Raw genomic sequence first — 57671 nt, forward strand, 5'->3', positions numbered from 1 at the left:
ACACATTGAATACATGACCCAGATATGGTCCTGGAGTATGAACAGTCACATAGGCGAATATTACTGGTCGAGTTAGAAAGGCATGTGGATAAAATTTTCACCAAAGATAACCGTTTACGTAGCAAAGTTACCCATGCGGGACAGCAAGTCGAAGACTGGATAGGTGAAATTAGAAGTGGGAAAAAAAATGTACCTAACTGGCTAAAAAAAGAATACGTTGTTGAGGGAGCAGTCGTAATCGGCCGCTCAAAAAACCTCACTCTTAAGCAGAAAGAAACGCTTCGCGTAATCAACACCAACCGCACCATCAAAATCATGACTTACGACGACTTACTAGAACAGATGATGAGATTAATATCAATACTATGATAGCGAAGTATATTGCTGGCTACCCCATTATTGGTCTCAATCAATGCCTAGTACTATACCGAACAAACTCTGAGCTTGAAAATGCGCAAAACTGCCAGGATTTACCAGGCCCAAAAAAACAAAAAGCCCGCAATTACGCGGGCTTCAGGGCATTTATTGCGAGCTAATTGGCGCTGGTATGTACCGAACGACAATCATTCCCACTCAATCGTTGCCGGTGGTTTCCCGCTAATATCATAAACCACACGGGAAATACCGTTGACTTCGTTAATGATGCGGTTGGAAACACGGCCGAGGAAATCGTACGGCAGATGTGCCCAATGCGCGGTCATAAAGTCGATGGTTTCTACCGCACGCAGTGAAACCACCCAATCGTATTTACGGCCATCGCCCATCACGCCCACGGAACGCACTGGCAAGAACACGGTGAACGCTTGGCTGACCTTGTTATATAGATCGGCTTTATGCATCTCTTCGATAAAGATCGCATCGGCACGGCGCAGCAGATCGCAATACTCTTTCTTCACTTCGCCCAATACGCGCACGCCCAGACCTGGCCCTGGGAACGGGTGGCGGAACAGCATGTCATACGGCAGGCCAAGCTCCAGACCGATTTTGCGCACTTCGTCTTTGAACAGCTCTTTCAGCGGCTCAACCAGGCCCAGCTTCATCTCTTTCGGCAGGCCACCGACGTTGTGGTGCGATTTGATCACGTGCGCTTTACCGGTAGCGGAAGCCGCGGATTCGATCACATCCGGATAGATGGTACCCTGCGCCAGCCACTTCACGGCGCTCTGCTTGCAAGCTTCTTCGTCAAACACTTCAACAAACACGCGGCCAATGATCTTACGTTTGGCTTCTGGCTCATCAACGCCTGCCAGCGCGCTCAGGAAGCGATTCTCTGCCGCCACGTGCACAATGTTCAGACCGAAATGGTCGCCGAACATTTCCAGCACCTGATCGGCTTCGTTCAGACGCAACAGGCCGTTATCTACGAATACGCAGGTCAGGCGCTTGCCAATCGCACGATGCAGCAGCATAGCGGTAACAGAAGAATCAACGCCGCCAGAAAGGCCGAGGATCACATGATCTTCGCCAACCTGTTCACGAATACGCGCAACGGCATCTTCGATGATGGTGGCAGGCGTCCACAAGGCTTCGCAACCACAGATATCCAGGACGAAGCGTTCCAGAATGCGTTGGCCCTGGCGGGTGTGGGTCACTTCCGGGTGAAACTGCACTCCGTAGAAGCGTTTTTCTTCGTTGGCCATAATGGCAAACGGGCAGGTATCGGTGCTGGCAACGGTGACAAAATCTGCTGGGATAGCGGTCACTTTATCGCCGTGACTCATCCAAACGTCTAACACTGGCTTGCCTGCCGGGCTGATCGCGTCTTCGATATCACGGATCAGGGCGCTTGCCTGGGTGATTTCCACCTGCGCATAACCGAACTCACGCTCGTTTGACCCCTGAACGTGGCCGCCCAATTGCATCGCCATGGTCTGCATGCCGTAGCATACGCCCAGCACTGGTACACCTGCGGTGAAGACATACTCTGGCGCACGCGGGCTGTTCAGTTCGGTGGTGCTTTCCGGGCCGCCGGAGAGGATGATGCCGCTTGGATTGAACTCGCGGATCTGCTCTTCGCTAACGTCCCAGGCCCACAGCTCACAGTAAACACCAATCTCACGCACGCGACGGGCAACCAGTTGGGTGTATTGTGAACCGAAATCCAGGATCAGGATGCGATGCTTATGAATATTTTTTGTCATGTGAGGCAAATTCCAGCAACAGAGAAAAAGAGCAAAAAGGTTATGTGGGATGAGGGTTGCCCCCCATCCCTTCCCTCCCCCAAAGGGGAGAGAGTAAAGCATTAGCCCATGCGGTAGTTTGGTGATTCTTTGGTGATGGTCACGTCATGCACATGGCTTTCTTGAATACCGGCACCGCTGATGCGTACAAACTCGGCTTTGGTACGCAATTCATCGATAGTGCCACAGCCGGTCAGACCCATGCAGGAACGCAGGCCGCCCATTTGTTGATGAACGATCGCTTTCAGCATGCCTTTGTAAGCTACGCGGCCTTCGATACCCTCTGGCACCAGTTTATCAGCGGCGTTATCGGTCTGGAAGTAACGGTCAGAAGAGCCTTTGGACATCGCGCCCAGAGAACCCATACCACGGTAAGATTTGAACGAACGGCCCTGATACAGCTCGATTTCGCCCGGAGATTCTTCCGTACCAGCCAGCATCGAACCGACCATTACGCAGGACGCACCGGCAGCAATGGCCTTGGCGATATCACCAGAGAAACGGATACCACCATCAGCGATAACTGGGATACCAGTACCTTCCAGCGCTTCAACTGCATCGGCGATAGCGGTGATTTGAGGAACTCCCACGCCAGTAACGATACGAGTGGTACAGATGGAACCAGGGCCGATACCGACTTTTACCGCGCTCACGCCGGCTTCCATCAGGGCTTTGGCACCAGCCCCGGTAGCGACATTACCGCCAAGAATTTGGAGATCTGGGTATTTGGCACGGGTTTCGCGGATGCGCTGTAGCACGCCTTCGGAATGACCGTGTGAAGAGTCGATAAGCAGTACGTCAACACCGGCGGCAACCAGCGCATCAACGCGCTCTTCGTTACCGGCACCGGCGCCCACCGCAGCGCCTACGCGCAGACGGCCATGCTCATCTTTACAGGCGTTAGGTTTACGCTCTGCTTTCTGGAAGTCTTTGACGGTGATCATGCCCAGCAGATGGAAGCTATCGTCCACTACCAGCGCTTTTTCAACGCGTTTTTCGTGCATTTTTTGCAGCACGACTTCACGCGCTTCGCCTTCCTTGACGGTAACCAGGCGCTCTTTTGGCGTCATCACCGCAGTGACGGGCTGAGTCAGATCGGTCACGAAGCGAACGTCACGGCCGGTAATAATCCCCACCAGTTCGTTTTCTTCGGTCACAACCGGGTAACCAGCAAAACCATTACGCGCGGTTAACTCTTTCACTTCCGCCAGAGTGGTGGAAGGCGTGACGGCCTTTGGGTCCGTGACCACGCCGCTTTCATGTTTTTTCACCCTGCGGACTTCTTCCGCCTGGCGCTCAATGGACATGTTTTTGTGAATGAAGCCCAGACCGCCTTCCTGCGCCAGCGCTATAGCCAGGTTGGATTCGGTTACGGTATCCATAGCTGCGGACAGCATAGGGATATTCAGGCGGATAGTTTTGGTCAGTTGGGTGCCAAGATCTGCGGTATTAGGCAGAACTGTGGAGTGGGCTGGAACCAGGAGAACGTCATCAAACGTTAGAGCTTCTTTTACAATACGTAGCATGGGCAATATCTCACCAAGGTGGATGCGGAAAAGATAAAATATTGCCGTGGCATTATACAGAGCGTAATCGGTTGCCTCCAGCACTTTCTTACAAAAACTCTTGATTACCTTTCGCCGAGCTGTAATATCGACCAATTAAGTGCTTGTTTTGAAATTTGATCTGGGTCACATGTCACTACCTACTTCACCGTCCATTTTTACCGTAAGCCGCCTCAATCAGACGGTTCGACAGCTGCTGGAAATGGAAATGGGGCAGATTTGGCTCTCTGCCGAGATCTCCAACTTCTCCCAGCCCTCCTCCGGCCACTGGTATTTCACGCTGAAAGATGACCGTGCCCAGGTGCGTTGCGCGATGTTCCGCAACAGCAACCGCCGCACCACCTTCCGCCCGCAAAATGGCCAGCAGGTGTTAGTGCGCGCCAGCATCACCCTGTATGAACCACGCGGTGATTACCAACTGATTGCCGAAAGCATGCAGCCTGCCGGTGACGGCCTGCTGCAACAGCAATTCGAGCAGCTAAAACAGCGCCTGGCGGCCGAAGGTTTGTTTGATCAGCAGTTCAAGCAACCGCTGCCGAGCCCAGCCAAGCGCGTTGGGGTGATCACTTCCGCCAGCGGCGCGGCACTGCACGATATTTTGCAGGTGCTACAACGGCGTGACCCTTCGCTGCCGATCGTGATTTATCCAACCTCCGTACAGGGCGCAGAAGCTCCGTTGCAGATCGTCCGCGCTATCGAAACAGCCAACCGCCGCGATGAGTGTGATGTACTGATCGTCGGACGCGGCGGTGGCTCGTTAGAAGATTTATGGAGCTTTAACAACGAACGCGTCGCAAAGGCCATTTTTGCCAGCCATATTCCGATCGTCAGCGCCGTTGGCCATGAAACCGACGTCACCATAGCCGACTTTGTTGCCGACCTGCGGGCACCTACCCCTTCCGCCGCCGCAGAGTTGGTCAGCCGTAATCAGCTTGAGCTGTTACGCCAGTTACAGTCACAGCAACAGCGGCTGGAAATGGCGATGGATTATTATCTGGCGCAGCGCCAGCAGCAGTTCACCCGCATCAACCATCGTCTGCAACAACAGCATCCGCACCTGCGGCTGGCACGGCAGCAAACGCTGTTGTTCAAGCTTCAGCGCCGTTTGGAAGAGGGGATGCAGCAGCAGTTGCGGTTATCCTCCCGCCGCAGTGAGCGTGTACAGCAGCGCTTGACGCAGGTACAGCCGATGGGCCGTATTCACCGTTTGCAGCAGCGTATTCAGCAGCAGGAATATCGTTTGCAGCAAGGGATGGAGCGACAGCTCAATGGCTATCGCCAGCGCTTTGGCGTGGCATGCAGTCAGTTGGAGGCCGTTAGCCCGCTGGCGACGTTGGCGCGTGGTTATAGCGTGACGCAGACACCGCAGGGTGAGTTATTGAAAACCACCAAGCAGGCACAGGTCGGGGAAATGCTGAAAACCCGCCTGCAAGATGGCTGGGTAGAAAGCGAAGTCAAAACCATCACCGTGGCGAAAAAGCCGCGTAAGAAACGCGTGGTGGAATAGCCGTTAGTGGTGAAGCTGATCGACTTCTTTTGCTGAAAGGCCGGTCAGTTTCATTACCATGGTGCGTTCGAAGCCATTCGCCAGCATGGAGCGAGCTATCTTCAGGGCCTCTTCCAATCGCCCCTCTTCTCGCCCTTTTTGCTCGAGATATTCTGCAATAGTCATCAATTCCTCCTCATGCCCTGGCGCGCGACTGGCCAACTCACGGATCAGCCTTCCCGGTTCTGTTGTACTCCCCGCCTGCAGCATGTAGCTCATCAGTGATAAAAGTTGCTCTTTAGTCGTGTATCCGGCCAACAGTAATGTGACCAGTTGTTCCCGCAGTTCGAACAGATCGCGTTGCCGCACATGCTTTTGCAACAACTCCAAAATAGCCATACGGCGATGTCGCATAATATCATCGTCTGGGATGACCGTTACGTCAACCAGCGGAAAATGCCCCGCATAAAGTTGCCTGGCCAAGTCGGGTTCACTGAACTCCTCCAGCCAGCTCATTGAATAAGGGTAAGGCGTCACCTTTCCGTGATAAAACAGGGTCGGAATGACCAGAGGAAGCTGGTCGTGCCCGAAATCAAGATGGCGTTGCATCGCGGCAATGGCATAACGAATTAAACGAAATGCCATATGTTTGTCAGGGCTGCTTTGATGTTCGATCAAAACGTACACATAGCCGTCTCCCTTCACGGTTTGCAACGAGTAGAGCACATCAGAGTAACAGGCGCGCAGATCGCTCTCAATAAAGCTGCCAGGCTCCAGTTTTAACGTGCTTAAATCACAAGCTTGCAGCAATACCGACGGTAAGTGCAGTTCAAGAAAATCACGCGCAGTGTCTAGGTGGGTAAGAAACTTTTTAAACACTGCATCATGCAGCGTGGAGGTAGTTTTTTTCATGTAGGTCATCCCTGGACTTCACATAAAAAAACCTACCACAAGCGTTTACCGGCACTTTATGGCCTTCCTGGCTCTGGATCAGACTCGCAAAGTCTCTTGACCAGCAACTCTGATCAAGAGATTTAGCTAAAGCCCTCAACTAATGCGCTCAGTTACAACTCATAGCTATCGCGACCAACGCCGTTCACCCACAGTTCACGGGCCTCGCCAACAGGCAGTACAACCTTCAGCGCTTGCCATGCCGGTTTGAAATGCCCTTCGCAGGTGATGGTCAGTTCGATACGCTGATTGTCGCTCACCGCCTCCCAGCGCAGCCACAGCGCATTGTTCTGCTGCCAGCCATGACTTTCCCCGTCATCTTCAAACAACAGGCCTGAGGACCATCCACAGCCCTTGGTGGGGAACAGCCGCAACTCCCGGCGATCGTCTGCTGCGATATCCACATGCGCCAGTCGTTGTGACATCGGGATCCCGGCACCAGCACGAACCAGCAGCGGCAAGCGTTCCAATGGTGCGTCCAGCACAATAGTTTGCCCACCGCTGTACCATTGGCCGCTATAGAAGCAATACCAGCCATCAACGTTGTCCGGCAGATAGACTTCGCGCTGGCGTTGCCCCTGATCCACCACGCTGGCCACCAGCAGATCGCGGCCAATCAGGAAATCATCGGTCTCGCCGAAGGTGCGATCATCGTGTTCGTGATCGAGGAAGGTAGGCCGCAGCATCGGTTCATCGTCATGGCTTGCCAGCCACAGCAACGTGTAGAAGTACGGCATCAGTCGATAGCGCAGGTTGATCGCCTCACGGATCATTGACGTCGCCGCTGGGTACATCCAGGGTTCGTTAACCGTGGCATCATCGTTCCACGAATGGATGGTAAAGCGCGGGTGCATTACCCCGTTTTGTACCCAACGTACCAACAGTTCCGCATCGGGTTTATCGCCAGAGAAACCACCAACGTCATGGCCAACGTTAAACAGCCCAGACAGACTCATGCCAACCCCCATGCGGGTGTTATAGCGCAGGGTTTGCCAACTGGTGCGGTTATCTCCGCTCCAGGTTTGCACGTAGCGCTGCATCCCGGCACAGCCGGAACGTGAGATCAGATAAGGCCGCAGGTTCGGTGCAAAACGCTGTTGAGCTTCAAATGAGGCGCGCATCATCAGCAACGGCATTACCGGGCGAATATGCTTGATGGCGATTGGCTTGCCGAAGCCGTGGCAGCGTGCTTCACCATCCCACACTTCATACTCGTTGTTGTCATTCCAGGTGGAATCAATCCCCATCTCCAACAGTTGCTCTGTCACCCCCTGCTGCCACCAGCGCACGGCGGCCGGATTGGTGAAATCGAGATGTGAACCTTCGTCATCCCAGAAGCTGGAACGCTCCGGGCCGTCGCTTTGCGAATCGCGGATAAACAAGCCAAGCTCCGCCACCTGTTGGTACTTGGGGTGATCCTGCAACAGGCAGGGTTTGATGTTCGCCGCCAGCTTCAATCCCGCATCGTGGAAAGCCTGGCTGAGTTGCTTGGGCTGCGGCACCTTGTCGTAGTTCCAGTTGAACACATAGCGCTTGTTATTGATCGAGGTGTAGCCAGAAGAGAGCTGGAACGAGTCACACGGGATGGCGTGTTGGCGGCACAGCTGGATAAACTGCTGCAACTGCTGTTGGGCATCTGGCGCGTCGGTGTAATACATCGTCGAGCCGCTGTAACCCAGGCTCCACTTTGGCCCAAAGTGGGTTTTACCGGTCAACCGCACGAAGGCTTTGGTGACGTCGAGCACCCGAGGGCCCAGGAACAGATAGTAATCCAGATCGCCCGCCTCAGCCTGATAGCGGCGATAGGCCAGGTGATAGTTGTCGATCTCATTACCCAGATCCAACCAGCAACTGCTCAGGTTGTCATAGAACAGGCCAAAACTGACCTCTTCACGGCGCGTGATGGTAAACGGGATATGCTTGTAGAGCGGATCGGTGCTGGCGGCGTTGTAACCCATCGCGTCCAGATTGCGCATCTCAAAGCGGCGGCCGGTACGCTCCAGATCGCCCGCCTTCTCACCCAGGCCATAATAACGTTCGCCCTTGTGGCGGCGCTGATAGTGCGCCACGCCGTCACCGTGCGCATTAAGCAGATAGGCACTGGTCGGGCGATCCGCTGCCAATGGCAACCATTCCCCCGCCGCGTTGCAATATTCCCATTCCAGCCACAGCGGTTGATGGACCGTCACTCGCAGTTGCGGCGTTGCCACCGTCAAAGTATCGCCCTGCTGCTGAAGTTGATAACCCGGCAGGCCAAAACCGGCAACGCTGAGGCGATCTCGCCCTTCCCAAGGCACATCCTCTTGCGGGGCGATACTCCAGGTGCGATCCAGTGCCAGTTCGCCATGGCGTTTGATCAGCACACGGAACAGATTGTTTTCCAACACATACAGACAGAACAAATGTTGCTCGTCCACCAGCAGTTCAACACGATCGGCGAATTGTCCTGCCAGCGTCCAGTTTTTTAACGTTTTCATAGGGATCCAACTTAAACAGTAGGTGAAGGTTTTTTGCCGCGCTCGGCGATCAAGCCAATCAGGAACATGGCACCGATCAGATCGAAGAAGCCCATCGCGACGAATAGCGGGTTGAAGCCGACGGTGTCGGACACGGCACCAATCAGCAGCGTAAACAGGAAGCTGGCGATCCAGGCGCTGGAGCCGCGCATGCCGTTCACTGTCGCCATCTGGTTTTTATCGAAGGACTCCACGACCAGCGCGCTCAACATGCAGGAGATCACCTGGTGCCCAAAGCCACCAATGGAGATCAGCGCGATCGCGATGTAGGGATCTTTAGTGATGGCAACAAACGCCAGCGACACCATCATGAAGGCTCCGGTCACTGAACTGGTCACGACCGAGTTCACGCGAGAACAACCAAACCATTTGCGATACAGCGTGGTGAGATAACCACTGGCGACGCTGCCGATATCTGCCGCCAGGAACGGTAGCCAGGCAAACATGGCGATCTGTTTGAGATCCATACCGCGCTCGGTAGCCAGGTACAGCGGCACCCAGAAGCTGAATACCGCCCAGGCCGGTTCGGCCAGAAACGCCGGAATGGCAATACCGTAGAATTTTTTGTTTTTGCACAAGATCGCCAACGATTTAAAGAACGGCAACTTCGGCAGCACCGGCTCATTATCCTCGTTGATTAAGTCGAATTCCTTTTGGCTCAGGTTCGGGTGATCCTGCGGCGAGTGATAAAACACCCACCACAGCACCACCCAGATCAACGCCAGGGCACCGGAGAACAGGAACGCTCCCTGCCAGCCGAAGGACACATGAGCAATCACGATGATTGGCGGAGCCAACATCGCCCCGATCGAGAAACCAACCCCAGCCCAACCAGCAGCAATCGGCCGTTCTCTTTTCGGGAACCAATCGGAAATAGCCTTGGCGTTAGCTGGCGTGGCTGCCGCTTCGGCCCCTCCCATGAAGAAGCGCAGGATCGCCAATTGCAACCAGGTACCCGCACCGGCATGCATCATGCACACCACAGCCCAGATGCTGGCACACACCAGGAACCCCATCTTCAGGCCGATAACATCGATCAACCAACCGCAGATCGGTTGGAATACGGTATAAGCCAGTTGGAAGGACGCCACCACCCAGGAATATTGCTCAGTGGTCATGTTGAGGCTGGTTTTCAGCTCCGGTGCCAGAATACCTAGCGAGTTGCGGGTAATGTAGTTAACCGTGACGCCCAGCAGGAACAGGGCCAACATCCACCAGCGTAATGATTTGAATTTACGGCGGCTGCTGGCTGCTACCGTTTGATTGATTTCTACACTCATCAAGATCTCCGTGGCGACAATACGCCTATTTGGTAGGGCAACTCTGGCTAACGGAGGTTTTAACAGCGTTATTTGTGACGCCGGCCACAAATACAACGTCAATGCTGCGACAACCCTATGATTTAATGTTGTTTTACTTGTATTCCAGCCAATGAATTGGACTGATAAATCTATAAAATTGGTGTACCAATGCAGACTAACCAGCGGGGAGCACGAGTGAAATGGCGATTTTTGCAAGAATTTTCATAAGCTAGCTAAAATTTCGCCGTTATGGCCATATAACGCCGTAGATAAGGGCGATGGGTTCCATGAGAATATTTTCATGGCTGAATTTGAAGGAGATCACAAATTGAACGGAAAGCTGAAAATACAGGAAATTGCACGCCAAACCGGGTTGTCGATCAGCACGGTTTCCCGCGTGTTGGCAGGGAAATCCAATACCAGTGCCGAGGCGCGGCAACGGGTGCTGGCCTGCGCGCAGCAAAACGGTATTTTGCAGGGGCTTTCCAACGGCAGGTTGATGTTGAACAACGTGATGGTGTTTGCCCCACAGCGCGCCTTTGATGTCCGCACCGATATCTTTTACTACAAGGTGATCCAGGGGATCGCTAGCGCATTAGCGCAACATGACGTGAGGATCCGCTATTGCGGGTTGGAGGAACAACACAGCGACAGCATGCTGTTTTTGGAAAAGATGAGCGATCCGTTAACCGAAGCCGTACTAATCATCGGTATTGACGACGACCATATCCATACGCTGGCCGCCGATCTGAACAAACCCTGCATCCTGATCAACTGTACCGATCGCCAGATGCGACTGGACAGCGTTTCCCCCGATCACCAACTGATTGGGGAATATTCCGCCAATTATCTGTTCCAGCAGGGCCACAGCCGTATCCTCAATCTGCAATGCCTACGGCGCAACACCATGGAACTGCGGCTGGCGGGGATTAAGCAGGCCTATACGCGGCACAATGTTCTGTTCGACGATCGCCAGCATCTGGTCACCACCTCCGGTTTCGGCAGTGAAGAAGCCGAACAGGCCATCACAGCCTTTATCAACGGCGTCACTGACCGGGCACTATTGCCGACAGTAATCCTGGCAGGGGGTGACTATATGGCGGTGGGGGCCGTCAATGCGCTCAAGAAAATGCACATCGGTGTACCGGGGAATATGTCGGTAATGAGTACAGATGGTTTTAATCTGGCGGAGATCCACGACGTGCCGCTAACCTCCGTTCACGTGCCTCGTGATGAGTTGGGCACCGAAGCCATCGCGCTGTTGCAACGCCGTATGCTGCGCCCGGATGCGCCACCCAGCAATATGCTGCTGCATGGCCGCTTAGCGGTACGGTCCTCGGTCAAACGGCTCAGCCCCAACAAGGTGACCCCAGCGGTCAGTACGCACGACCACCGGCTCTATTGAGATCATTCGATGCGTTGGTAGCTGAACTTCACCCGCTTTTTGGAGATCAGGCCATGGCCGTGCTGGCAGAGGTAGTCCACGGCCCCACAGGCTTTCAGCTCCTGCAACGGTTGCCCGCAGTCGGGGCAGTCGGCAAGCTGCCGGTAATCGCTATGACAAGTGTCGCAATGGTAGTCACCCTTCACCCAGTTCATCGGCTGGGCACAAACCGGACATAAAGCGTCCATCTTTCCTCCAGGTTTAAATCACGCCCCACGAGCGTAAGAAAGAGATCCCCAACGCAGTGGTAAAGAAGGAACCCACCGTGGTGATCGCAATAATATTGGCGGCCAACGTCGCATTACCCCCCATGGCACGGGTCATCACATAGCTGCCAGAAGCAGTAGGCGTCGCCGAGAACATAAAAATAATGCCAAGCGTAGCGCCCTCGAAACCGCAAAGCCAGCCACCCAACGTCATCAGCACCGGTACCAAAAACAGTTTAGCCGACGATGACAACGCCGCGACGTTGGAAGATCGGAACATCGCCCGCAGATCGAGGCTGGCCCCGGTACACAGCAAAGCTAATGGCAATGACAGACCTGAGATATAACTACCGGTCTGCTTAAGTACTGGTGCAATACCCAGCCCGGTCTGCGCATAGGCCAAGCCACTCAGCAGCCCCAGGATCAACGGGTTGGTCACGATGCTGCGTAGCAATGACAGGTGTTTGATCTTCTGCCCATTGCCGCCTTGCAGGCTGCGAGTCAGCGTGATCACCGACAGCACGTTAAACAGGATCACCGTCACGGTCAGATACAACGAAGCAATCGCGACGCCTTCATCACCGTAGGCGGTCATGGCATAAGCCAAACCGACAATCGCAGTATTCGCCCGGAACCCGCCCTGCACGAACACGCCGCGCTCACGGGGTTCTTTCACCAGCCACTTGGCCGCGATCTCCAGCAGCAGGAAGGTCGCTATCGTGCCCACCGCACCGTAGATCACCAGTGCGAAATTATCGCGCAGTTGCGGGTGGTTGGTGGCAATACTGAAAAACAGCAGGCAAGGCAGCGCCAGATTGAAGACCAGCTTGGTAGCCCCATCAATAAAGCGATCGTCCATCAGCCGACAGTGGCGCAGCAGGATCCCCAGCAGCATCATCAATAAATTGGGCACGGTGACGCTAAAGGCAAAACTCCAGGTTTCCCAGGACATGAGGTTCCTTCGCTGAGTCGGTAAAGAGGAGATATTGGTAGATAATAGAACACGTTAAGCGGGATAAAAAAAGGGCGCGGTATCTATACCACGCCCAATTTTGTTATTTAGACTTCTTCAGGTGGCTCATCAAGCGCTTACGCTTGCGCATCTGGTTTGGCGTCAAGGTGTTGCGCTTACCGGCAAACGGGTTCTCACCCTCTTTGAACTGGATGCGGATCGGCGTGCCCATTACCTTGAGTGAACGACGGAAATAGTTCATCAGGTAACGTTTGTAGGAGTCGGCCAGATCGGACACCTGGTTACCATGGATCACCACGATAGGCGGGTTATAACCCCCGGCGTGTGCGTATTTCAGCTTCACGCGGCGGCCACGCACCAACGGTGGCTGGTGGTCTTCGGCGGCCATCTGCATGATCTTGGTCAGCATCGAGGTGTTTACGCGACGAGTGGCGCACTCATAGGCTTCGTTCACAGATTCGAACAGGTTACCCACACCGCTGCCGTGCAACGCAGAGATAAAGTGCACACGCGCGAAATCGACAAAGCCCAGGCGCAGATCGAGCATCTCTTTGACGTGATCGCGGTCTTCCTCACTCATGCCGTCCCACTTGTTGACCGCAATCACCAGTGAACGCCCGCTATTGAGGATAAAGCCCAGCAGCGACAGATCCTGATCGGAAATGCCTTCGCGGGCGTCAACCACCAGCAACACTACGTTGGCATCTTCAATCGCCTGCAGCGTTTTGATCACCGAGAATTTCTCGACGGTCTCGGTAACCTTGCCACGCTTACGCACCCCGGCGGTGTCGATCAGCACGTATTCACGTTCGTCACGCACCATCGGGATGTAAATGCTGTCGCGGGTGGTGCCAGGCATGTCAAACACCACGACACGCTCTTCGCCGAGAATACGGTTGGTGAGCGTCGACTTACCTACGTTAGGGCGGCCAACGATCGCCAGCTTGATCGGCAGATCCTGCGGGTTGAAATCGTCTTCCGGATCTTCATATTCGCCTTCTTCCAGCTCACCGTTCTGCTCAGCCCAATAGGCGGCATTGGCTTCTTCTTCGGTCAGCTCGACTTCTTCCGGTTTGGCCGGGATGAACGGCACCAGCACGTGCTCAATCAGCTGCGTGACGCCACGGCCATGGGAAGCGGCGATCGCGTAGACATCGCCCAGGCCCAGGGAATAGAAATCCGCCGTCGCCGTGTCTGGATCCATGCCATCGGTTTTGTTGGCAACCAGGAACGTCGCCTTCTGGCGATTGCGCAGGTGTTGGGCAATCCCCTGATCGGCAGGCATCAGCCCGGCACGGGCATCAACCATAAACAGGACGATATCGGCCTCTTCGATCGCCAGCAGCGATTGGCCAGCCATACGGGTTTCAACGCCGTCTTCGGTGCCATCAATACCGCCGGTATCGACGATAATAAATTCGTTACCCTCAACTTCAGCACGACCATATTTGCGGTCTCGCGTTAGCCCGGGGAAATCCGCCACCAACGCATCGCGTGTCTGTGTTAAACGGTTAAACAAGGTGGATTTACCCACATTCGGGCGCCCGACCAGCGCAACGACAGGTATCATGTTGAAGCCTCATTACTTAATAATCAATGCGTTACTATGCAGCGCAATAGACAGCGACGGCATAGCTTAAAAATACGAAACGGCCCCTGACGTCAGGAGCCGTTATCCCGTTAATCTAACAGGCTACATAGCCTGTTATTTTGTTGGGGTTAAAACTGTTAGCGAGTGAAGGCGTAAACCTTGCCACCACGCGCCTGGATCAGCAGTTTGTCACCGGCCACAACCGGGGCAGACAGGAAGCCGGAGCTATCCACTTGTTGCTGAGCCACAAAACGGCCATCGGTGGTATTAATCCAGTGCAGATAACCTTCCGCATCGCCGACAACCAGGTAGCCGTTATACAGCGTTGGCGCGGTCAAGTTGCGGTGCAGCAAGTCGCTCTGACGCCACAGGTTAACGCCACCTTCGGTATTCATCGCGACCACACGGTCATTCTGATCGACCACATAGATGCGGCCTGCATCGACGATAAAGTCGTTCACCGAGCCCATATCACGTTTCCACATGATTTGGCCGGAACGCAGATCCAGCGCCGTCATATTGCCATTGTAACCCAAGGCATAGACCACGTTGTCAACAATCACCGGCGTGGTGTCTACGTCGTTCAGGCGATCGATTTCGGTCGCACCGCTTGGCTGGGAAATACGCTGCTGCCAGATCAACTGGCCCTGCTGCATCAACACGGCGCTAACGCGACCGTTGTCACCCCCAACCACTGCTGCACCAAAGGCCGTTGCCGGAGCAGACTCGCCACGCAGTGACAGTGAAGGGATATCCAGGTTGACCGTCCACTTGATGGCACCATCAGACTCGTTCAACGCTTGCAGCTGGCCGTTGGTGGTATGGATCAGCACCAGACCCTCAGCAACCACCGGGCGGGAAATCGCTTCCCCTGCAACTTTGGTTTGCCAGGCGACTTTACCGTCTTCAGTGTTCAGCGCATAAACCACCGCTTTTTCACTGCCAACGTAGACGTTGGAACCAGACACCGTCAGGCCGCCAGACAGCAGCGCAGGCAGGTTACTGGAGAAGAAGCCGGTTTTCTCGGAGAGATCGGCCTTCCATTTTTCTTTACCGTCGGCCAAATCCATCGCTTTCACCGTACCGCGACGATCGGCAGCATACACGGTGCTATCCTGATAAGCCGGGCGCAGGTGAGAGTAGTAAGCACCAATGCCATCACCGACCGATGTGCTCCACGCTTTGTTTGGCGTGAACTGATTTTCAACCTTTGGCAGCGGTGACATGGTAACCACGTCTTCTTCGCCGCTAAACAGCGAACAACCACTCAGCAAAGTCACGGAAACCAGTCCGACCAAGAGTGTTTTACGCAATTGCATGGGAATTCCCCTTAGCTGGACAAGTTATTCAATTTCATGCGCATCACTGCCGCAAGCGCCTGAGAAGCATTGGATTCGATGCCTTTGCTGTAAGCTTCGCGCGCGCCTTTGCTATCGCCTTTAGCCAACAGCACGTCACCACGCACGTCTTGCATCATTGCCATCCAACCTTCGCCTTTCACGCCATCCAGCGTTTTCAGCGCTTCATCCAGCTTTTTCTCTTGCATCTGAACACGCGCCAGACGCAGGTTGACCATGGCCAGCAGGTTTTCATCTTTGGCATGGCTCTGAGCCACTATCAGTTGCTGCTCTGCCTTGGCGAAATCACCTTGCTCAGCAAAGTGTTTAGCCAGATCCAAAGCCGCAAATACGCCATAGGTATTGCTGTTTGCCTGGATAAACTTCTCTGCCGCAGCCACGTCTTCGGCTTTACCCGATGCCAGGGCAACGCTAGCCTGTTGATAAGACTGTGAGGCAGCCATCATGCTGGAGGTCTGGTTGCTCTGCCAGTAGCGCCAACCAACCAGGGCACCAATACCGAGCACCACACCCACAACCAAAGCTTTACCGTTTTCGGCAAAAAAGTTGCGCACGGCGTCAAGCTGTTCGTTTTCAGTGGTATAGACTTCCACGGTGTCCTTCTCCTTAACCTAACATCAAAGCCAGACGCGCAGCGATTTCGCTTTGCGCCAGCGTTTCTTGTTCACCACTGCGCAGGTCTTTCACCACCACCTGCTGTGCCGCGACTTCGTTTTCACCCAGGATCAGGGCGATACGCGCGCCCCACTTGTCCGCACGGGTGATCTGCTTTTTAAAGTTGCCGCCGCCATAGTTGGTCATCAATTTAATCTGTGGCGCAGCATCACGCACCTGCTCTGCCAGCAGCATGGCCGCACTCTGGGTCCCTTCACCGCTCGATATGACGTACACGTCGATGGTGGCAGGTGCCTTGAAGTCCGGATTAACCGCCTGAACCAGCAGCACCAAACGCTCCAGCCCCATGGCAAAACCGACGCCAGGGGTCGCACGCCCGCCCAGTTGCTCAACCAGACCGTCGTAACGGCCGCCGGCACACACGGTGCCCTGAGCGCCCAGACTGGTGGTTACCCACTCAAACACCGTGCGATTGTAATAATCCAGGCCGCGCACCAGGCGCTCGTTAACGGTATAGGGGATACCGGCCTGAGCTAAAAGTGCACACAGCCCGTCGAAGTGGGCTTTGGACTCTTCATCCAGGTATTCGGAAAGGCGCGGCGCATCGTTAAGTAAGGTTTGCACCTCTGGATTTTTAGAATCCAGCACGCGCAGCGGGTTGCTGTACATGCGGCGCTTGCAGTCTTCGTCGAGCTTTTCCTGATGCTGTTCCAGGAATGCCACCAGGGCGTCACGATAGTTGGCGCGAGCTTCCAGTGAACCGATAGAGTTCAATTCCAGATTGACGTGTTCGGCAATCCCCAGCGCTTTCCACCAACGGGCGGTCAGCAGGATCAGTTCGGCGTCGATATCCGGGCCTTGCAGGCCAAATACCTCGGCCCCTAACTGATGGAACTGGCGGTAACGGCCTTTTTGCGGACGTTCGTAGCGGAACATCGGGCCGATATACCACAGACGCTGCTCCTGATTGTACAGCAGACCATGTTCGATACCGGCGCGCACGCAGCCAGCCGTCCCTTCAGGGCGCAGTGTCAGGCTTTCGCCGTTGCGGTCCTCGAAGGTATACATCTCTTTTTCCACGACGTCGGTCACTTCACCGATGGCGCGTTTAAATAACGGGGTCTGCTCTACAATCGGCAACCGGATTTCGCTATACCCGTAGCCGCTCAGCACCTGCTTGAGGGTGCCTTCAATGCGTTGCCACAGTGCCGTTTCTTCCGGCAGGTAATCGTTCATGCCGCGAATGGCTTGAATGTTTTTTGCCACGTGAGTTCTCTGTCCGTTTTATAGAAAATGGATCCGATTATAGGGACTTTGCCACCCGCTATTCAACGCGGATACGCAATCTGGCCATCGGATAATCAATCAGCGGGTTAAAACCCGCTGTAGTTTACTCTTCCAGCAGGTTGATCGAAATACGCTTCGATTCGTCCATCATGGCGGCTTTGGCCCGGATCTTCGCTTCCAACTGGTCGATCATCTGTTCGTTATCGAAGCGGTCTTTCTGGCGTACACCGTCTTCGTAGAAACCGCTCTTCTTGTGCCCGCCGGTCACCCCAATGGTAGACACCAGCGCTTCACCCGGCCCGTTTACCACACAACCGATAATGGACACATCCATTGGGGTGATGAGGTCTTCCAGGCGTTGTTCCAGCGCATTGACGGTGCCAATGACGTCAAACTCCTGACGGGAACAGGTTGGGCAGGCAATGAAGTTGATGCCACGCGCGCGGATGCGCAGGGACTTCAGGATATCAAAGCCCACTTTCACTTCTTCGACCGGATCCGCCGCCAGCGAAATGCGCAGCGTATCGCCGATACCTTCCGACAGCAGCATGCCCAAACCAATGGCTGACTTCACTGAGCCACTGCGTGCCCCGCCCGCCTCGGTGATACCAAGGTGCAAAGGCTGGTCAATACGAGCTGCCAACAGACGGTAGGACTGTACAGCAAGGAACACGTCGGAGGCTTTCACGCTCACCTTGAACTGGTCAAAGTTGAGGCGGTCCAGAATATCCACGTGACGCATGGCGGATTCCAGCAGCGCTTCCGGCGTAGGTTCGCCGTACTTTTCCTGAATATCTTTTTCCAACGAGCCGCCGTTAACACCGATGCGGATCGGGATGTTCTTGTCGCGCGCGCAATCAACCACCGAACGGATACGTGATTCGTTACCGATGTTGCCTGGGTTGATACGCAGGCAGTCAACGCCGTATTCGGCAACCTGCAGCGCAATGCGATAATCGAAATGAATATCGGCCACCAGCGGTACGTTGACCTGCTGCTTGATCAGCCGGAACGCCTCGGCGGCGTCCATGGTGGGAACAGAAACGCGGACGATATCGACCCCCACGCGCTCCAGAGCCCGGATCTGATTAACCGTCGCTTCAACATCGGTGGTACGGGTGTTGGTCATCGATTGCACAGCAATCGGCGCTCCATCGCCAATAGGCACGTTACCGACGTAAATACGGGTGGATTTGCGGCGATTAATGGGAGCTTGGTTATGCATCAGTTACTCTCCACTGCTGCTCTGTTATTACGACAAAAGCCGCGCAATTACTGCGCGGCAACGGTCAGACGAGCAACACGGTTTGATTTGACAAACCGGCTTAAATCGACCGGCTTACCCTGGAATTGAACTTGTACTGAGGCCGGTGCACCGAGGGTCAGTTTAAACGGAGCCTTGCCAGCCAGATTCAGCCGAGAACCGCTTTTCTGGATGCCGCTGACCAAGGATTTACCCGTTGCGTCAACCACTTGCACCCAGCAATCGCCGGAAAAGTCCATCACCAGCCCGTTGGCATCGCCCTCTGGAGCACTAACACCAGCGGTACCCGTCGGCAACTGAGACTGGGCTACGGGAGCCGTAGGAGTCGCATCCGGGATAGAAGCCTGGCTTGGTGCGACCACCGCAGGCTGTTGGGCCGCCTGCGGATCAAGCACGGCCGGAACCTGTTGAGCCGCAGAGTTACTGGCTGACGGCGCAGGGCTGCTGTCTGGATCGACCGCAGAAGCGCCGTTATCCACGTTGCCGTCGGTCAACGGAACGGGTTGGCCTTCGCCGTGTTGAGAAAGCTGTGCAGAAGATTGATCTGCCATAGTGGCGATCTCCTCCTGCTGCGCCTTGTGGTTCTGCCACCACCAGGCACCGGTCAAGCCGATGACCACAAACACAATCAGCCAGGTAAAGCTCATCAGCCAGCCATCACGCTTTTTACGGCGCTTACCCAAAGAGAAGCTCTGCATCTGAGCCACTTTGGCCACTCTCACCGGTGCCTGTTTTTCCAGCATCGGCAACAGTTCTTCCTCTGGTAAATGCACCAGCTTGGCATAAGAACGGATATAACCACGCACGAACGTTGAAGCCAGATCGGCAGACATATTGTCGTCTTCAATGTCGCGCACGGTAGACATTTTAAGGCACAGGCGTTCTGCCACGGCCTGTTGACTCAGACCGAGCTGCTCACGGGCCTGGCGCAGGCGTTGACCTGTTGTCATAGATACGGTTTTATCTTGGGATTCTTCAGTATTCATTAGCTAAGAACTGCTGGTACTGTTTGGATTGTGGAAAACTTCGCGCTAGCTGTTTGCCATAACGTTGAACGCTATCCTGACGGCCTGCTAACGCGGCGAAACGAATCTGTAACCATAGACTGTCGGCACTCGCCGGCAGAACATGTTGATAACTGTCCAATAAAAGTTGCGACTGCGCGCGCTTCCCTTCTCCAAATTGCTTCTCTGCCTCCGCCAGTAACGGAGCCCCTTTGTCCGGATCGATCTTCAGTGCTCGCGTTAATAACTTACGAGCTTCATCATTTTGACCGGCCTTGAGGAAGCAGTAACCTGCGTTTTCCAGACTGTCGGCAACCTGGCCATATTCTGGCGCCAGTGCCGCAGCGCTAAACTGCTGTTGGGCCGGTACATACTGCCCTAAACTACAGAGAAACGCACCGTAATTATTCATTACGGTACCGTTACCTGGCGCAAGTTTGAGCGCTAGCTGATAACGCTGTTCAGCCGCGGCGTTATCGCCGATCTGCTGGTTGTAGAGTGCCATGCCCAATTGGGTACGATAATCCTGTGGGGCCGCATCGACGGCTTTTTGCAGATTCTGTCTGGCAGCCGGTAGATCGCCCTGGTGCAGATACTCCAGGCCCAGTTGCAACCGGGTCTGGCCTGCCGCCACCGCTGGCCCATCGTTATCGGGTTGCGATCCGGAACAGCCTGCCAGCAAACTGGCCGCCAATAATACACCCCACAGTTTCAGCTTCATGCTTGCACTCATTTCCTTATCCGATGTTAACCGATCGCCTGGAGGATTGCTGCTCACATAACAGGCTGTTAGATAACAAAAAAATCATGCTATAGGGTTCAGACCGCACGTACGCTGATAGGTTCCCCGGCCATTTTCTTTTTCAGGGTACGCTTGGTACGGTCGATCACCTCTCCCGCCAACTGCCCGCAGGCAGCATCGATGTCATCACCACGGGTTTTACGAACAATAGTCGTAAAGCCATATTCCATCAACACCTTGGAGAAACGGTCAACGCGGCTGTTGGAGCTGCGGCCATAAGGTGCGCCTGGGAACGGGTTCCATGGGATCAGGTTGATCTTGCACGGCGTATCCTTCAGCACTTCGGCCAGTTGGTGCGCGTCGTCGGTGCTGTCGTTGATGTGATCCAGCATCACGTACTCAACGGTGACCCGCCCTTGGTTGGCATTGGATTTCTCCAGATAACGGCGCACCGCAGCCAGGAAGGTCTCGATATTGTACTTGCGGTTGATCGGCACGATCTCATCGCGGATCTTGTCGTTTGGCGCATGCAGCGAAATGGCCAGGGCCACATCGATCATATCGCCCAATTTGTCCAAAGCGGGCACAACACCGGAGGTAGACAGGGTAACGCGGCGCTTGGACAGACCAAAACCAAAGTCGTCCAGCATGATTTCCATCGCTGGCACCACGTTGGTCAGGTTAAGCAGCGGCTCACCCATCCCCATCATCACCACGTTGGTGATCGGACGCTGGCCGGTAACCTTGATGGCACCCAGGATCTTGGCAGCACGCCAGACCTGACCGATGATTTCCGACACGCGCAGGTTGCGGTTAAAGCCCTGCTGAGCCGTGGAACAGAATTTGCACTCCAGTGCACAGCCCACCTGCGAAGACACGCACAGGGTGGCACGATCGCCATCTGGGATATAGACGGTTTCGACCTGTTGGTCGCCTACCGTGATGGCCCATTTGATGGTGCCATCAGCGGAACGCTGCTCCATGGCCACTTCCGGCGCGCGGATCTCCGCCACGCTCTGTAATTTATTGCGCAGCACCTTGTTGATGTCGGTCATCTGCTCGAAATCATCGCAGCAGTAGTGATACATCCACTTCATCACCTGATCGGCACGGAAAGGCTTCTCACCCATTTTGGCGAAAAACTCACGCAATTGCTGACGGTTCAAATCCAGCAGGTTGATTTTGGCCGTAGCCGGTTGTTCCGTTTGCACGGTCAGGGAATTATTTTCAGACAAGGTATGCTCAGGCGTGATGGGTTCTAACATAATGATCTCTTAGCCTCGTTATTACACGTTATGGCTTGAAGGAGTGTGTAGGGGCGCGCATGCTGCGCCCATGTTCTAAGTGGCGAACGATTCGCCGCCGCCAGCTTTGCAAGACTAACGGGAAAAAACGCGCCCCAGGCAAGATTACTCACCAGGGGCGCGGCATTGTACAAATTTTAGTAGCGGGTTTCCACGTCTGAACGGCTTTCACGGCATTTTTATTGTATCTGCCGGTAAACAGCTGGTGTCAGCAGAAAAACAACCACCATTAACGAGCGCAGATTTCGCTTTCGTTGAAGAAATAAGCGATTTCACGCTGGGCAGATTCTACCGCGTCTGAACCGTGTACGGCGTTAGCAGTGAAGCTGTCGGCATAGTCAGCACGCAGGGTGCCAGCCAATGCGTTGTCCGGGTTGGTCGCGCCCATGATGTCACGGTTACGCTGTACGGCGTTTTCGGCTTCCAGAACCTGCACCACGATCGGGCCAGAGGTCATGAACTCAACCAGACCGTCGAAGAAAGGACGGCCTTTGTGCTCAGCGTAGAAGCCTTCGGCTTGTTCGCGAGTCAGACGCAGCATTTTAGCCGCGATGATTTTGAAACCCGCGCGCTCGAAACGAGCATAGATAGCGCCGATGTCGTTGTTAGCTACTGCGTTTGGTTTAATGATGGAAAAGGTACGTTCTACGGTCATGATGGCCTCTATTATGTCTTCCAAAACAGGCCGGGCGAAAAGTGGGGTGCCGGCCTTTCAAGTGGCGCAGATTATATGTGCGCCGTTAACGCTTGCCTACGGAAAAATCAACATTTCATTAAAAAAAAATTATCTTAATCCACCATAGTTCAGCGACAACGCAACACGACCCCGGCTGGCTTACTGGGGTTTATCGGTCGAAGGGATAACATTTCGCAACCAACTGCCCCAGCGGCGCTGGTAAAACGCCTGGGTATGGGTGATCAGATAGTGGCTCACGCCACGCGCATTCTCTTCCACCAGGCAAAAATCGACTGGCTCATCATTCGGCGCGGTTTCACTGGCCACCATACCGGCCTCGCTGATCAAGGCTTCAATCTCGGCTTCATCGCCATCCACTTCCAGACCAACCAGCAGATTCGGCTTCTCGTCTACTGCGCGGTCGTGCATCAGCGCAAGGAAAGCGCGGCGTACCGGTTTACGTTGACTGAACAGAGTCGTCAGCGCATCGACCATCGCAGCCGGATACTCTTCCGGCTGCCCCAGCAGTAGCTGAGTTTCGGTATCGATATAGCGCTCTGCCGGTTTCACTACACCGCCGGTAGCCAACAGCATGGCGATTTCGGCTGGCAGGAATTCTTTGCCGTGGGTGCCTTTAGGGTTGAGAAACAGCTCTGCTCCCTGAGTGATTTCAAACAGCACGCGAGTAGGCATGGCGATAAAGGGTTGTTCATCCTCCACCGCTTGTTGCAGTGCTTCCAACGAGGTGAAGAACGGCACCACGCTGCTGCCATCCTGCTTTTCCCAGTGCTGAATGTTCACCGGTGTCTCGGCATTCAGCGTAATTTCACCGTCATGCGGCACCTGCTCGCTGTCACCCAGAATGTAGACCGTGGCATCCAGCAGTTCGCGGAAAAACGCCGGCCGATATGCAGGCTCAGAGGCTGCCAATCTCAGCAGGCGCTCAAGCTCATTTTCGCCAGAAACGGCGTCCTCATCATGATGATGGTGGGAACTCATTGCCGACTCCTCCAATGTATTAAGGGCTCAGCAAGCTGAACCCTTGGGAAAATACTTTATCAATTAAACGTTTTGGCAGCACCGAGGTGAGAGGTTTTCCGGCTTCAGTGCTATTCCCCTCACCCTAACCCTCTCCCAAGGAGAGGGGATCGTCCGTGCCACAACTTAACTTCCGCATCAGGCCTTAACACGGGCGCAGCATGCAGCGCCCCTACGGAGTGCCACATTAGGGTGATAGGCCAGTATCAGTTACTTGGCTTTGCTCAGCAACAGGTTGGCCAGCGTACGCACGCCCAGACCGGTTGCGCCTGCTGACCATTGCTCCACCGCGCCTTTACGATAGGTAGCAGAGCAGTCAATGTGCAGCCAACCCTTCTGGTAATTCTGCACAAAGTGCGACAGGAAGGCCGCTGCGGTGCTGGCACCGGCAGTATAAGCCGGGCCGGCAACGTTGTTCAATTCGGCAAAGTTTGACGGCAGTTGGCTGCGGTGGAATTCCGCCAGCGGCAGACGCCAGAACGGCTCGTGCTCTTCATCCGCACTGGCCAGCAGCTCTTGCGCCAACGTATCGTCAAAGCTGAACAACGCGTGGTAATCATTACCCACCGCCGTTTTAGCCGCACCGGTCAAGGTCGCGCAGTCGATGATCAACTCAGGGTTTTGCGCACTGGCATCAATCAGGCCATCGGCCAACACCAGACGCCCTTCCGCATCGGTATTCATCACTTCAACCGTTTTGCCATTGCGATAGCGGATAATGTCGCCCAGTTTGAAGGCGTTGCCGCTTACCATGTTATCCGCACAGCACAGGTACAATTTGACGCGCTGTTGCAAGCCGCGAGTCACCGCCAAGGCCAATGCGCCAGTGATGGTCGCCGCGCCGCCCATGTCGGACTTCATGGAGTCCATAAATGCGCTTTGTTTGAGGCTGTAGCCGCCGGTGTCGAAGGTGATGCCTTTACCCACCAGGCAAGCAAATACCGGAGCGTCCGGTTTGCCCGTCGGGTTAAAGTCCAACGCCAACAGCACTGGGGAACGATCGGAACCCCGGCCAACGGTATGAATACCGGCGTAGTTTTGCTCACGCAGATCTTCGCCTTTGGTAATACGGTAGTTGACGGCATCGCAGCCGACAGCACACATCAGATCGACTGCGCGGGTAGCCAGTTGCTCTGGCCCCAGCTCTTCCGCTGGCATATTGATGGTGTCGCGCACCCAATCGATAATCTTCAGACGTTGCTTTAACTCTTGGCTTTCCGCTTCCGGCAGCTCTGCCCACTCGACGCTGCGCTGCCCTTTCGGCCCGCGATAACCCTGCCAAAATGCCCAGCTGTTTTCCAGGTCCCAGCCTTCCCCGGCCAGTTTCACTTTCTTGATGCCCTGGCCATCGATCCTGCGTGCCGCGCGCTGGATCATGCCCAGTTTGCCGGTGGCGTTAAGATGGATAGTGATGCCTTGGTCATTGGTGCTCAGCAGCGCCTTCTCACCCCAGCGCGCATCGGCCGGTTGCTCGGATAGCGTGATCTGCATGATTTCGGTTGTCATAGCCTTACTCCGGAATTCCCCTCTTCACTGTATCAAGCGAAATTCATTGGGGATTTTTTATTGTATACCCTATGGATTTCAAGTTGCAGCTAGGCGACAAGCTATCTCATCCCCAGGAGCTTACTTTTGGGTAAGTGACTGGGGTGAGATAGTGCAGGTAACAACGCTGCAGCTTGAAAGACGACGGGTATTTCGGATACAAAATAAACGGGCTGCCTTTGGCAGCCCGTTTCGCTATTTACTCTGCTTCATCTAACCAGACCAGCAGGATCGCTTCCAGTATTTTTTCATTGGAAGCCTGCGGATCGTCTGCAAACTCTTCCAGATCGCAGATCCATTGGTGCATATCGGTAAAACGCACGGTTTTCGGATCGGTATCTGGGTAGGCATCGTACAGGGCTTCGCCGATTTCACGGCTGTCTGTCCACTTCAGTCCCATTATTCTCTCCTAGTGCTCGCGCGCGTGGTTGACAGTATAACGCGGCATTTCAACGACCAGATCTTCATCGGTCACCAGTGCCTGGCAGCTCAAGCGGCTTTCCGGCTCCAGCCCCCAGGCCTTGTCCAGCATGTCGTCTTCCAGCTCGCTGCTTTCGGCCAGGGAATCAAACCCTTCGCGCACGATGCAGTGGCAGGTGGTACAGGCGCAGGATTTCTCACAGGCATGTTCAATTTCAATACCGTTACGCAGTGCGACATTGAGGATGGTTTCCCCAACTTCCGCTTCCAGTACTGCCCCCTCCGGGCATAGATCTTGATGGGGCAGGAATACAATTTTCGGCATGGTTAAACCTCATCCACAGAATGGCCAGCCAGCGCACGGCGAATGGAAGCATCCATGCGGCGCGCGGCAAAATCTTGGGTTGTTGCATCGACTGTTTTTATCGCGGCCTCGATCACAGCAGGATCGGAGCCTTGCATCACTTGCTGAAGCTCTGCCACCGCACTGTTGATGGCTTGGCTTTCTTCGTCACTCAGCAGGGCAGCATCACTCGCCAGCGCACCTTGCAGGCTTTCCAGCACACGGGAGGCTTCTACCCGCTGCTCCGCCAGCTTACGAGCACCGACATCGCTTTGCGCATTGGCCATGGAGTCCTTCAGCATGCTGGCAATTTCAGTGTCGGACAGACCATACGAAGGCTTCACCTGAATGGAGGCTTCGACACCGGTGGATTTCTCCATCGCCGTCACGCTCAACAGACCATCGGCATCCACCTGGAAGGTCACACGGATATGCGCCCCACCGGCAGGTAACTGCGGCAAACCACGCAGCGTAAAGCGCGCCAGCGAACGGCAGTCTTGCACCAGTTCACGCTCGCCTTGCAGCACGTGGATCATCATCGCGCTCTGGCCGTCTTTAAAGGTGGTGAACTCCTGCGCACGCGCCACCGGAATGGTGGTGTTACGCGGAATAACCTTCTCGACCAGGCCCCCCATGGTTTCCAGACCAAGTGACAGCGGGATCACGTCCAGCAACAGCATTTCGCTGTCTGGCTTGTTACCCACCAGAATATCCGCCTGAATAGCGGCACCGATAGCCACGACTTTGTCGGGATCGATCGACGTCAGCGGCGTGCGGCCAAAGAACTCGCCCACCTGCTCACGTACCAATGGCACACGGGTTGAACCGCCAACCATTACCACTTCCAGCACCTCTTCGGCACTGACCGCGGCATCTTTCAGCGCACGGCGGCAGGCGATCAGGGTGCGTTTGACCAGTGAGGCAATCAGGGTTTCGAACTGCTCGCGGGTCACTTCACCTTGCCAGCCAGCGATATCCACCGTGGTGCTCTGAGCATCGCTCAGGGCGATTTTAACCGCAATCGCCGCATCCAGTAACTGGCGTTGCAGGCCATGATCGCTGCGATCGCTGATGCCTGCCTGCTCACGCAGCCAGTCCGCCAGCAGATGGTCGAAGTCATCGCCACCCAGCGCAGAATCACCGCCGGTGGCCAGCACTTCGAACACGCCACGGCTCAGGCGTAAAATAGAAATATCAAATGTACCACCGCCCAGATCGTAAACGGCGATCACCCCTTCCTGACCCGAATCCAACCCGTAGGCAATAGCCGCAGCGGTCGGTTCGTTCAACAGACGCAGCACATGCAGGCCAGCCAGACGCGCAGCGTCTTTGGTGCCTTGCCGCTGAGCATCGTCGAAATAGGCAGGTACGGTGATGACCACGCCATCCAGTTCACCTTCCAGCGCCGCTTTAGCGCGGGCAGCCAGTGCCTTGAGGATGTCGGCAGAAACGCCAACCGGGTTAACCAGCCCTGCGGCGGTCACGATCATCGGCAAGCCGTTATCGCTGGCCTGGAACTGGTACGGTAGGTTCGGGTAGCGTTGTTGCACGTCTGCCAACGAGCGGCCCATCATGCGCTTGACGGAGCTTACCGTATTGACCGGATCTTGTGCCGCCTGTGCACGAGCACTCCAGCCCACCTGGTGTTCGGTGACCTGATAATGCACGACTGAAGGCAGCAGATAGCGCCCTTCAATGTCGGCCAGCGTCTCGGCTTGACCGCTACGCACCGTAGCCACCAGCGAATTGGTGGTGCCGAGGTCGATACCGGCAGCCAGGCGACGCTGATGCGGCGCAGCCGTGAGGCCAGGCTCACTAATTTGTAATAAGGCCATTTACAAAGCTTCCACAATCAAAGATCAAGAATCTATTAATCAAAACCCAGCAGTTTTTCTTCGAGTTGTTCAATCTGTTGCTGGAGTTTGTCCAAAAAGCGTAGCTTGCGCACGGTATCGGCAGCCTGTGACCATTGCTGGCTATCCAGTTCCTGCTCCATCTGCGCGCTACGTTGTTTGAAAGTCTGGTTCAGACGCCTGGCGAAAGCAGCCAACGCGTTTTGCGCATCTGGTGAGCGCTCGATGGCATCAAGCTCTTCACGCAACTCCAGCTGTTCCATCAGGAATGCGGTGTCGCGCATTGTATGTTGCTCGTTGCCCAAATCAAAGCCGTGCAAAGATAACATATACTCGGCACGTTTTAACGGGTGCTTCAGCGACTGGTAGGCTTCATTGATGGTCGCCGCCTGCTGTAACGCCATCAGGCGTTCACGTTCAGGTTGGAGGGCATGACGATCGGGGTGAAATTGGCGCTGCAAATCTTGATAGCGTGAGGTAAGCAAGCTGCTGTCTACGCTATAGCGGACCGGCAACCCGAATAAAGTAAAGTAATCCATAGCGTGCTCGGGGCGTTATCGTGATGATTGAGGTTCCCCCGTGGGTCACGGGGGAGCACGATGGACTGTCAGACGTTAAAGCTTTCGCCGCAGCCGCACTCGCTTGAGACGTTCGGGTTGTTGAACTTGAAGCCTTCGTTCAGACCTTCCTTGACGAAATCAAGCTCGGTGCCGTCCAGATAGACCAGGCTCTTGCCGTCAATGATCACCTTGACGCCTTTGTCTTCAAAAACGAGATCATCGTCGTTCTTTTCATCAACAAATTCGAGCACATACGCCATTCCTGAACAGCCGGAAGTGCGCACGCCCAGACGCAGGCCGAGACCTTTGCCACGGTGATCTAAAAATGCCTGAACCCGCTTTGCGGCGCTGTCGCTCATGGTAATCGACATAACAACCTCTTCAATCTTAGCCCGCAAGGCGGGCTAATTGACTCAATAATAACTACTTGGCGCTGTGCTTGCTCTTGTAGTCGGCGATCGCTGCTTTGATGGCGTCTTCGGCCAGGATCGAGCAGTGAATTTTAACCGGAGGCAACTCCAGTTCTTCGGCGATCTGGGTATTTTTGATCGCTTCGGCCTGATCAAGAGACTTGCCTTTCATCCATTCGGTCACCAGCGAGCTGGAGGCGATGGCGGAACCGCAGCCGTAGGTTTTGAAACGGGCATCTTCGATAATGCCTTCGTTGTTGACCTTGATTTGCAGCTTCATTACGTCGCCACAGGCTGGTGCCCCAACCATACCGCTACCGACGGTAGGATCTTCGTTATCAAACGACCCTACGTTACGCGGGTTTTCATAGTGATCGATTACTTTTTCGCTGTAAGCCATGACGTTGCTCCTGGATCCTGAGAATTAATGATGTGCCCATTCGATGCTGTTGATATCCACGCCCTGCTTGAACATGTCCCACAGAGGAGAGAGATCGCGCAGACGGCCAATGGATTTACGCACCAACGAAATGGTGTAATCGATCTCTTCTTCCGTGGTGAAACGCCCCAGGGAGAAACGGATCGAGCTGTGCGCTAACTCATCACTCATACCCAGTGCACGCAGCACATAGGAGGGCTCAAGGCTGGCAGAAGTACAGGCAGAACCTGAAGAAACCGCCAGATCTTTCAACGCCATGATCAGCGACTCACCTTCAACATAGTTGAAGCTGACGTTGAGAATATTCGGTGCACCGTGCTCCAGATCGCCGTTCAGATACACTTCTTCCATATCTTTCACGCCGTTCCACAGACGATCGCGCAGGGTACGCAAGCGTGCCATTTCGCTCACCATTTCTTCTTTGGCGATACGATAGGCTTCACCCATGGCAACGATCTGATGCACTGGCAGGGTACCGGAACGCATACCGCGCTCATGACCACCGCCGTGGATCTGGGCTTCGATGCGAATGCGCGGCTTACGCTGCACATACAGAGCACCAATGCCTTTCGGACCATAAATCTTGTGGCCGGAGAAGGACATCAGATCGACTTTCAGCTTGCTCAGATCGATAGGCAGTTTGCCCACGCTCTGGGTGGCATCGACGTGATAAATGATGCCACGTGCCCGGCACATTTCGCCGATGGCCGCGATATCCTGCACCACGCCAATTTCGTTATTCACGTGCATGATAGAAACCAGAATGGTGTCTTCACGCATCGCGGCTTCGAGCGCCTGGAGATCGATGATCCCGTTGCTCTGCGGTGCCAGATAGGTGACTTCAAACCCTTCGCGCTCAAGTTGGCGGCAGGTATCCAGCACGGCTTTATGTTCGGTTTTGCTGGTGATGATGTGCTTGCCTTTCTTCTGATAGAAGTTGGCAGCGCCTTTGATCGCCAGGTTATCGGATTCGGTGGCCCCGGAGGTGAACACGATCTCACGCGGGTCCGCGCCAACCAGTTCAGCGATCTGGTTACGGCCGATATCAACCGCCTCTTCCGCCTGCCAGCCGAAACGGTGGGAACGGGAGGCTGGGTTACCGAAAGTGCCATCCAGCGTCAAAAACTGCATCATCTTCTCGGCAACACGCGGGTCGACAGGAGTCGTGGCCGAGTAGTCCAGATAAATCGGTAATTTCATTGCTCTTGTACTCCGTACATCACTTCCAAAAACCAATAAATTAGTCGCCAGCTGCTTATGCGCGCAGATTAACGTTGATCGTTTCTTGCAGACGACCGTTGGCCGTGCGGCGCGTATCGTTATTTTGGCGGTCAGCTACATCCAGCACTTCCTGGTTATTCACCAGTTCTGCCAGCGTAATATTGTTCAAGAACCCGCTGATGCGCTCGCTCAGATCGCGCCACAGCGTATGGGTCAGGCAACGATCGCCCCCTTGGCAGCCCTCTTTACCCTGGCAACGGGTGGCGTCTACCGATTCGTCAACAGCGGTGATCACAGCACCAACGGCGATGGCATTCGCGTCTTTGCCCAACAAGTAACCACCGCCCGGCCCACGTACGCTGGCCACCAGACCATTCTTACGCAGACGGGAAAACAGTTGTTCCAGATAAGAGAGCGAGATACCTTGGCGTTCGGAAATATCCGCCAGTGGTACCGGCCCTTCCTGGGAGTGTAATGCCACGTCGAGCATGGCAGTTACTGCATAACGGCCTTTGGATGTCAGTCTCATAGCTAATTGGTTACCTGTTGGTCAAACATGGGCCAAATTCTGACATTCCCGAGTAAATCAGTCAACTATTTAACCTACTAATTTACTCAAGTATTCGCACTTTTTGTGCGCCTGGCACTCCGAGGTATATAAAATACACCTTATAACCCCCGGATAAGCAATACTATCTTGCGTAACTGCGGGTGACAGCAAAAATTAATTACCTTGCTGTTTATCCTGTTTCTCGATCGACGTCAGCATGCCACGCAAGATATTCAGCTCCTGCGCTTCCGGGCGTGCCCGGGCAAACAGACGGCGTAAACGGCTCATTACCTGCCCCGGATGGGCGGCGCGGATGAAGCCGGTATGGACCAGCGTCTGCTCCAGATGCTGATAGAAGCGTTCAATATCGTCCACCAGAGGATACGGCGACTCTTCCACCGGTGCGACCTCCGCCTGCTGACGATCGAGGAAGGCAACGCGTACTTCATACGCCAGGATTTGCACCGCCATAGCCAGATTCAGCGAGCTGTAATCCGGGTTGGCAGGAATGGCGACATGATAATGGCATTTCTGTAATTCGTCATTGGTTAACCCGACGCGTTCGCGGCCAAAGACCAACGCAACCGACCCCTGTTCACCTTCCTGCACCGCGCGTACACCGCATTCGCGCGGTTCCAACATAGGCCAAGGTAAGGTACGTGAGCGCGCGCTGGTGCCGACAACCAGGCGACAACCCGCAATGGCTTCATCAAAGGTATCAACAATGGTGGCGTTGCCAATCACATCGCTGGCACCAGCGGCCAAGGCGATCGCCTGAGAGTCAGGTTTCACCAGTGGATTGACCAGATAGAGGTTGGTTAACCCCATGGTTTTCATGGCTCGGGCGGTGGAGCCCATGTTGCCAGTATGAGAAGTTTCAACCAGGACAATGCGGATATTGTGCAGCATACAAACTCTGAGCGTTGCGGAAAATCATAGCATCCTAACACAGTCGTAGGTATTTTGCCGAACACCTGCTATACTTCGCGCCGTTTCCTGTTCTTTAACATCCTGTGGAAGATACCCATGCATCCGATGCTGACTATCGCCGTGCGCGCTGCGCGCAAGGCTGGCAACCTGATTGCCAAAAATTACGAGACTCCAGACGCTGTAGAAGCGACACAAAAAGGCTCTAACGACTTTGTCACTAACGTCGATCGCGAGGCTGAGCGTCTGATCATCGAAATCATCCGTAAATCTTACCCGAAACACACCGTCATTGGTGAAGAGTGCGGTGAGTTAACCGGTGAAGATCAGGATGTACAATGGGTGATTGATCCACTGGATGGCACCGCCAACTTCATCAAACGTTTACCTCACTTCTCTGTTTCCATCGCCGTTCGCATTAAAGGCCGTACCGAAGTGGCCGTGGTTTACGATCCAATGCGCAACGAACTGTTCACCGCCACCCGTGGCCAGGGCGCACAGCTCAACGGTTACCGTCTGCGCGGCACCAACGCCAAAGATCTGGATGGCACCATCCTGGCAACCGGCTTCCCGTTCAAAGTCAAACAGCACGCCCCTGCGTACATCAACATCCTGGGCAAACTGTTCACCCAATGTGCCGACTTCCGCCGTACCGGTTCCGCTGCGCTGGATCTGGCTTACGTGGCTGCTGGCCGCGTTGATGGGTTCTTTGAGATCGGCCTGAAGCCGTGGGACTTTGCTGCTGGCGAACTGCTGGTTCGTGAGTCTGGCGGTCTGGTTACCGACTTTGTTGGCGGCCACAACCATTACAGCTCTGGCAACGTAGTTGCCGGTAACCCACGCGTGGTAAAATCTCTGCTTTCCAATATGCGTGACGAACTGAGTGAAGCGCTGAAGCGTTAATCTTGGGTCGCTGAATAGTAAGGCGCTGCACTGGCAGCGCTTTTTTTATGTCTTTAACGGGCAAAAGGCCGCATCCCGCCACCCAATTCCGGTTGAGCGCTGACATACAGCAGCACACCGGCAAACAGCAAGATTAGCCCTCCCGCTAACGCCAATGCTCCCCAGGCAACCGCACTCCAGGCTGCCGGTGCTCGTTGACGGCTGATGCGGATCGCCAGCTTACGGCAGTAATGTACCAACAGCGCCAGGCCAGAAATCGTCAGCGACGTGCCCAGCGCCATGGCCAGCGCCGACAACACGCCCCAGGTAAACACGCCGATCACCTTGGAAAACAGCAACACCAGGATCGCCCCGGAGCAAGGCCGTAATCCCATGGCCAACACAATCGCCGCTTTGGTACGCCAGTCATTCCCGGCTTGCAGTTCTTCATCGCTCGGCAAATGCCGGTGTCCGCAGCCACAATGCTCGCTATGGACATGTCCGGCAGGCAGAGGCTGCAAACTGTTAATACGCAGCGCAGGCCGGGGTCGCATGGCTTTCACCGCCTGGAACAAACGTTTGATCGCCCGCCAGCTCAGTAATACGCCAAGCAGGATCACCAGAATAAAGCTGCCCTTCTCCAACCAGAAACTGCTCTGATGCAGCTGGCGAGAAGAAAGTTGCAGCACCACCAACACCGACGTGACCAGAGCGATGGCGACCAATCCCTGCACCAATGAGGCAGCAAACGTCAGCTTCAGGCTGCTTTTCAGCCGGGCCGGATGGGTAGCCAGATAGGTAGCGATCACCACTTTACCGTGGCCCGGCCCCAGCGCGTGCAACACGCCATAGCTCAGGCTGAACAGCATCAGCGCTACGCCCGCCTGCTGAGGTGCTGCCTTAACCTGTTGCAGCAACGCCGCCATTTCCTGGTGTAAGCCTTTCTGCCACACCACGCTTTGCATCAGCAGTTGCGGCCAGTAGTGCCATACCGTCTGAGCCCCCACCACCAGCAAAATAAAGAACAGCAACAGCGGCCACAGGCTGAAGGCCCAATGGCGCTGAGGCTTGCTGCCCTGACTGAGATTTACTGACATGTTAACGTGACCCGCTGAGCAAACTGCTGCCCTAACGCCATATCTTCGCCGGGCGAGTCGTTCTTATCGAGAGACAGCGCATAGGCTTGCAACGAGGTATCCGGCTTTGGCGTCACCAGGCTGAATTTGCACTGCTTGGCCATCTCTGGTGGCAGATGCAGCGCCTGTTGATCCTGATAGGTCATATCGACAAAATAGGTGGGATCGTAGGTAGAGATCTCAAAGGGTTTGCCCGCTAACGGCTGTGGCTCGGCCAACGGCAGCACAAACTCCAGCACGGCCTTATGGCCCTGCCGGGATAGATGGTATTCAGTTGGCAGATTGAGGTATTTCACCGGCTTGCCCGCACGATAAATATCGGTGAAATAGTGCTGCCCGAGGACATTGGCCATCACTTCCGCCGCCAGTTTTTTCCACACTTCTGAATCGCTTTTGGCATTTTCTGCGTCATACAGCAGATCCGCCGAGGTGATTTCATCCATTACCCAAACCATTTTCAAACCGGTCAGCTTCTGATCCTTAGCCACAAAGGTGGTGTTCATATCGATAAAGCTGTGTGGATGCGCGAGCGCGCCCAGGCTAGCCATCATCAGTAAGCAGGCCATCAGGCCACGGTGTTTCATCATCCAAGCATACCGATTATTGTTATAATATAACATTAACGAAACCTCAACCGGCGTTAACACGCCGAATAACTGTGACGAAAGTAGTAAGCCGAAGTAAAAGCAGGAGTAACTGCCGCGTCGGCGCAAAGCCTTTTGCTATGCTTAAGCCTAATTTAAACACGAGCTGCCAGAAGGTGATATGAGCCTGGAGACTTCTACTGTGCCTGAGTTCTCCGGTCAACAACGGCGCTGTCATTTACTGCTGATGCTGTATGCACCAGTGCCCGCGGTACAACTGGAGACGATCTGCCAAATCAACGGCGCCGACCTGGCCATGACCCGGCAAGATATAGCCGAGGTTGCCAGTGAGATCCAGCATTTCCATCATCTGGAAATCGGCGGCGATCCCGACGAGGGCTACCAGGTCCTGGGTAGCGCGCTCAACCTTCGTCTATGCCTGCTCCAATGGCTACGGCGCGCCTTGCGTTGCAGCCCTGAGTTTGTCGAACAACATTTCGGCCCACAATATCAACGGGCGATGCAGCTGCAACAGCTATCGGCACTGGAATTGTGCATCAACCAATGTGAACAGCGCCTTAACCGGCGTTTTGAGCAGCGTGACCGGCAGTTTTTGCAACACTATCTTTGTTACTGCGCCTGGGCCAGTCAGCGTCAGCAGCATCCTCATTTTGATCGACGCCAGCATGAGTGGCTGCAAAGCAAACCGGAACAACTTGCGGCAACGGAGCTGCACCAAACGCTAAATCAGCTGTTTGGCCAGCCTCAAGACAATAGCGAATGCGATTATCTGGTGTTGATGTTTACCCTGCTGAAAAACCACAGCTACCAGAGCAGTGACTCTCCTGAGGAGCAACGCCTGATGGCGGCCATTGGGCAGGTAGTGGAACGCTTCCAGCAGATCTCCGGTATGCACTTCAGCAGCCAGGAAGGATTAATCAGCCAACTGTTTGCCCATTTGGCCCCTGCCATCGAGCGCTGCCGGTTTGATATCGGGATCGACAACACGCTGCTGGAAGAGGTGGTCCGTAAATACCCCCGGCTGATGCGCACCACACAAGAAGCGTTAGCGCCGTTTGAACAAGAATATGAGATCCATTTTTCGCGGGAAGAGGCAGGGTTGGTGGCGATCAGCTTTGGTGCCTGGCTGATGCAGGGTAATGCGTTGCAGGAAAAGCAGATCCTGTTGTTGACGCTGGATAACCCGCAGTTGGAAGAAGAGGTGGAATATCAGATCCGTGAACTGACGCTGTTGCCATTGAATATCAAATACCAGCCGTTACACGACTACCTGTTGTCTGGCGCACCACAAGGCGTTACGCTGGTGATCAGCCCCTATGCCACACAGGGCCAGGAGCAGCCACCTATGCTGATTATTACCGAACTGCCGCTGGAGCGTCAGCAGCGCAAGGCGATCCGTGCGCTGCTGGAAAGCCATTAGCCGTTACTTGCTCACCGCCACCGCCGGTGGGCGAATAAACAGCGCTGGCACCACTACTGCTACCATCACCCAGAACACCCCGCCCTGATAGTGCTCAAACAGGAAGCCCGCCACCACGGTCATCACGGCAATACCGCCGCCCATCGCCAAAGCCGAATAGACCGCTTGCAAACGGATCACCTCCGCCCCCTGACGCGCCGCAATAAAACGCATCGCCGCCAAATGGCAGACCGTGAAGGTACCGCAGTGCAGCACTTGCACCAGTAACAGCCAGCCGATCTCCGTCGTTGTTGCCATCAGTCCCCAACGCAGCAGGCCACACACGGCGGAAAGCAGCAGCAGGTTACGCGCATTCCAGCGGCGGAACAGGAAATTGCTGCTGGCAAAGATAACCACTTCAGCAACCACGCCCAAAGACCACAGGTAACCGATAGTCGCCGCAGAGTAGCCCGCTTCCTCCCAGTAGATGGACGCAAAGCTGTAATAACCGGCATGCGCCCCTTGCAGCAGCGTCACGCACAGCAGAAAACGCCAGACTGGCCCTTCGCTGAGCAGTTCGCGCCAGGAGCGGCTAGGCTCATTTTGCGCGCGTGTCTCACCTTGTGGCAGCACGCTCGGTTTCAGCAACATGCCCACCAGCATCGCCAGTATGCTGATCAGCAAGCTGAACAGAATCGCATTATGGCCCCAAACGGAGACCAGCTTGCCGGTTAGCGCCGAGCCAATGACAAAGGCCAGCGATCCCCACAGACGCACCCGGCCATAATCGAGGGTGATCTGCCGTTGCCAGGTGGCAGCCAACGCATCGGTCAGGGGCACCAGTGGAGAGAAGAACAGGTTAAAACCGGCGATCACCAGCATCAGCCAGGCCCAACCGTTACCGAAACAGAAGCCGACGGCAAACGCCAGGGAGAGCAACGCCAACAGGCGCAACGCAGTGATTAAATAAGAGGGATCTTTAACGCGTGGAGCAATCAGCAGGCTACCTAGAAAACGTGCCACCAGGCCAGCGCCGAGTAAGAGACCGATGGTTTCGGGCGGTATTCCCTCACCTTTTAACCAAACGCTCCAAAACGGGAGATAGATGCCATAGGAAAAGAAGTAAGTGAAATAACTAAGAGCGAGCCAACGCGTTGATTGCAGAACCATGTTCCCTCCAGGATGAGGGCAATACTTTGACAGAGCTCACACCTTGCAGCAATCTTCATTCATACCCAAAGGGCTAGAGTGCAAAGTAGTTCACAGTTTGCTTGCAACAAAACTAAAAAACCCGCCGAGGCGGGTTTATCTATGTCAATCAGGTCAAGTTATGCGTACACCGGGAAGCGAGCGCAGATATCCAGCACTTTTTTCTTGGTACGCTCGATAGTGGCTTCGTCGTTCAGGTTGTCCAACACGTCACAGATCCAGCCAGCCAGTTCACGCACTTCGGCTTCTTTAAAGCCACGGCGAGTCACTGCTGGGGTACCCAAACGGATGCCTGAAGTGACGAACGGGCTCTTCGGATCGTTCGGCACGCTGTTCTTGTTAACGGTGATGTTAGCACGACCCAATGCGGCATCGGCTTCTTTACCGGTCAGATTCTTGTCGACCAGATCCAGCAGGAACAGGTGGTTATAGGTGCCACCGGAAACCACTTTGTAACCGCGATCCAGGAACACTTTTACCATCGCTTTGGCGTTGTCGGCCACTTGCTGCTGGTAGACCTTGAACTCAGGCTCCATCGCTTCTTTCAACGCTACCGCTTTACCGGCGATCACGTGCATCAGCGGGCCACCCTGGCCGCCAGGGAAGACGGCTGAGTTCAGTTTCTTATACAGATCTTCATCACCACCTTTGGCCAGGATCAGGCCACCACGCGGACCAGCCAGCGTTTTATGAGTGGTGGTAGTAACCACATGGGCATGAGGAACCGGGTTCGGGTAAACACCAGCGGCAATCAGGCCAGCTACGTGAGCCATATCCACGAACAGGTAAGCGCCGATGCTATCAGCGATTTCACGCATTTTTGCCCAATCAACCACACCGGAGAAGGCTGAGAAGCCACCGATGATCATTTTTGGTTTGTGGGTCTGCGCCTGGTTGGCCAGATCGTTATAGTCAATCTGCCCGGATTCGTCGATGCCGTAAGGCACCACGTTATACAGTTTGCCGGACAGGTTCACTGGGGAACCGTGCGTCAGGTGACCGCCGTGTGCCAGGTTCATCCCCAGGATGGTGTCGCCCGGTTGCAGCAGTGCGGTGTAAACGGCAAAGTTCGCCTGGGAGCCGGAGTGCGGCTGTACGTTGGCATAATCGGCACCGAACAGGTCTTTGGCACGATCGATCGCCAGTTGCTCAACGATATCAACGTATTCACAACCGCCGTAATAACGCTTGCCCGGATAGCCTTCTGCGTATTTGTTGGTCAGTTGTGAACCCTGGGCCTGCATCACGCGCGGGCTGGTGTAGTTCTCAGACGCAATCAGCTCAATGTGCTCTTCCTGACGCACCACTTCCTGCTCCATTGCGTGCCACAGTTCGGCATCATAATCAGCAATGTTCATTTCACGCTTTAACATCCGGCATCTCCTGACTGAAATCAGCTAGCTTAATTTACCCGTACGGGTGCTGGGCAACAGTGTAAACCGTTTCGCCCTGTTGAAGATAGGTCTTGACAGAGGTTTTTACGCAAACGATTGGCATCAAGCTGCGTAAGGCTTTGAACCCTTAAAGGCCGCATTCTGGCAACGGACTTTTACTCATGGTGATAATGCGCTTTTTTCATGTTCTGTGAGGATGTTCGACAGTGTCACCGTAGCTACCCACGACACCAAGCTGGCTCCCTCGCCCTACGGGAGAGGGCTGGGGTGAGGGGAATAATGTAACCTTGGCTGAGAAGCTATTACGCAACAACCACAGGGATATTTACAAGCTCAGGAGAATTTAATAAGATGCATTTAAAATACATCTATTAAATGACCATAAAAACATCCCCAAGGAGCCTCACCATGCTGGATAGTCAAACCATCGCCACCGTCAAATCTACCATCCCTCTGCTGGCGGAAACCGGTCCTAAACTGACCGCCCACTTCTACGATCGCATGTTTGCTCATAATCCCGAATTAAAAGATATTTTCAATATGAGCAACCAGCGTAATGGCGATCAGCGCCAGGCGTTGTTTGATGCTATCTGCGCCTACGCCAGCAATCTGGAAAACCTGGCCGCCCTGCTGCCAGCGGTGGAGCGTATTGCTCAGAAACATGCCAGCTTCAACATCCAGCCCGATCAATATCAGATTGTCGGCCACCATCTGTTAGCCACGCTGGACGAAATGTTCAGCCCTGGTCAGGAAGTGCTCGATGCCTGGGGGAAAGCCTACGGCGTGCTGGCCAACGTATTTATTCAGCGTGAAGGCCAGATTTACCAGGAAACCGAACAGAACAACGGTGGCTGGCGTGATTTGCGCGCCTTCCGCATTGTGAAAAAACAGCCGCAGAGTGAGGTGATTATCAGCTTTGTGTTAGCTCCCGTGGATGGTGGCCAGGTAGCAGACTATCAACCGGGCCAGTATCTGGCGGTCTATATCAACGACGACAGCCTGCAAAACCAGGAAATTCGCCAATACTCACTCACCACGGCATCTAACGGTAAAGATTACCGTATCGCAGTAAAACGTGAGGATCAGGGAGCCGTTTCCAACTTCCTGCATCAGCATGCCAAAGAGGGCGATATCGTCCATCTGGCTGCCCCGCACGGTGATTTCTTCCTGCAAGTAGAACCCACTACGCCAGTAGCGTTAATCTCGGCAGGTGTCGGCCAGACCCCAATGTTGGGGATGCTTAACACTCTGCATGACAAGCAACATCCGGCGAACATTCACTGGCTGCATGCCGCAGAGAACGGTGCCGTACATGCCTTCGCTGACGAAGTGGCGGGGATTGCCGAGCGTATGCCTAATCTGAGTCGTCACGTCTGGTACCGCGAACCCAATGCCGCAGATGTGCAAGGTCGTGATTATCACAGCCAGGGTTTGATGGACTTGAGCCCGTTACACAGCGAGTTGAATAATCCGCTGACACATTACTACTTCTGTGGCCCGGTGCCATTTATGCAGCACGTGGGTAAGCAATTGCTGGAGATGGGGGTGGAAGCCGAGCGTATCCACTACGAATGCTTCGGCCCTCATAAGGTGCTGTAAGGTTAAGGGAACGGGCGCAGCATGCTGCGCCCCTACGAAATGAGCCGGTTGAGGACTGTTTACAGCCTCTACTGAATATTATTTTTGCTGCAACGCTCGTGCAGTTTTCACCTGCTCCGCCGTTACCGGCGCAGCCTGATTCCCCCAACTGCCGCGCAGATAGCTCATCAGGTCGGCAGCCTTCTGGTCGCTAAGCACCCAGCCATAACCCGGCATGACAATGGCCGGCGCATGTTGGGTCACCGGCGTATGAGCCCCTTCCAGCACTACGCGCAAGGCGGTCAGCGGATTATCCGCCGTCACCGCAAGATTGCCCGCCAGAGCTGGAATGACGTTGTCGCTCCCCTCGCCTTTATTACCATGGCAAGTTGAACAATACATCGCATAGGTTTGCCCGCCAGAAGCCATAGCCGCGCTCGGTACCGCCGGAGTTGCTGCCGGTTTCGGCGCTGCTCCCCCCAGACTGTGCACATACTGCGCGATAGCCTGGAGATCGTCATCGCTGAGGTATTGTGTGCTGTGCGCCACGACGTCACTCATCGGCCCGGCCACTGCCGCATGCTGACTACGGCCACTTTTCAGCAGCGCAACCACGTCTTCCGGCTTCAACCCGCGCAGGCTCGGTGCATACCAGCCATCCAACTCTGCGCCACTCAGGAATTCAGGAGCCTGGTTATCCAACCCCTTTTCCTGCATCGCCCAACCACGCGGAGTATGACAACTGCCACAGTGACCTAGCCCCTGCACCAGATATGCGCCGCGATTCCACTGAGCGCTTTGCCCACTGTCAGGCTGATAGAATTGATCGTCATGGAACAACGTATTCCAGACCGCCAGCGGCCAACGCATGGACAATGGCCAACTGATATCGCTTTCCCGGTTGGCCATATCCTGCGCTGGCACTTCGTGCATCAGATAGTCATACAGCGCACGCATATCCTGCTCGCTCATTTTGGCGTAGGAGGTATAAGGCATGGCGGGGTACAAACGATGGCCGTCTTTGGCCACGCCCTGACGCATGGCACGATCGAACTCGGCAAAGCTGTAGCTGCCAATGCCGTGCTGCTTGTCTGGCGTGATATTGGTGGCATAGATATCCCCGACCGGCGTTGGGAACTTCATCCCACCCGCCAGTTCCTTGCCACCCGGAGCCGTATGGCAGGCCGTACAGTCACCGGCCTTGGCCACGTATTCGCCGGCGGACATCGCGTGAGCCGAGCCACCAGCCAGCAACAGCATCAGATACAACGGACGTAAAGTCATACCCCCTCCTTGGCTGCAACCTTGCCGTAGGCCAGTTCATTGACCGCTCGCCAAGCCTGATCGATCGCCGAGTTGGCATACGGGCTCCAGTCGGAGTCGGAATTGGCGATCGCGATCTTGCCGATCGGCTGTCGCGCAGTTTCGATGATCTTTTTGGCTTCATCTTCGTCATCGAACATACCGTTGAGGAAGTAAGAATAGCCGTGTGACCAACGGTTAACGGTGATCGCCTGAATATCCCGCTGATGGTCAAATCCGGCAGCGCCTAACATGCCCTGCAATTGTTCACGGATCATCTGCTCATGCACCTCAAACGGGGTGCCCAGTAACAAGGCTCGCCCTTTGCGCGACTGTTCACGTGGGCTAAGGCCGCTGCCGGGCAATGTCGGCACATACACCATATGCAGCCCGATAGGCTGGTTCGGATCGCGCGGGTGCTGGTAGCCGCCCATGCTCACCGGGTAGTCCAGTTTCACCCGGCTGTAAGGGGCGGTCGGGGCATAGACCTCGTGTACCCCCAGCTTGATAAACGGCTGCCAGTTGCGGATCACCACCTTGCTGTACACCAGTGGCGATTTCACGTTCTGCTTCAGCGCTTCCTGCTGTTCGTGGGCCATTTCCGGGATCAGGTAAGGGATCATCATGTTATAACCGGCCATCACGACCTGACCAGCGCGCACCTTGACCATCTTCTCGCCATTGAGATAAGCCACCTCGGCCTTATCGCCTACGTTGGCCACGTGCATGCCGGTGCTGTTCAAGCGTAACTTCACCGGCGACTCAGGGCGATCCAACTGGCTGTAATCGAACTTGGCCAGGATCACGTCATTCATATCTTTGCCGCCCGGAGCCACCGCCGGGATTAGATGGCGTACCATCAAGCGCGCCAGCGTAGCGTTGCCATCCGGGAAATGGAACACATAGGGATCGTCGAGATCGGCCTGCGACTCTTCATCCAACGGTGGCAGGTTCATCCCATTCAGCCCTGGCAGATCGCAGATGCGCGCATCGCTGCATGACGTCGCATCAATGCCGACGGCCTGAAAATCGTTGGTGGTTTGCTGGAAATAGCGGATCGCCATTTCGCTCAGCCCCACTTTCTCACGCAGGAATTCGCTATAGCTGTGCTTGTCCAACCAGGCTATCTTCTCTTCCTGGCTCAGACCCGGCAAATAGTCTTTATCGACCACGTGCAGCGCAATCAAGGCCTGACGATCGGCCTGCGGCAACGGGAAGTCATTGATAAAAGCTTCATAGGAGCGGCCATTCAGACGGTCACGCGGAATGTCATCCGCCACCACCCGGCCCGGATCGCCACTGACCACCTTATCAACGCCAAAATTCTTGCGATCGAAGTAAACGCCACGGCTGAGATTCAGATCCGGGTAGAAGGTGGTGTCAAAGGCCTGTTCCATACTGTCGAGGCTGACGCCCAGGTTTTTCAACAACCCCATGGCAACCGGGCTGAAGTTGGAACGCGGCGACTGCAACGATTCGCTGCCCCCGTAGCCAAGGAGCGTGCCGTTCTCGCTGCTGAATTCGTTACGCTTGGCGTGGCCGCCAAAGTCATCATGGTTGTCAATCAGCAAAATACGCTGCTGTTTGCCCTTCATTTGCTGCCAGAAACAGGCCGCCGCCAGGCCGCTGATCCCGGCTCCGACGACCACCAGATCGAATTCTTCCTCGACCGGTACGCTGCCAAAATCAAAAGCTTTACCATCACGCCCCAGTTGGTGAGCGTGTTCGAATGAGCCTGGATGATTACCGCGCAGGCCAGTTAACGCAGGCGGGTAATATTGGGTTTGATGAGCGGCTAGCGGCGATGCACGCAGGATCTGCATCGGCGTCAGCCCGGCGGCGATGGTGATCGCCACTCCATTAAGAAAATCGCGACGGGTGATGGCCATAAAAGCTTCCTTCATTTTTTATTATTAATCAGGCCAGCCGAAGCCAGCCTGAAAGCCGCGTTATTGTGCGTATAAATCCTGTCAGATCAAGTAGATTAGTGTTTGAACATCACGTGGCGAATGGTGGTATAGTCCTCCAGTCCGTACATTGACATGTCTTTGCCATAGCCCGACAGTTTCTGCCCACCGTGCGGCATTTCGCTGACCAGCATGAAGTGCGTATTCACCCAGGTACAGCCGTACTGCAAACGTGCACTCAGACGATGGGCACGGCCGACATCACGCGTCCACAGGGAGGAAGCCAGACCGTAATTGGAGGCATTGGCCCAGGCCAGTACCTGCGCTTCGTCCTCAAACTCCGTCACCGTTACGACCGGGCCGAACACTTCACGTTGCACGATCTCGTCTTCCTGCCGTGCACCTGCCAGCAGCGTTGGCTGGAAATAGAATCCAGGACCACTGACCTTTTCACCGCCGGTGACTACCTGGATATGAGGCAACGCTTTGGCACGATCGACAAAGCCAATCACTCGCTCCAGATGCTGCGCCGTAATCAACGGCCCCAGTTCGGTGCTGCTGTCTTCCGGCGGGCCGATTTTCAAACTGGCCACCGCTTCACCCAGCGCTTTCACCAACTGTGAGTAAACGCCTTTTTGCGCGTAGATCCGGCAAGCAGCGGTGCAGTCCTGCCCGGCATTGTAAAAACCAAAGGTGCGAATACCGTCAACCACCTGCTGGATATCGGCATCATCGAAGACGATAACCGGCGCTTTGCCACCTAACTCCATATGGGTGCGTTTAATGCTTGGTGCGGTATGGGCAATGATATGTTCACCGGTCGCGATGGAACCGGTAAGCGACACCATGCGAACCTTGTCATGGCCGGTCAGCACATCGCCTACGCTGGCACCACGGCCAAACAGCACGTTAAACACGCCCGGAGGGAACACACCGGCGGCCAGTTCAGCCAGCTTGAAAGTGGTCAGCGGCGTCTGCTCAGAGGGCTTGATCACCACACAGTTACCCGCGGCCAAAGCCGGGGCCAACTTCCAGGCGGCCATCATCAGCGGGTAGTTCCAGGGAGCAATCGAAGCCACCACACCCAGCGGATCGCGGCGGATCATCGAGGTGTGCCCCGCCAGATACTCACCGGCCGCCATGCCACTCAGGCAACGACTGGCACCGGCAAAGAAGCGGAAGACATCGGCTACCGCGGGGAGTTCGTCATTCAACGCGCAGTGATAAGGCTTGCCACAGTTGAGAGATTCCAGTTTGGCGAAGGTTTCCGCGTGTTGGTCAATCACGTCGGCCAGCGCCAGTAAATGTTCGGCACGCTCTTTCGGGGTGGCTTGGCCCCACTGTTCAAATGCCGCATCGGCGGCCTGCACGGCCTCTTCAACCTGCTGTGCGCTGGCCTCGGCCACCTGCACAATCACTTCTCCCGTCGCCGGGTTGTAGACCGGCAACTTTTCGCCCTGGCCGGTAACCAGTTGACCATTAATCAGCAGTTGGCTTTGCATAGGATTATCCTTTGAAAATATTGGCATCAATTAAGGTGTTATTTACCGCTACCTGCGACGCTTTCTCCGCCTTTGGTCAGGTAGTACGCGCCTAAAATAGGGAACATCGTCAATACCATCACCGACAGCGCGACCACGTTGGTGATCGGCACATCACGTGGGCGGCCCAACTGGTTCAGCAACCACAGCGGCAGCGTACGTTCATGTCCGGCGGTGAAGGTGGTCACGATGATTTCGTCGAATGACAGGGCGAACGCCAGCATCCCACCCGCCAACAGTGCCGAGCCGAGGTTCGGCAAGATCACGTAACGGAAGGTTTGCCAGCCATCGGCCCCCAGATCCATCGAAGCCTCGATCAGACTGTGTGAGGTACGACGGAAGCGGGCGATCACGTTGTTGAACACGATCACCACGCAGAAGGTGGCATGGCCGATGACGATCGTCATGATCCCCGGCTCGATATTCAGCGCCTTGAAGGCCGCCAGCAGCGCCAGACCGGTAACGATCCCCGGCAAGGCAATAGGTAACAGCAGCAGCAATGAAATACTGTCTTTGCCGAAGAAGTCTCGGCGATACAAAGCCGCTGCAGCCAACGTGCCTAGTACCAGCGCTATCGCCGTTGCCAGGCAGGCGATCTGCACCGAAAGCAGTACCGCATCAATAATGTCCTGCCGCCCCGCCGCCACGCTAAACCAATGCAGGGTAAAACCCCGCGGTGGGAAGCTGAATGCCGCGTCTTCGGTATTGAAGGCGTACATGGCGATAATCACTATCGGGAAGTGCAGGAAGATCAGGCCACCCCAGGCGGCCAGCTTCAGCCCTAACGGCGCGCGTTCAGAGTGCATCGAAGGCCCCCAGACGTTTCACAATAGACAGATAAATGGCGATCAAAACGATCGGCACCAGCGTAAAGGCGGCCGCCATCGGCATATTGCCGATCGCCCCCTGTTGGGCATACACCATGCTGCCGATAAAGTAGCCCGGCGGCCCCACCAGCTGCGGCACGATAAAATCACCCAGCGTCAGCGAGAAGGTGAAGATGGAGCCGGCTGCAATACCGGGTATCGCCAGCGGCAGGATCACATAACGGAACGTCTGGGATGGGCGCGCGCCCAAATCCGCAGAGGCATGCAGTAATGAGGGCGGCAAACGTTCCAACGCCGCCTGGATCGGCAAAATCATGAACGGCAGCCAGATATAAACAAACACCATAAAGCGCCCAAGACCGGAGGTAGATAGCGTATTGCCCCCCACGCCAGGAATGCTGAGAATGCTCGCCAATACTGGTTCCAGCCCCATATGTTGCAGGAACCACTGCGCCACGCCGTCTTTCGCCAGCAGCAACGTCCAGGCATAGGCTTTCACGATATAGCTGGCCCACATCGGCATCATCACGGCGATATAAAAGAACGCCTTCACTTTGCCGCTGGTGTAACGGGCCATGTAATAGGCGATCGGGAACGCCAGCACCGCACTGGCCAACGAAACCACCACCGCCATAGTCAGCGTACGTACGATAATGTCGTAGTTGGCCGGGTTGAACAGCGCGCTCAGGTTGGCGAAGGTCAGATCTGGCGTCACCGTCATGGTGAAATCGTCGAAGGTGTAAAAACCCTGCCACAGCAGAGTCAGCAGTGAGCCGAGATACACCGCGCCAAACCACAACAGCGGCGGCACCAGCAACAGCAGCAGATACAGCGTTGGCTTGCGGTACAGATAGGTTGAAATCGCGCGAAATTTTCCGCCAGGCGCTGCCGGCTGCTCGATGCTCATATCCATCTCACCTCTCCTCCAGCAGCGGCACCATCGCCTCTCTGGCCCAACAGGCGGTGACCGGCTGACCGATCAGACGCTGCTGTGCCACGGCCTGCCACTGCGGATTTGACTGGCTGACCAGCAATTTCTCACCGCTGCTCAGGGCAATCTCGTAACGCGTCGCCGCCCCTTGATAATGGATATCCTGCAAGGTGCCCTGAACCTGAACTTCCCCTTGAGCCGCGCCGCTTTGATCCAGCAGGCGGATATGTTCCGGACGGATCGAGAAGGTGGCCGATTGCCCCAGCAACCGCTCCGCCAGTTCGCTGCGCACCACGTTAGACGTGCCGACAAACTCGGCGACAAACGGCGTTCTTGGCCGCATATACAGCTCGCGTGGCGCATCCACTTGTTCGATACGGCCGTTGTTAAACACCGCCACACGGTCGGACATCGACAGGGCTTCGCTCTGATCGTGCGTGACGAAAATAAAGGTGATGCCCAGTTGGCGTTGCAGCTTTTTCAGTTCCCCCTGCATCTGCTCGCGCAGTTTCAGATCCAGCGCCCCAAGCGGTTCATCCAGCAACAGCACGCGTGGGCGATTAACCAACGCACGAGCCAGTGCTACGCGCTGACGCTGACCACCGGAAAGGTGTGCCGGCTTACGTTCGGCGGCAAAACCTAGTGCCACGCTTTCCAGTGCCTGGTTGGCCCGCGCCAGACGTTCACGCTTGGCCACGCCTTTCACCATCAGGCCGTAGGCCACGTTCTCCAGTACCGACATGTGTGGGAACAGCGCATAATCCTGGAACACGGTATTCACATCGCGCTGATAAGGCGGCAGGTTGCTGGCCTCTTGCCCATGAATGCGAATGGAGCCAGAACTCAGTTGCTCAAAGCCGGCGATCAACCGCAGGCAGGTAGTTTTACCCGAGCCAGAAGGCCCAAGCATGGAGAAAAACTCGCCGTCCTGTATTTCAACAGAAACCCGATCCACGGCACGAACATCGCCGAAAATGCGCGAGACATCGATAAACTGCACAGCAATGGTCATGATGTACGCTCCAAAATGTTCCCCTCACCCCAACCCTCTCCCAAAGGGAGAGGGAGCCGTCAGGCGCTCGCAGTGAGGACAGTGATAGCAGCTACGTGTAGGGGTTCAGCATGCTGAACCCGCTAAATTATCTACCGCCCATGATGGCAATATAGTCCTGCGTCCAGCGGCTATAAGGAACGAACTTGCCGCCCTCAGACTGTGGCGTTTTCCAGAAGGCAATCTTGTCGAACTGGTTGAAGCCGTTGGTTTCACACCCTTTCTCACCGAGCAAGGTGCTGGCCTTACAACCCGCTGGTGCAGCCGGCAGCGAACCAAACCAGGCGGCAACGTCACCCTGCACCTTCGGCTCCAGCGACCAGTTCATCCACTGGTAGGCACAGCTTGGGTGCTTGGCCTCGGCATGCAGCATGGTGGTATCAGCCCAGCCGGTAACGCCCTCTTTCGGGAAAACGGTCGCGATAGGCTGGCCTTCGCCTTTCAAGGCGTTAGCCTGATATGGCCAGGCACTGGAGGCCACCACGCCTTCGTTTTTGAAATCACTCATCTGTACCGAAGTGTCATGCCAGTAACGGTGGATCAGCGCATGCTGGCTGCGCAGCAGTTTCAGCGCCGCTTGATACTGCTCTTCGTTCAATTGGTAAGGGTCGGTGATGCCAAGCTGCGGCTGCGTCGCTTTCAGGAACAATGCGGCATCGGCAATATAGATTGGGCCGTCGTAAGCCTGCACCCGGCCCTGGTTGGTTTTGCCGTCCGGCAGGTTCTGTTGCTGGAACACCACGGCCCAGCTGTCTGGCGGCGTCGGGAAGGTTTTGATGTTATACATCAGCAGGTTTGGTCCCCACTGATACGGTGTACCGTAGGTTTTGCCCGCCACGTTGTACCAAGGGCCGTTCAGCAGGCGTGGGTCGATGTTCTTCCAGTTAGGGATCAGCGCGGTATTGATTGGCTGCACGCGCTTGCCAAAGATCAGGCGCAACGAAGCATCGCCAGAAGCGGTCACCAGATCGTAACCCCCTTTGGCCATCAGGCTGACCATTTCGTCGGAGGTCGCGGCGGTTTTCACATTCACCGCACAACCGGTCTGTTTCTCAAACTGGGTCACCCAGTCGTAATTCTTGTCGGACTGACCACGCTCGATGTAACCGGGCCAGGCGATGATATCCAGGCGCCCTTCCCCTTTGCCCAGTTGCTGCGGCGTATCGGCGGCCTGCGCCATACCGCAAAGGATCGTCATACAGAGCGCGGTGATTGTGGTGATTGCGTGTGTTTTTCCCATCGTAATTACCCCTGTGTTGCATGTTGGTATGCGGCAAGGAACGGTTGCCGCCGATTTTTTATCGGCCGTGTGGCTAGAAAGCGGCTTTGAACTTCGCCATCACGTGCCGGACAACGCTGTAATCCTGTAATGAATCGCTGGAGAGGTCTTTGCCGTAGCCGGAGCGCTTCAGGCCGCCGTGGGGCATTTCGCTCGCCAGCGTAAAGTGGGTGTTGATCCAGGTACTGCCATATTGCAGATGTGCCGCGATATGCAGCGCACGGTCGATATTCTGCGTCCATACCGAGGAGGCCAGACCGTATTCGGAGTCATTGGCCCAGGTCACAGCCTGCTCCAGGGTGTCGAAACGCGTTACGCTGACCACTGGGCCAAACACTTCACGCTGGACGATTTCATCGGTTTGCAGACAGCCTGCCAATAAGGTGGGTTGGTAGTAAAAACCGGGGCCAGAATGTGCCGCCGCGCCGGTGATCAATTCAATATGCGTCTGGCTGAGGGCACGTTCGACAAAGCTGGCCACCCGGTCACGCTGGCGGCTGCTGATCAGCGGGCCAATCTCATTATCTTCATCCCGCTTGCGGGCAAAACGCAGGCTGGCGACCGCTTCGCCCAAGGCTTCCACCAGCTTCGGGTAGATGCCCGCCTGGGCATAAATGCGGCAGGCCGCCGTGCAATCTTGCCCGGCGTTGTAGTAACCGAAGGTACGGATGCTGCTGACCACCTCGTCCAGATCGGCGTCATCACAGACGATCACCGGGGCCTTGCCGCCCAGTTCCAGATGGGTGCGCTTGACGCTTTTGACCGCCGCCTGCAAGATTTTTTGCCCGGTGACGATATCGCCGGTGACGGAGACCAAACGCACCTGTGGATGACCAACCAGATGGCTACCCACGCCTTCACCACCGCCGTAAACAATGTTCAACACGCCTGGCGGCAGGATTTCCTGTAATGCGGGGACTAAAGCGAAGATGGTCAATGGCGTATGTTCGGAAGGTTTGAAGACCACGGTATTACCCGCGGCCAGCGCCGGAGCAATCTTCCAGGCCGCCATCATCAGCGGGTAGTTCCACGGCGCGATGGAAGCCACCACGCCGATCGGATCGCGGCGGATCATCGAGGTGTGACCCTCAATGTATTCGCCAGCCAGTTGGCCTTGCTGGGTGCGCACGGCACCAGCGAAGAAACGGAATACGTCAATGGCTGCGGGCAGATCGTCTTTCAATGCCTGATGGAAAGGTTTGCCGCAGTTCAGCGCTTCAAGGCGCGCCAAATGCTCCGCCTGCCGCTCAATGGCATCGGCAATGCGCAGCAGAATTGCGGCACGAAAAGCTGGAGTGGTGCGTGACCAGTGGGAAAATGCCTGCTGCGCAGCGGCTACGGCGTTACCCACCTGAGCTGGCGTGGCTTCGGCGATAGCAACTAACGTTTCACCATTGGCTGGATTAACAATACTTTCCTGATGGCCTTCACCTTCGACTGACTCGCCGTTAATGAACTGCCGACAGGACAAACCTGAAACCTGTTGTAGCTCTGCCATTGCGCCGCCTTATGTGATAAAAACGTTAATTAAATGTGATAAGTTAGTTTTAATCAGACTAAGCGAGCGCACTGCGGACAACAAATTCTAAATACTGAAGGCAGCGTTCGATTAAATCGAAGGCTTGAGGCCCGTCATGTTGCTCTTGCTGTTCTCCCGCGCAATCGTGAGGAATGGCGTAACCAATTCTGGCCTTGCGCTACCCCGCCGCCAGGCCAGGCCGATATCCAGCGGTTCCAGCAAATCCACCAGCTTGCGCGCTTCGATCATATTGCCCTCCAGCGACCAGGCGCGGTAAGCCATATCCGGCAGGATGGCTATGCCCATACCCGCTGCTACCAGGCTCCGCACCGCTTCAGTGGAAGCGGTCTTCATCGCAATCTCAGGTTTAAGGCCCGCTCGCCCCCAAATGCGCCGGGCATGCACGTCCATCTCATCGACGTTAAGCTGGATCAGCGGTTGCCCGGCCACGTCCGCCAGAGCGATGCTTTCGTGCTCCAGCAACGGATGCAGCGGCGGCAGCCACAGACGATAAGGGGAGTGCATCAACACTTCGGTCTGTAAGGCATCACGATCTTCAATGTTCGACAGGATCAGCACCCCAATGTCGATCTCACCGCTGACCAGCAAATGCTCGATGTAAGGCCGTTCGTCCTCAATCACCTGGATAGTCACGTTGGGGTAGGCAGACTTGAAGCGCTTAAGCAGCTCCACCAGAAAATACCCGGCTACCAGGCTGGTGACGCCGATTGTCAGTTTGCCGCTCAGGCTTTCGGTGCCTAACTGCAAACTACGTTTGGCGTTATCGACCGTCGCCAGGATCAGGTAAGACTGGCGCAGAAACTGGTGGCCCTGATGGGTCAGATTCATTCCTTTGGCGTGGCGCTCGAACAGCCGCACGCCAATATCGGTTTCTAACTGCTGGATCGCCAGCGTCAGCGAAGACTGTGACACAAACACCGCCTGCGCGCCCGCCGAGATCGAACCGGTTTCGGCAACGGCAATAAAGTGGCGGATTTGGCGTAACGTCATCATGGCAGCAACCTCAAACAAAACAGTTGGTTTGAGTGTAGATGCTCATCAATCAGCTATCGGGAAATGTGTTAAAAACGCGATGTCGTTCGCTTTTTTAGAACGCAAAGAGAGAGGGAGCGCACAAAAACAACAAAGCGCAGCCATGCTGCGCTTTGGAAGGACCAAACCAGACTCTATCGGCGATTAAATCGCTTCTTCGTCCTGCTCGCCGGTACGGATACGGACTACGCGTGCCACGTCGAAGACAAAGATCTTACCATCGCCAATTTTACCGGTCTGCGCAGTCTGCATGATGGTTTCTACGCAGGTATCCACGATATCGTCAGCCACCACGATTTCGATCTTCACCTTTGGCAGGAAGTCGACCATATACTCGGCACCACGATACAACTCGGTATGTCCCTTTTGGCGACCAAAGCCTTTCACTTCAGTCACGGTCATACCGGTGATGCCCACTTCGGCCAGTGCTTCACGCACGTCGTCCAGTTTGAACGGCTTGATAATCGCGTCAATTTTTTTCATTTTTAGTCCTTAATTACCAATTTTTACGGCCAAAGCCGGAAGTGATCGGGTAGCGGCGGTCTTTGCCAAAGTTACGGGCGGTAATGCGCGGCCCAACGGCGGCCTGACGGCGTTTGTATTCGTTGATATCAACCAGACGGATCACCTTGCGCACCACGGCTTCTTCAAAGCCTTCGGCCACCAGATCGGCCACCGATTTATCGCGCTCGACATAGCCTTCCAGAATGGCATCCAGAATGTCATACGGCGGCAGGCTGTCCTGATCGAGCTGATCCGGTGCCAGTTCGGCAGACGGTGGGCGATCGATCACCCGTTGAGGGATCACATAGGAAACGGTATTACGGTATTCGGAAAGCTTGAACACCAGGGTTTTCGGCACATCTTTCAATACGTCGAACCCACCGGCCATATCACCATACAGCGTGCAATAGCCGACAGCGACTTCGCTTTTGTTACCCGTAGTTAACACAATGCTGCCACGTTTGTTAGACAGCGCCATCAGCACTACCCCACGGCAACGGGCCTGCAGGTTTTCTTCGGTGGTATCCCGTGCGGTATCGGTAAACATCGGCGCGAGCTGGCCCATAAAGGCGTCGAACATCGGTTCAATCGAGACGATATCAAATTCGATGCCGAGGATTTCGGCCTCTTCCTTGGCATCGGCAATGCTGATATCCGCCGTGTAGCGGAACGGCATCATCAACGCCTGTACCTTGTCTTTACCCAATGCATCCACGGCAATCGCCAGAGTCAGCGCCGAGTCGATCCCACCGGAAAGGCCCAGCACCGCGCCTTTGAAACCGTTCTTGGTCACATAGTCACGTACCGCCAGCACCAGCGCCTCATACACCTGCGCCAGCTGTGGCAACTCTGCTGCCGGAGCTGTCATCGGCACCACTTCCAGGCCGTTGAACTCCACGCGCGTAACCTGCTCGGAGAAGGCCGCCAGGCGATGGGTCATATTACCCGCAGCATCAAAGACTTTTGAACAACCGTCGAAAATCAGCTCATCCTGGCCGCCGATCTGGTTGAGATACACCAGCGGCAGAGCGGTACGCTGGCAATGGCCCGCCATCAGCGTTTTACGGATATACGGCTTTTCACGGTTATACGGAGAAGCGTTAATCGACAGCAGGATCTCTGCACCCGCCGCTTTCGCCGCATCGACCGGTTCAGGGAACCACAGGTCTTCGCAAATCAGCAACCCAAGGCGGTAACCTTTCAATTCCACCACGCAGGTTTTATCGCCCGCATGGAAATAGCGCTTCTCATCGAATACGCCGTAGTTCGGTAGCTGTTGCTTGAAGTAACGCGCCTGCAAAACACCTGCGGAGAACAGGGATAACGCATTATACAGCTTGCCATCTTCACGCCACGGGTGCCCAACCAGGATCGCCACATCGGCAGACGCCTGTTGCAAACGGCTTAGCTGAGTATCGCAGCGCTGGTAGAAATCATCACGGTACAGCAGGTCTTCCGGCGGATAGCCAGACAGCGCCAGTTCGCTGAACATGACCAGATCGGCTCCCGCCTTCTGTTGCTCCTGCACGGTTTGCAACATGCGCTCGCTGTTGCCTTCAATATCGCCCACCAGCAAATTCAGCTGGGCCAACGCAATGGAAAGTGATCTGCTCATATATCTAAGGTCTGCCATGCCACAACAAAGAAAACGGAGTGTAAATCATTCCGGCTTATTTGTTGAGAACCTGCGCATGCAGGTTCAGAAAAGAAAACATCATTCTTTGAAATCGTTGGCATCCAGTTCATGACGCGACAACAATTTATAGAACTCAGTACGGTTACGGCCCGCCATTCGCGCGGCCTGGGTAACGTTACCCTTGGTGATCTGCAACAGTTTACGTAAATAGTGTAATTCAAACTGGTTGCGCGCCTCGACAAAGGTCGGCAGCGCCGTGTTCTCCCCTTCCAGTGCCTGCTCGACCAGCGCTTCGCTGATCACCGGCGCCGTGGTCAAGGCCACACACTGCTCGATCACGTTCACCAGTTGGCGCACGTTGCCAGGCCAGCTGGCGGTCATCAGGCGTTTCATGGCATCGGATGAGAAGCTGCGTACGAAAGGTTTGTGGCGCAGTGCCGATGCACGCAATAGATGATTGGCCAGCAGCGGGATATCTTCGGCCCGCTCATTGAGCGCGGGTATTTTCAGGTTAACCACGTTCAGACGATAATAGAGATCTTCACGGAACTCGTTTTTTACCATCGCCTTGGGGAGATCGCGGTGAGTAGCGGAAATGATGCGTACGTCGATATCCAGATCGCGGTTGCTGCCCAGTGGGCGAACCTTGCGTTCTTGCAGCACACGCAGCAATTTGACTTGTAGCGAGAGCGGCATATCGCCAATCTCATCCAGGAACAGCGTGCCCCCCTCTGCCGCCTGGAATAGGCCTTCGCGGCTGCTGACAGCACCGGTAAACGCGCCCTTGGCATGACCAAACAGCTCCGACTCCAGCAGTTGCTCTGGCAACGCGCCGCAGTTGATGGCAATAAAAGCCTTCTTGGCCCGTGGGCTGGCCGCATGGATCGCCTGTGCCAGCACTTCTTTGCCGGTACCGCTCTGACCGTTGATCAGCACGCTGACATCCGACTGGGCGACCATTTTCGCCTGTTCTAACAGCCGCAGCATAATCGGACTACGGGTGACAAAATCCTCACGCCAACTGTCATCACCGGCAGGCACCGATGACAGCGACAGCGCTTCATCGATTGCCTTGTACAGCGCATCGCGATCGACCGGTTTGGTCAGGAAGCTGAATACCCCCTGCTGAGTCGCCGCCACCGCATCAGGGATCGAGCCGTGCGCGGTCAGAATAATCACCGGCATCCCCGGCTGGTATTTCTGGATTTCGGCAAACAGCGCCATACCGTCCATTTCATCCATCCGCAGGTCGCTGATCACCAGGTCGATCTTTTCGCGGGCCAGCAGACGCAGGGCTTCTTGGCCGCTTTCCGCCGTGGTAACGTGAAAACCTTCGCTGGTCAGGCGCATTCCCAGCAGCTTAAGCAGGCTGGGATCGTCGTCAACCAACAAAAGATTGGCCGGTTTGCGAGCTGTCATTGCGCTGGGGACTCCTTGTTAGCCGCAGGCGGCGTGTAGGTCTCTTCCGGTTCTACCGGCAAAGCGGTGCCCGTCTCAGTCGTCGGGGCAGGCTCGGCTGGTTCAACCGCCTTGGCTGGCGCAGCAGGCTTGCCACTGGCATCTGCTTTAGGCTGGGCCGCACTGCTTTCCGGGATTTCGCTCTGCAATTGCTTGCGTGACGAGAGCTGGCGTTCAATATCGGTCAGGTTCTCCAGCTTGCGGGAGGTATCCTGCAACTGGCTCTGTAGATGGATCTGGTTCTGGCGCAGCAAGTCGATCTGGCTGTCTGAACTTTCCTGCAGGCGCTGATAACGCGCCCGCTCATCAAACAGGTTAACTTGCAATGCCTGTTGCTGACGCCACAGTTGCAGCAACGGACGCAGCGATGGCGGGAATTCCAGGCGGTAGCTGTTCAAGCGATCGATGATCTGGCGACGCTCGCTCGAGGTAGGCTCAGCGCTGCCCAGCAAAATACTTTGCTTGAACACGTTCTGCCAATTGCTGCCCGGCAGAGTCTTGGCCAATGCTCTTGCCTGCGTGGAACCAATACGATCGGCGCAATCCATCGCCCTCAGCCAATAGAGTGAGTTTTCCAAGGCTTCTTTTTCGTCAAGCTGCCATAGCGTATCGCACGGCGCAATGCGGTAATCCACCACCTTGGTGTCTGGGATCGCTTCCTGTTGCTGCTGAGCCGGGCCGCTACTAACGGCGCGATCGACACAGCCGATCAGCAGAAACGGGGCAAAAAGAATGCTGCCCAAAAAAGAAAGCGAATGTTTGCCGAGCGGTGCGCGATAAGAGACACGCGGTGAACCTTCGGTCTGCGATTGATAAGCGCGATGAGACCCTTTGTACATTATTTATTCATTCTCGGCGGTTAATGGCAATTCGATACGGAAGCAGACGTCGGCATCGGCCAGTTTGACCAATTTCAATTCGCCACGCATACGGCGAATGCAGTCTTGCGCGATGCTGAGACCCAGCCCGCTTCCTTTAACAGCCCCTTTTCGCTGGTGACTCCCCTGGAAAAAAGGCTCAAAAATCATGGTTTGTTCCGCTTCCGGGATGGCGCTGCCGGTATTGGCGACGTCAATCTGTACCCGTTGGCCGACCTGGCGGCTGCGGATCCAAATGTTACCGGATTCCTTGCCGTAGTGCACCGCATTGGAGTAGAGATTATCCAGTACACGCATTAATAGCGTAGGCTCTGCCCAGCAGATTTCCGCCTCAAGTTTGACTTCGGTGCGGATCATTTTGGCACGCGCTGGCAAACTGTGGGCGGCGACCACCATATCCACCAGTTCTTCCAGCTCGACGTTCTCATGCTCCGACGGGCCATCCGCCAGTTTGCGGTTGTAATCCAGCAACTGCTCAATCAGCAATTGCAGATGGCGGCTGCTCTGATCGAGGATCGCCACCACCTCTTTCTGATCGGAGGTGAGCGGGCCTGCCACGCCATCCGCCAACAGCTCGGTGCCTTCACGCATACTGGCCAACGGCGTTTTCAGCTCATGGGAGATGTGGCGCAAAAACTCATGGCGCTGCGATTCCAGCCAGGCCAGACGTTCGCTCAACCAGATAATGCGCTGGGCCAGGGAACGCAGTTCGCGCGGGCCTTTAAAGGACGCAGTCATACCGATCGGCCGCCCTTCCCCCAGGCGGTTAATCATACGCTCAACAGCCTTGACTGGCCCGATAATCATGCGGGTAAACAGCACCACCAACAGCACACTGACCAGGAACAGCAACAGCGCCTGCCAGCCAAAGTATTGGCCGCGCTCGGCGATGGCCTGTTGCAACTGCTGGCCACGGGAATACACCACGGTGCGAGTGGCCTGCACCATTTCGGCATTAGAACGTGAAAAAGACTCTAACAGCAGGGAAGCGTCCTTGTCCGGCCCGCTGCTCTGGCACTTGATGGTGGCAAGCTGGGTCAGCAGGGCGCGCAGCGTCTGGTAGTAGCGTTCGTCCGGCAGGATCGGCGCGTGGGCATCCAGCATCTGTGAATATTGCTTGCGCTGATTCTGGTATAAACGCTCCAGAGTGGGATCGACCAGTACGCAATACTGGCGATAGCTGCGCTCCATTTCCAGCGCGACGCTGGTCATGGCCTCACTGCGCCGGGCATCCACCAGCGTCGTGCGGTTGATATCCGCTGCCTGTGCGCTGAGATGATCCAGGCTTTGGTATGCCTGATAAGCCAATACCAACAGCGGTAACAGTACCAGCAGGAACGCCATCACGACCAATTGGCGCAACGAGCGTGGGAATAGACGCCATCTTTTCAAAGAAATCATCTCAGTATCTCTAGTCTGCCCCGATGCTAACCGACTATCCAGGGAGAGAAAAGCCCGACAGAGGATTAATGATATGCGGATAAGTAAAAACCGGCCCCTCACCCTAACCCTCTCCCACAAGGAGAGGGGACCGTACGTGCTATAATTTTGCTCCCGTACCTGACCTCAACACGGGCGCAGCATGCAGCGCCACTACGCATTACCTGAACACGGCTCCGGACAGCTCCCTCGTCCTTTGGGAGAGGGTTGGGGTGAGGGGAAAATACCGGCTGGATCGCCAAAAAGCGTTATCCCCAAAAGAGGAAACTGATAGGTTTTGAAAACGTATAGAGGAAACAACGAAGGCAATGCGGTTTTGATTTGACGCTGGGGCATGATGCCCCATCGCAAGGAATATGTGGATGCCCTTACT

At 55.4% G+C, this 57671-nt stretch carries 52 protein-coding genes; 7 read left to right on the forward strand and 45 right to left on the reverse strand.

What is annotated here, in order from left to right; translation table 11 throughout:
• The first annotated feature begins 24 nt into the window (after positions 1-24).
• Positions 25-369, forward strand: a complete 345-nt coding sequence (locus U869_RS0104735; protein WP_025119782.1) for a Shedu anti-phage system protein SduA domain-containing protein — start codon at positions 25-27, stop codon at positions 367-369.
• Positions 370-563: 194 nt separating this feature from the next.
• Here the strand turns inward: U869_RS0104735 and guaA are convergent, their stop codons facing one another.
• Together guaA and guaB are read right to left on the reverse strand one after the other, a co-directional pair.
• Positions 564-2141 carry a glutamine-hydrolyzing GMP synthase gene (gene guaA, locus U869_RS0104740; protein ID WP_025119783.1) on the reverse strand — a complete coding sequence of 526 codons (1578 nt, stop codon included), beginning with the start codon at positions 2139-2141 and terminating at the stop codon, positions 564-566.
• Positions 2142-2242: 101 nt separating this feature from the next.
• The gene (gene guaB / locus U869_RS0104745; RefSeq protein WP_157834712.1) at positions 2243-3706 is read right to left on the reverse strand and encodes an IMP dehydrogenase; all 1464 of its coding nucleotides are present in this window, start codon (positions 3704-3706) and stop codon (positions 2243-2245) included.
• Positions 3707-3875: 169 nt separating this feature from the next.
• On the opposite strand from guaB, the gene xseA reads away from it, so the two are divergent.
• Positions 3876-5252 carry an exodeoxyribonuclease VII large subunit gene (gene xseA, locus U869_RS0104750; RefSeq protein ID WP_025119785.1) on the forward strand — a complete coding sequence of 459 codons (1377 nt, stop codon included), beginning with the start codon at positions 3876-3878 and terminating at the stop codon, positions 5250-5252.
• Positions 5253-5255: 3 nt separating this feature from the next.
• Here xseA and U869_RS0104755 read toward each other — a convergent pair whose 3' ends face one another.
• The 3 genes from U869_RS0104755 to U869_RS0104765 all read right to left on the reverse strand — a co-directional run bounded on the left by U869_RS0104755 (position 5256) and on the right by U869_RS0104765 (position 9978).
• Complete coding sequence (locus tag U869_RS0104755; protein ID WP_025119786.1) at positions 5256-6143, reverse strand: Rpn family recombination-promoting nuclease/putative transposase; 888 nt, start codon at positions 6141-6143, stop codon at positions 5256-5258.
• 152 nt (positions 6144-6295) lie between these two features.
• Entirely contained in the window at positions 6296-8659 is a 2364-nt protein-coding gene (locus U869_RS0104760) for a glycoside hydrolase family 31 protein (RefSeq protein ID WP_025119787.1), read from the reverse strand.
• An 11-nt stretch (positions 8660-8670) separates the two neighbouring features.
• The gene (locus U869_RS0104765) at positions 8671-9978 is read right to left on the reverse strand and encodes an MFS transporter (RefSeq protein ID WP_025119788.1); all 1308 of its coding nucleotides are present in this window, start codon (positions 9976-9978) and stop codon (positions 8671-8673) included.
• A gap of 349 nt (positions 9979-10327) precedes the next feature.
• On the opposite strand from U869_RS0104765, the gene U869_RS0104770 reads away from it, so the two are divergent.
• Positions 10328-11404: a LacI family DNA-binding transcriptional regulator gene (locus U869_RS0104770; protein WP_025119789.1), complete on the forward strand. Its 1077-nt coding sequence runs from the start codon at positions 10328-10330 to the stop codon at positions 11402-11404.
• 2 nt (positions 11405-11406) lie between these two features.
• Here the strand turns inward: U869_RS0104770 and U869_RS0104775 are convergent, their stop codons facing one another.
• The 22 genes from U869_RS0104775 to trmJ form a co-directional block, all read right to left on the reverse strand.
• Positions 11407-11631 carry a zinc ribbon domain-containing protein gene (locus tag U869_RS0104775; RefSeq protein WP_025119790.1) on the reverse strand — a complete coding sequence of 75 codons (225 nt, stop codon included), beginning with the start codon at positions 11629-11631 and terminating at the stop codon, positions 11407-11409.
• Between the two features lie 13 nt (positions 11632-11644).
• The gene (locus U869_RS0104780; protein WP_025119791.1) at positions 11645-12601 is read right to left on the reverse strand and encodes an AEC family transporter; all 957 of its coding nucleotides are present in this window, start codon (positions 12599-12601) and stop codon (positions 11645-11647) included.
• A 103-nt stretch (positions 12602-12704) separates the two neighbouring features.
• Positions 12705-14192 (reverse strand): ribosome biogenesis GTPase Der, encoded by a 1488-nt coding sequence (gene der, locus U869_RS0104785; protein WP_025119792.1) that lies wholly within the window; start codon positions 14190-14192, stop codon positions 12705-12707.
• Positions 14193-14350: 158 nt separating this feature from the next.
• On the reverse strand, positions 14351-15532 hold the full coding sequence (bamB, locus tag U869_RS0104790) for an outer membrane protein assembly factor BamB (RefSeq protein ID WP_025119793.1): 1182 nt from the start codon (positions 15530-15532) through the stop codon (positions 14351-14353).
• Between the two features lie 11 nt (positions 15533-15543).
• Positions 15544-16164, reverse strand: coding sequence for a YfgM family protein (locus U869_RS0104795; protein ID WP_025119794.1), 621 nt, complete (start codon positions 16162-16164; stop codon positions 15544-15546).
• Between the two features lie 13 nt (positions 16165-16177).
• Positions 16178-17452 carry a histidine--tRNA ligase gene (hisS, locus tag U869_RS0104800; RefSeq protein ID WP_025119795.1) on the reverse strand — a complete coding sequence of 425 codons (1275 nt, stop codon included), beginning with the start codon at positions 17450-17452 and terminating at the stop codon, positions 16178-16180.
• 124 nt (positions 17453-17576) lie between these two features.
• Positions 17577-18698 (reverse strand): flavodoxin-dependent (E)-4-hydroxy-3-methylbut-2-enyl-diphosphate synthase, encoded by a 1122-nt coding sequence (gene ispG / locus U869_RS0104805; protein WP_025119796.1) that lies wholly within the window; start codon positions 18696-18698, stop codon positions 17577-17579.
• A gap of 47 nt (positions 18699-18745) precedes the next feature.
• The gene (rodZ, locus tag U869_RS0104810) at positions 18746-19723 is read right to left on the reverse strand and encodes a cytoskeleton protein RodZ (RefSeq protein WP_025119797.1); all 978 of its coding nucleotides are present in this window, start codon (positions 19721-19723) and stop codon (positions 18746-18748) included.
• Positions 19713-20462, reverse strand: coding sequence for a type IV pilus biogenesis/stability protein PilW (gene pilW, locus U869_RS0104815; RefSeq protein WP_025119798.1), 750 nt, complete (start codon positions 20460-20462; stop codon positions 19713-19715). Before pilW ends, rodZ begins: the two co-directional genes overlap by 11 nt.
• A gap of 98 nt (positions 20463-20560) precedes the next feature.
• A complete protein-coding gene (locus tag U869_RS0104820; RefSeq protein ID WP_025119799.1) occupies positions 20561-21748 on the reverse strand; it encodes a bifunctional tRNA (adenosine(37)-C2)-methyltransferase TrmG/ribosomal RNA large subunit methyltransferase RlmN in 1188 nt (395 codons plus the stop codon).
• 268 nt (positions 21749-22016) lie between these two features.
• Positions 22017-22442: a nucleoside-diphosphate kinase gene (ndk, locus tag U869_RS0104825; RefSeq protein ID WP_025119800.1), complete on the reverse strand. Its 426-nt coding sequence runs from the start codon at positions 22440-22442 to the stop codon at positions 22017-22019.
• A gap of 180 nt (positions 22443-22622) precedes the next feature.
• Positions 22623-23462 carry an enhanced serine sensitivity protein SseB gene (sseB, locus tag U869_RS0104835; RefSeq protein WP_025119801.1) on the reverse strand — a complete coding sequence of 280 codons (840 nt, stop codon included), beginning with the start codon at positions 23460-23462 and terminating at the stop codon, positions 22623-22625.
• 249 nt (positions 23463-23711) lie between these two features.
• Positions 23712-25007: an aminopeptidase PepB gene (pepB, locus tag U869_RS0104840; protein WP_025119802.1), complete on the reverse strand. Its 1296-nt coding sequence runs from the start codon at positions 25005-25007 to the stop codon at positions 23712-23714.
• 238 nt (positions 25008-25245) lie between these two features.
• A complete protein-coding gene (iscX, locus tag U869_RS0104845) occupies positions 25246-25446 on the reverse strand; it encodes a Fe-S cluster assembly protein IscX (RefSeq protein ID WP_025119803.1) in 201 nt (66 codons plus the stop codon).
• Between the two features lie 9 nt (positions 25447-25455).
• Positions 25456-25791, reverse strand: a complete 336-nt coding sequence (gene fdx / locus U869_RS0104850; RefSeq protein WP_025119804.1) for an ISC system 2Fe-2S type ferredoxin — start codon at positions 25789-25791, stop codon at positions 25456-25458.
• 2 nt (positions 25792-25793) lie between these two features.
• Positions 25794-27644, reverse strand: coding sequence for a Fe-S protein assembly chaperone HscA (gene hscA, locus U869_RS0104855; RefSeq protein ID WP_025119805.1), 1851 nt, complete (start codon positions 27642-27644; stop codon positions 25794-25796).
• A gap of 35 nt (positions 27645-27679) precedes the next feature.
• Positions 27680-28201: a co-chaperone HscB gene (gene hscB / locus U869_RS0104860; RefSeq protein WP_025119806.1), complete on the reverse strand. Its 522-nt coding sequence runs from the start codon at positions 28199-28201 to the stop codon at positions 27680-27682.
• 68 nt (positions 28202-28269) lie between these two features.
• Positions 28270-28593, reverse strand: coding sequence for an iron-sulfur cluster assembly protein IscA (gene iscA / locus U869_RS0104865; RefSeq protein ID WP_025119807.1), 324 nt, complete (start codon positions 28591-28593; stop codon positions 28270-28272).
• A gap of 52 nt (positions 28594-28645) precedes the next feature.
• The gene (gene iscU / locus U869_RS0104870; protein ID WP_004952090.1) at positions 28646-29032 is read right to left on the reverse strand and encodes a Fe-S cluster assembly scaffold IscU; all 387 of its coding nucleotides are present in this window, start codon (positions 29030-29032) and stop codon (positions 28646-28648) included.
• 24 nt (positions 29033-29056) lie between these two features.
• Positions 29057-30271 carry an IscS subfamily cysteine desulfurase gene (locus tag U869_RS0104875; RefSeq protein ID WP_025119808.1) on the reverse strand — a complete coding sequence of 405 codons (1215 nt, stop codon included), beginning with the start codon at positions 30269-30271 and terminating at the stop codon, positions 29057-29059.
• Between the two features lie 55 nt (positions 30272-30326).
• Positions 30327-30821, reverse strand: a complete 495-nt coding sequence (gene iscR, locus U869_RS0104880; RefSeq protein ID WP_025119809.1) for a Fe-S cluster assembly transcriptional regulator IscR — start codon at positions 30819-30821, stop codon at positions 30327-30329.
• Positions 30822-31016: 195 nt separating this feature from the next.
• The gene (trmJ, locus tag U869_RS0104885; RefSeq protein WP_025119810.1) at positions 31017-31751 is read right to left on the reverse strand and encodes a tRNA (cytosine(32)/uridine(32)-2'-O)-methyltransferase TrmJ; all 735 of its coding nucleotides are present in this window, start codon (positions 31749-31751) and stop codon (positions 31017-31019) included.
• 117 nt (positions 31752-31868) lie between these two features.
• Here trmJ and suhB point away from each other — a divergent pair, with 117 nt between their 5' ends.
• Positions 31869-32672, forward strand: a complete 804-nt coding sequence (gene suhB / locus U869_RS0104890; protein WP_025119811.1) for an inositol-1-monophosphatase — start codon at positions 31869-31871, stop codon at positions 32670-32672.
• A 53-nt stretch (positions 32673-32725) separates the two neighbouring features.
• On the opposite strand, the gene U869_RS0104895 is transcribed toward suhB, so the two are convergent.
• Positions 32726-33748 carry a nickel/cobalt transporter gene (locus U869_RS0104895; RefSeq protein WP_025119812.1) on the reverse strand — a complete coding sequence of 341 codons (1023 nt, stop codon included), beginning with the start codon at positions 33746-33748 and terminating at the stop codon, positions 32726-32728.
• Positions 33739-34407: a DUF1007 family protein gene (locus U869_RS0104900; RefSeq protein WP_025119813.1), complete on the reverse strand. Its 669-nt coding sequence runs from the start codon at positions 34405-34407 to the stop codon at positions 33739-33741. Before U869_RS0104900 ends, U869_RS0104895 begins: the two co-directional genes overlap by 10 nt.
• A gap of 145 nt (positions 34408-34552) precedes the next feature.
• Here U869_RS0104900 and csiE point away from each other — a divergent pair, with 145 nt between their 5' ends.
• Entirely contained in the window at positions 34553-35812 is a 1260-nt protein-coding gene (gene csiE, locus U869_RS0104905) for a stationary phase inducible protein CsiE (RefSeq protein ID WP_025119814.1), read from the forward strand.
• Between the two features lie 3 nt (positions 35813-35815).
• Here the strand turns inward: csiE and U869_RS0104910 are convergent, their stop codons facing one another.
• Together U869_RS0104910 and glyA are read right to left on the reverse strand one after the other, a co-directional pair.
• Entirely contained in the window at positions 35816-36961 is a 1146-nt protein-coding gene (locus tag U869_RS0104910) for a 3-phenylpropionate MFS transporter (RefSeq protein ID WP_025119815.1), read from the reverse strand.
• Positions 36962-37119: 158 nt separating this feature from the next.
• Positions 37120-38373 (reverse strand): serine hydroxymethyltransferase, encoded by a 1254-nt coding sequence (glyA, locus tag U869_RS0104915; RefSeq protein WP_025119816.1) that lies wholly within the window; start codon positions 38371-38373, stop codon positions 37120-37122.
• A 429-nt stretch (positions 38374-38802) separates the two neighbouring features.
• Here glyA and hmpA point away from each other — a divergent pair, with 429 nt between their 5' ends.
• On the forward strand, positions 38803-39993 hold the full coding sequence (hmpA, locus tag U869_RS0104920; RefSeq protein WP_025119817.1) for an NO-inducible flavohemoprotein: 1191 nt from the start codon (positions 38803-38805) through the stop codon (positions 39991-39993).
• Positions 39994-40071: 78 nt separating this feature from the next.
• Here hmpA and U869_RS0104925 read toward each other — a convergent pair whose 3' ends face one another.
• The 9 genes from U869_RS0104925 to U869_RS0104965 all read right to left on the reverse strand — a co-directional run bounded on the left by U869_RS0104925 (position 40072) and on the right by U869_RS0104965 (position 51343).
• Complete coding sequence (locus U869_RS0104925) at positions 40072-41256, reverse strand: cytochrome c (RefSeq protein WP_025119818.1); 1185 nt, start codon at positions 41254-41256, stop codon at positions 40072-40074.
• Complete coding sequence (locus U869_RS0104930; protein ID WP_025119819.1) at positions 41253-43163, reverse strand: FAD/NAD(P)-binding protein; 1911 nt, start codon at positions 43161-43163, stop codon at positions 41253-41255. The genes U869_RS0104925 and U869_RS0104930 overlap by 4 nt, the downstream gene beginning before the upstream one ends.
• Before the next feature lie 95 nt (positions 43164-43258).
• Positions 43259-44683, reverse strand: a complete 1425-nt coding sequence (patD, locus tag U869_RS0104935) for an aminobutyraldehyde dehydrogenase (RefSeq protein ID WP_025119820.1) — start codon at positions 44681-44683, stop codon at positions 43259-43261.
• A 38-nt stretch (positions 44684-44721) separates the two neighbouring features.
• Entirely contained in the window at positions 44722-45528 is an 807-nt protein-coding gene (locus U869_RS0104940) for an ABC transporter permease (protein ID WP_021178881.1), read from the reverse strand.
• Positions 45518-46462 (reverse strand): ABC transporter permease, encoded by a 945-nt coding sequence (locus U869_RS0104945; protein ID WP_025119821.1) that lies wholly within the window; start codon positions 46460-46462, stop codon positions 45518-45520. The genes U869_RS0104940 and U869_RS0104945 overlap by 11 nt, the downstream gene beginning before the upstream one ends.
• A 1-nt stretch (position 46463) precedes the next feature.
• On the reverse strand, positions 46464-47492 hold the full coding sequence (locus U869_RS0104950) for an ABC transporter ATP-binding protein (RefSeq protein WP_025119822.1): 1029 nt from the start codon (positions 47490-47492) through the stop codon (positions 46464-46466).
• Between the two features lie 127 nt (positions 47493-47619).
• Entirely contained in the window at positions 47620-48771 is a 1152-nt protein-coding gene (gene ydcS, locus U869_RS0104955) for a putative ABC transporter substrate-binding protein YdcS (protein WP_025119823.1), read from the reverse strand.
• 73 nt (positions 48772-48844) lie between these two features.
• The gene (locus tag U869_RS0104960; RefSeq protein ID WP_025119824.1) at positions 48845-50308 is read right to left on the reverse strand and encodes a gamma-aminobutyraldehyde dehydrogenase; all 1464 of its coding nucleotides are present in this window, start codon (positions 50306-50308) and stop codon (positions 48845-48847) included.
• Positions 50309-50419: 111 nt separating this feature from the next.
• Entirely contained in the window at positions 50420-51343 is a 924-nt protein-coding gene (locus U869_RS0104965; protein ID WP_025119825.1) for a LysR substrate-binding domain-containing protein, read from the reverse strand.
• Here U869_RS0104965 and U869_RS32125 point away from each other — a divergent pair.
• Positions 51342-51530, forward strand: a complete 189-nt coding sequence (locus U869_RS32125; RefSeq protein ID WP_025119826.1) for a hypothetical protein — start codon at positions 51342-51344, stop codon at positions 51528-51530. The genes U869_RS0104965 and U869_RS32125 overlap by 2 nt on opposite strands.
• Here the strand turns inward: U869_RS32125 and glnB are convergent.
• From glnB to U869_RS0104990, 5 genes are all read right to left on the reverse strand, one after another.
• Entirely contained in the window at positions 51527-51865 is a 339-nt protein-coding gene (gene glnB, locus U869_RS0104970; protein WP_004847623.1) for a nitrogen regulatory protein P-II, read from the reverse strand. The genes U869_RS32125 and glnB overlap by 4 nt on opposite strands.
• Positions 51866-51878: 13 nt before the next feature.
• Positions 51879-53501 (reverse strand): NAD+ synthase, encoded by a 1623-nt coding sequence (locus U869_RS0104975; RefSeq protein WP_025119827.1) that lies wholly within the window; start codon positions 53499-53501, stop codon positions 51879-51881.
• Between the two features lie 99 nt (positions 53502-53600).
• Positions 53601-54941: a two-component system response regulator GlrR gene (gene glrR / locus U869_RS0104980; protein ID WP_025119828.1), complete on the reverse strand. Its 1341-nt coding sequence runs from the start codon at positions 54939-54941 to the stop codon at positions 53601-53603.
• A complete protein-coding gene (qseG, locus tag U869_RS0104985; protein WP_025119829.1) occupies positions 54938-55819 on the reverse strand; it encodes a two-component system QseEF-associated lipoprotein QseG in 882 nt (293 codons plus the stop codon). The genes glrR and qseG overlap by 4 nt, the downstream gene beginning before the upstream one ends.
• 3 nt (positions 55820-55822) lie before the next feature.
• Positions 55823-57259, reverse strand: coding sequence for a HAMP domain-containing sensor histidine kinase (locus U869_RS0104990; RefSeq protein WP_025119830.1), 1437 nt, complete (start codon positions 57257-57259; stop codon positions 55823-55825).
• Between the last annotated feature and the right edge of the window lie 412 nt (positions 57260-57671).

The sequence above is a fragment of the Serratia sp. H1w genome (assembly GCF_000633355.1).
Lineage (GTDB): Bacteria > Pseudomonadota > Gammaproteobacteria > Enterobacterales > Enterobacteriaceae > Chania.

Coding starts and splice junctions, on each gene's coding strand:
- xseA (WP_025119785.1), top strand. CDS start 3,876: ATGTCACTACCTACTTCACCGTCCATTTTTACCGTAAGCCGCCTCAAT.
- iscR (WP_025119809.1), bottom strand. CDS start 30,821: ATGAGACTGACATCCAAAGGCCGTTATGCAGTAACTGCCATGCTCGAC.
- ndk (WP_025119800.1), bottom strand. CDS start 22,442: ATGACCGTAGAACGTACCTTTTCCATCATTAAACCAAACGCAGTAGCT.
- ispG (WP_025119796.1), bottom strand. CDS start 18,698: ATGCATAACCAAGCTCCCATTAATCGCCGCAAATCCACCCGTATTTAC.
- pilW (WP_025119798.1), bottom strand. CDS start 20,462: ATGAAGCTGAAACTGTGGGGTGTATTATTGGCGGCCAGTTTGCTGGCA.
- der (WP_025119792.1), bottom strand. CDS start 14,192: ATGATACCTGTCGTTGCGCTGGTCGGGCGCCCGAATGTGGGTAAATCC.
- hmpA (WP_025119817.1), top strand. CDS start 38,803: ATGCTGGATAGTCAAACCATCGCCACCGTCAAATCTACCATCCCTCTG.
- U869_RS0104755 (WP_025119786.1), bottom strand. CDS start 6,143: ATGAAAAAAACTACCTCCACGCTGCATGATGCAGTGTTTAAAAAGTTT.
- suhB (WP_025119811.1), top strand. CDS start 31,869: ATGCATCCGATGCTGACTATCGCCGTGCGCGCTGCGCGCAAGGCTGGC.
- U869_RS0104760 (WP_025119787.1), bottom strand. CDS start 8,659: ATGAAAACGTTAAAAAACTGGACGCTGGCAGGACAATTCGCCGATCGT.
- pepB (WP_025119802.1), bottom strand. CDS start 25,007: ATGACAACCGAAATCATGCAGATCACGCTATCCGAGCAACCGGCCGAT.
- U869_RS0104775 (WP_025119790.1), bottom strand. CDS start 11,631: ATGGACGCTTTATGTCCGGTTTGTGCCCAGCCGATGAACTGGGTGAAG.
- U869_RS0104765 (WP_025119788.1), bottom strand. CDS start 9,978: ATGAGTGTAGAAATCAATCAAACGGTAGCAGCCAGCAGCCGCCGTAAA.
- U869_RS0104875 (WP_025119808.1), bottom strand. CDS start 30,271: ATGAAATTACCGATTTATCTGGACTACTCGGCCACGACTCCTGTCGAC.
- U869_RS0104925 (WP_025119818.1), bottom strand. CDS start 41,256: ATGACTTTACGTCCGTTGTATCTGATGCTGTTGCTGGCTGGTGGCTCG.
- ydcS (WP_025119823.1), bottom strand. CDS start 48,771: ATGGGAAAAACACACGCAATCACCACAATCACCGCGCTCTGTATGACG.
- U869_RS0104960 (WP_025119824.1), bottom strand. CDS start 50,308: ATGGCAGAGCTACAACAGGTTTCAGGTTTGTCCTGTCGGCAGTTCATT.
- U869_RS0104950 (WP_025119822.1), bottom strand. CDS start 47,492: ATGACCATTGCTGTGCAGTTTATCGATGTCTCGCGCATTTTCGGCGAT.
- csiE (WP_025119814.1), top strand. CDS start 34,553: ATGAGCCTGGAGACTTCTACTGTGCCTGAGTTCTCCGGTCAACAACGG.
- U869_RS0104965 (WP_025119825.1), bottom strand. CDS start 51,343: ATGATGACGTTACGCCAAATCCGCCACTTTATTGCCGTTGCCGAAACC.
- glrR (WP_025119828.1), bottom strand. CDS start 54,941: ATGACAGCTCGCAAACCGGCCAATCTTTTGTTGGTTGACGACGATCCC.
- U869_RS0104975 (WP_025119827.1), bottom strand. CDS start 53,501: ATGAGCAGATCACTTTCCATTGCGTTGGCCCAGCTGAATTTGCTGGTG.
- U869_RS0104990 (WP_025119830.1), bottom strand. CDS start 57,259: ATGATTTCTTTGAAAAGATGGCGTCTATTCCCACGCTCGTTGCGCCAA.
- qseG (WP_025119829.1), bottom strand. CDS start 55,819: ATGTACAAAGGGTCTCATCGCGCTTATCAATCGCAGACCGAAGGTTCA.
- U869_RS32125 (WP_025119826.1), top strand. CDS start 51,342: ATGGCAGCAACCTCAAACAAAACAGTTGGTTTGAGTGTAGATGCTCAT.
- U869_RS0104940 (WP_021178881.1), bottom strand. CDS start 45,528: ATGCACTCTGAACGCGCGCCGTTAGGGCTGAAGCTGGCCGCCTGGGGT.
- guaB (WP_157834712.1), bottom strand. CDS start 3,706: ATGCTACGTATTGTAAAAGAAGCTCTAACGTTTGATGACGTTCTCCTG.
- glnB (WP_004847623.1), bottom strand. CDS start 51,865: ATGAAAAAAATTGACGCGATTATCAAGCCGTTCAAACTGGACGACGTG.
- rodZ (WP_025119797.1), bottom strand. CDS start 19,723: ATGAATACTGAAGAATCCCAAGATAAAACCGTATCTATGACAACAGGT.
- iscX (WP_025119803.1), bottom strand. CDS start 25,446: ATGGGACTGAAGTGGACAGACAGCCGTGAAATCGGCGAAGCCCTGTAC.
- U869_RS0104780 (WP_025119791.1), bottom strand. CDS start 12,601: ATGTCCTGGGAAACCTGGAGTTTTGCCTTTAGCGTCACCGTGCCCAAT.
- U869_RS0104910 (WP_025119815.1), bottom strand. CDS start 36,961: ATGGTTCTGCAATCAACGCGTTGGCTCGCTCTTAGTTATTTCACTTAC.
- bamB (WP_025119793.1), bottom strand. CDS start 15,532: ATGCAATTGCGTAAAACACTCTTGGTCGGACTGGTTTCCGTGACTTTG.
- iscU (WP_004952090.1), bottom strand. CDS start 29,032: ATGGCTTACAGCGAAAAAGTAATCGATCACTATGAAAACCCGCGTAAC.
- U869_RS0104945 (WP_025119821.1), bottom strand. CDS start 46,462: ATGGATATGAGCATCGAGCAGCCGGCAGCGCCTGGCGGAAAATTTCGC.
- patD (WP_025119820.1), bottom strand. CDS start 44,683: ATGCAAAGCCAACTGCTGATTAATGGTCAACTGGTTACCGGCCAGGGC.
- hscB (WP_025119806.1), bottom strand. CDS start 28,201: ATGGATTACTTTACTTTATTCGGGTTGCCGGTCCGCTATAGCGTAGAC.
- sseB (WP_025119801.1), bottom strand. CDS start 23,462: ATGAGTTCCCACCATCATCATGATGAGGACGCCGTTTCTGGCGAAAAT.
- U869_RS0104930 (WP_025119819.1), bottom strand. CDS start 43,163: ATGGCCATCACCCGTCGCGATTTTCTTAATGGAGTGGCGATCACCATC.
- U869_RS0104900 (WP_025119813.1), bottom strand. CDS start 34,407: ATGTTATATTATAACAATAATCGGTATGCTTGGATGATGAAACACCGT.
- U869_RS0104895 (WP_025119812.1), bottom strand. CDS start 33,748: ATGTCAGTAAATCTCAGTCAGGGCAGCAAGCCTCAGCGCCATTGGGCC.
- guaA (WP_025119783.1), bottom strand. CDS start 2,141: ATGACAAAAAATATTCATAAGCATCGCATCCTGATCCTGGATTTCGGT.
- iscA (WP_025119807.1), bottom strand. CDS start 28,593: ATGTCGATTACCATGAGCGACAGCGCCGCAAAGCGGGTTCAGGCATTT.
- trmJ (WP_025119810.1), bottom strand. CDS start 31,751: ATGCTGCACAATATCCGCATTGTCCTGGTTGAAACTTCTCATACTGGC.
- U869_RS0104820 (WP_025119799.1), bottom strand. CDS start 21,748: ATGTTAGAACCCATCACGCCTGAGCATACCTTGTCTGAAAATAATTCC.
- glyA (WP_025119816.1), bottom strand. CDS start 38,373: ATGTTAAAGCGTGAAATGAACATTGCTGATTATGATGCCGAACTGTGG.
- hscA (WP_025119805.1), bottom strand. CDS start 27,644: ATGGCCTTATTACAAATTAGTGAGCCTGGCCTCACGGCTGCGCCGCAT.
- U869_RS0104735 (WP_025119782.1), top strand. CDS start 25: ATGGTCCTGGAGTATGAACAGTCACATAGGCGAATATTACTGGTCGAG.
- fdx (WP_025119804.1), bottom strand. CDS start 25,791: ATGCCGAAAATTGTATTCCTGCCCCATCAAGATCTATGCCCGGAGGGG.